This window comes from Streptomyces sp. NPDC032745 (assembly GCF_055579465.1).
Map to the genome: position 1 here is coordinate 55855 of NZ_JBVING010000020.1, position 55829 is coordinate 111683.

The window sequence follows — 55829 nt, forward strand, 5'->3', positions numbered from 1 at the left end:
ACCGGCCGTTCTGGCTGGACAAGGACGAGGAGACCGGCCGCGACGTCATGTCGATGACCCTCACGGACCGCATGACCCGCGGTACGTACCTCCTGGACAACGGCCCGGACCAGCCGGCCGTCATCTGCCTCTCGTACACGTGGTGCGACGACAGCCTGAAGTGGCTGCCGCTGTCCGCGAACGAGCGGATGGAGGTCATGCTGAAGTCCCTCGGCGAGATCTACCCCAAGGTCGACATCCGCCGCCACATCATCGGCAACCCGGTGACCGTGTCGTGGGAGAACGAGCCCTACTTCATGGGCGCGTTCAAGGCCAACCTGCCGGGCCACTACCGCTACCAGCGGCGCCTGTTCACCCACTTCATGCAGGACCGGCTCCCCGAGGACAAGCGCGGCATCTTCCTCGCGGGCGACGACATCTCCTGGACGGCGGGCTGGGCCGAGGGCGCGGTCCAGACGGCGCTGAACGCGGTCTGGGGCGTCATGCACCACCTCGGCGGCTCCACGGACCACACCAACCCCGGCCCCGGCGACGTCTACGACGAAATCGCCCCGGTCGAACTCCCGGAGGACTGACCCACCCGGCCCCTCCGGCCCCGTGACCACGGGCCGCCCCCGCGCCACGAGCGCGGCGGCGGCCCGTTTTCACACCCCCGCTCAGCAGGTCGGGGTGAGGAGGCAGCGGCCGACCAGGCCGACGCCCGCGTCCAGCGAATCCGTGAACTCCTCCGCCAGATCGGGGGAGCGGCGCAGGGTCCACAGCAGGCGGGCCGCCGACCAGGCGGCGCCCCGGGCCCGGTCCAGGCTCCACGAACCGAGCAGGTGCGTCAGCGGGTCGGCGACCTCCAGCAGGTCCGGGCCCGGCATCAGGTCCTCCCGGATGTGCTCCTCCAGGGAGACCAGGGTGTCACCGACGCGGTCGAAGTCCGCCTCCAGGGCCCGCGGTTCGCAGTCCAGCGCCAGGCAGGTGGCCACCACCGCCAGCGCGAGGTCGTGCCCGATGTGCGCGTTGATCCCGGCCAGCGCGTGCTGCAGCGGGCGGATCCCCGGATGGCGGCGGTACTGCAGCAGCGGCCGCCAGCACGCCGGGGCCCGGTCGGCCTCCACCGCCGTCAGGTACCGCTCCGCGAACCGTACGCTGAGCGCCTCCGCCCGCCGCGGCGCAGGGAACTCCCCGTGGGAGATGCGGGCGTGCAGCGTCTCCGTCACCGTCAGGTACACCCGGTTGAAGACGGCGACACCGTCCTGCGCGGGGAGCCGCTCGTCCAGGGCGCGCATTCGCGCGAGCACCGCTTCCATGGGAGGCAGGTTCCCAGTCGGCGGTGCGGATCCGGGGAACTTGGCCGTGTGCTTCCCCGGTTCGGGCGAACCCGGCTCAGGAACGCGTGTCCCGCGCGGCCGGTCCGCCGCCCGTACCGCCCGTATCTCCCGTACCGCCCGCATCTCCCGCGTCGTACGCCGAGGTGCCCGAGTCGAGCAGCGGCTCCTGCGTCTTCAGGTGCGCCGGCGCGAAGTACCGCAGCGTGTGGTACCCGGTGATCACCACGATCGTGCCGAGTGCGATACCGCCCAGCTCGAAGCTGTCCGTCAGGTGCAGCTTCACCCCGCCGATGCCGATGATGATGCCCGCCGCGGCCGGCACCAGGTTCAGCGGATTGCGCAGGTCCACCCCGCCGTTGATCCAGATCTGGGCGCCGAGCAGGCCGATCATCCCGTACAGGATCACGGTGATGCCGCCCAGCACCCCGCCGGGGATCGCGGCCACGACCGCCCCGAACTTCGGGCACAGGCCGAAGAGCAGCGCGAAGCCCGCCGCCGCCCAGTAGGCCGCCGTCGAGTACACGCGGGTGGCCGCCATGACGCCGATGTTCTCGGAGTACGTGGTGTTCGGCGGGCCGCCGACCGCCGTGGACAGCATGGACGCGGCGCCGTCGGCGGCGATCGCCGTGCCGAGCTCGTCGTCGAGCGGATCGCCGGTCATCTCGCCGACCGCCTTGATGTGCCCGGCGTTCTCCGCGATCAGGGCGATCACCACCGGCAGCGCGATCAGGATCGCCGACCACTCGAACTGCGGTGCATGGAAGGACGGCAGCCCGATCCAGTCGGCCTGGCCGACCCCGGAGAGGTCGAGCCGCCAGTGGTCCACGGCCTCCGCCCCGCCGACCGTCGAGTGGATCTTGCCGAAGAGCAGGTCGGACACCCAGGAGATGCCGTACCCGAAGAGCAGTCCGAGGAAGATCGCGATGCGCGACCAGAAGCCGCGCAGGCAGACCACGGCCGCCCCGGTGACCAGCATGGTCAGCAGCGCCGTCCACTGGTCCTGCGGCCAGTACGTCGAGGCCGTCACCGGCGCCAGGTTGAAGCCGATCAGCATCACCACCGCGCCCGTCACCACCGGCGGCATCGCCGCGTGGATGATCCGCGCCCCGAACCGCTGCACGGCGAGGCCGGCCAGGAACAGCGCCACGCCGACCACGAACACCGCGCCCGTGACGACGGCACTGTCCCCGCCGCCCGCCCGGATCGCTGCCGCGACACCGACGAAGGAGAGCGAGCAGCCCAGGTACGAGGGGACCCGCCCGCGCGTGGCGAGAAGGAAGATCGCCGTCGCGACACCCGACATCATGATGGCCAGGTTCGGGTCCAGGCCCATCAGGACCGGGGCGACGAAGCTCGCCCCGAACATCGCCACGACGTGCTGGGCGCCGAGCCCGGCGGTGCGCGGCCACGACAGCCGCTCGTCCGGCCGCACCACCGCTCCGGGGGCGGGGGTCCGCCCGTCTCCGTGCAGGGTCCAGCGCACGCCGAGGCCCATGTTCCACCACTTCCGTCGAACCGATCGATCAAGCATCCGGGCCGTCCTGGCAGCCTTCGCAATATTACGGCCGGATACCTGCTGGTTCGTTCCGGTCCGCAGGCGCGGGCCCCGCGGCCAGCGGCTTCTGCCGCAGTACGGCTGCCCCCGCGACCAGCGCGAACGCCAGCAGGGTGACCAGGCCGAGGGACACCACGAGGGAGGTGGCATCCGCCACCGCGCCGATCGCCGACGGGGCGATCAGCCCCGAGGTGTACGTGATCGTCGCCACGCCCGCGATGGCCTGCGCCGGAGCCGGCCCGCTGCGGGCGGCCGCCGCGAACGCCAGCGGGACCACCACCGCGATGCCGAGTCCGATCAGAGCGAAGCCCGCCATTGCCGCGGCCGGGTGGCGGACCGTCACCACGAGCAGCCCACCCGCGGTGGCCAGTACCCCGCCCGCCCGGACCGTGCGCACCGGACCGAACCGGTCCACCACCCGGTCCCCGGCGAGCCGGGCGACGGCCATGGTGAGCGCGAACGCGGTGGTGGAGGCGGCCGCGAGACCGGCGTCCGTGTCCAGGACGTCCCGCAGGTAGACCGCGGACCAGTCCAGGCTCGCGCCCTCCGCGAAGACCGCGCAGAACCCGATCGCGCCGATCAGCAGCGCGGACCGCGGGGGCAGCGCGAAATGCGGCGGCGCCTCCGCCTCCGCGGCGCTGCGCAGATCCAGCACCCCCCGTACGGCGACCAGTCCGGCGGCGGTCAGGGCGAGCGCGCCGACGAGGTGGTGCAGCCGGGCGTCGGCCCCGGCGTGGGCGGCGACCGTGCCCGCAGCCGAGCCCAGCAGCGCGCCCACGCTCCACATGCCGTGCAGCGAGGACATGATCGAGCGGCCGAGCCGGTTCTCGGTCTCCACGCCCAGCGCGTTCATCGCCACGTCCGACATCCCGGAGGTGGCGCCGTAGACGAAGAGGGCGCAGCACAGCGTGGCGAGGTTCGGCGCGAGGCTCGGCAGGATCAGGGACAGGGTCCACAGTGCCAGCAGCCCGCGCAGGGCGGCGCGGGCCCCGAAGCGGTGGTTGATCCGGCCGGCCAGCGGCATCGCGAGCGCCGCGCCCAGGGCGGGGAAGGCGAGGGCGAGGCCCAGGGTGCCCGCGCTGAGCTCTGCATGGTCCTGGATCCAGGGGATGCGGGTGGCGAAGGAGCCGGTGACGGCCCCGTGGGCGCAGAAGACGGCGGCGATGGCGAAGCGGGCACGGCGCAGACGCGCCGGGCTGAGGTCTGTTTCCCCGGTCATGGCATTAAACTATCAGGGACCCTGCCTGATGGTTGGTCTCGTGGGGCTACCTAGGATGGGCGCCGTGACTCCTGCCAAAGCGCCGGCCCCCGCCGCTCCGTCGCCCGCGTCGCCGAGCACGGCCCGGGCCATCAACGACCGTCTCGCCCTGCGACTCCTCCAGGAGGAAGGGCCGCTGACCGCCACTCAGCTCAAGGCGATGACCGGCCTCTCCCGCCCCTCGGTCGCCGATCTCGTCGAGCGGCTGACCGGGGCCGGGCTGATCGAGGTCGTGGGGGAGTCGGGCGAACAGCGCCGCGGCCCCAATGCCCGGGTGTACGGGATCGTCGCCCGCCGCGCGTACCTGGCGGCCCTGGACGTACGGACGGACAGTGCGACCGCGGTGGTCGCGGACCTGCTCGGCCGCCCGCTCGCCCAGGCCGCGCTCCCGGTGGCCGCGGTCGACGAGGCCGTGGACCTGCTCGAGGCGCTCGCGCGGGAAACCGGCGCGGACCGGCTGCACACCGTGGTGGTCGGGACCCCGGGCCTGGTGGCCCCGGCCGACGGGGTGCTGCGCAGCACCGTCGGCCTGCCGTCCTGGCACCAGGACCTGGTGGCGGCCCTCCGGCGGCGGCTGCCGGCCACGGTGGTCGTGGAGAACGAGACCAACCTCGCGGCCCTGGCCGAACAGCGGCTCGGCGCGGCGCAGGACCTGGACTCCTTCGTGCTGCTGTGGCTCGGCGCGGGCGTCGGCGCGGCGGTGGTCCTGGACGGCCGGCTGCGGCGGGGCGCGTCGGGCGGGGCGGGCGAGATCGGCTTCCTGCCGGTGCCGGGTACGGGCCGGCTGCCCTCCGCCACGGACTGCGGGGGCGGGTTCCACGCGCTGGTCGGCCGGGAGGCGGTGGCCGCGCTCGCGGCGGAGCACGGCTGGGCCGGGCCCGTGGAGGAGGCGGTGGCGGGCGCCGCGGGCGAGGCCTTCGTCGAGGCCCTGGCACAGCGGCTCGCCCTGGGCGCGGCGGCCGTCGCAGCGGTCCTGGACCCGGGGTGCCTGGTTCTGGCGGGTGAGTTGGGCCACGCGGGCGGCGCCGGCCTGGCGGCCGCGGTCGGCCGCCGGCTGACCGCGCTGACGCCGGTGCCGATGGAGGTCCGCGCCACTGCCCTCGGCGATCCGGCGGTCCTCGCGGGCGCCCGTCTGGCGGCGCGCGAAGCCGCACAGTCCGACCTCTTCGCCCCCTGAGCCGCACCGGCCCGACGGCCTACTCGTCGTCGATCCGTTCGTCGTCGCGTAGCCGGCGCCAGATGCGGGTGCGGTGCAGTGCGTAGAGCGCGCCGACCAGGAAGACCACCTGCAGGCCCACGGCGAGCAGCCAGAAGATGGCCCCGCTCTCCAACTCGTCGGTCAAGTAGGCGAAGTTCATGCCGAAGAACCCCGTGAGGAAGCTCAGCGGCAGAAAGATCGTCGACACGATCGCCAGACGGTTGATCACGCCGTTCTGCTCGCCGGACACCAGCGAGGAGTAGGTGGCGAAGCCCCGCCGGGCGGCCTCCTGGAGTGCCTCGATCTCCGTGAGCACCAGCCTCGACGTGCGCTGGTACTCACGGGCGAGCCGCTGGCGCTCCTGCGGGAAATTGGGGTTCAGCACCCTGCGCGTGATGGTCTCGTCCGCCGCCTGGTGGTAGGGGAGGAGCGTGTGGTGCAGGAGGGCCGCGGTCCGGCGCAGCCGCGCCAGGCGGTAGAGCTGCTCGGGCTCCCGCTGCCGGAACATCTCGTCCTCCAGGTCCTCCACCTCAAGGAGGGCCCGGACGGCAGCGCGCCGATACGTCTCCAGGGCCTCGCCCAGCAGCAGGAACAGCGTGGCCGCGGTGTCGGGGGGCCGTTCGTGCGGGAAGCGGGCGGTGAGGCTCTCCAGCAGCCCGGCCGGTCCCCGGTGCACCGTGAGCAGGTACCGCTCGGTGGCCACGACGTGGAGGTGGATGACCTGACCCGCCTCGACAGCGGGGACGACGAACGCGGCCCTGTCGCCGAGGTACTCGGCGCGGGTGGATTCCCTCGCCCGGCCGAGCCACTCCAGGTCCTGGGCCTCCAGGCCGAGCAGGTGGGCGACCGGCTGCTCGCCGGGGGTGTCCTCCTCGGGCAGCTCCGCGTCCACGAACAGGAAGCCGGTCGCCGCGAGACGCTCACGGGCCTCCGACACCGGCGTGCGCCGCGCGATGCCCTCCGGCATGGACACCACCGAAATGATCATCGCCCCTCACCGTGGATCATGCCGTGGGTCATTTGTGACGTTATCCATCGCATTGTTCCCCATGAGGTCCGGACGAGCGCACCGATGACTCCACATGGCGGCCGCGGTTCCCGCCCGGCCGCCGGCTCCGGCTCAGCCCCTGACCTCCGCGGCCTTGGCGGCGCGGGCCGTCAGGAACCCGGCGAAGGTGCCCTTGCCGACGGCGTGGGACGGGGTCAGGTTGCCGCCGCGACAGAAGGCCGCGTACGCCTTCCCCGCCAGGGGCAGCGGGAACACCTTGCGCCGCCGCCCCGTCGCTGCCAGGTACGACCGGCCCAGCTCCACCAGCGTGTGGATCTCCGGACCGCCCATGTCCGTGACCCGTCCCGCCGGGGTGGGGACGGCGAGTTCCGCCATCCGGTCGGCGACCTCCTCCACGGCGACCGGCTGCACCCTGACCCCCTTCGGCAGCGGCAGCGGAACCACGGGCACCTTCGCCAGCGCGTCCACCGCCATCGCCACCAGGTCGTGGAACTGCGTGGTCCGCAGGATCGTCACGCCCAGCCCCGACGCCTCCAGCATCCGCTCGACCTCGTACTTCACCTCGTAGTAGCCGAACGGGACCACATCCACCCCGACGATCGAGATGTAGACGATGTTCGTGACCGTCCCGGCCCGCCGGGCCGCCTCGATCAGGTGCCCGGCGGCCACGTCGTCGCCGCCCCGCGGGCTGCTCGCGCAGTGCACGACCACCTCCGCGCCCGCCATCGCCGCATCCAGCCCGCTGCCGTCCCGCAGGTCGACCGGGTGGTCCTTCGCGTGCCGGCTCAGGACCCGTACGTCGTGGCCCGCCGCCCGCAGCCGGGTGACGACCAGCGCGCCGAGGTTTCCGGTGCCTCCGGTGACGAGGATCGTGCTCATGGTGTCCGTTCCTTCCCTGAAGGGGTGCGTTCACCAGCCGAGACCGGACAGCCCTCAGGAATGTGACAGCTGCCGCAGAAGAAATTCCAGCTTCTCCGGATTCACCACGGTCCGCACTGCGCAGACCAGTCCGTCCTCGATCTCCACCTGCAGGACCGCCGCCCCGCCCACGATCAGGGCGGGCTCCCCGTTGACCTCCGCGAACGAGATCGGCAGGCCGGCCACGTACTTGCGCAGCGCGCCCACCAGGAAGCGCGCCACCTTGTCCGGGCCCAGGATCGGCCGCCGGGCCGCGCCCACGATCCCGCCGCCGTCCGCCACGTACTGCACGTCGGCGGTCAGCATGCCCTCCAGCCGGGCCAGGTCGCCGTCGCGCGCCGCCGTCAGGAAGCTCTCCACCAGGCTCTGCCACTGCGCCGGATCCGGCTCGAAGCGGGGGCGCGGCCCGGCCGCCCGGCCCGCAGCCACCCGGCCCGCGGCCCGCCGGTAGAGCTGCCGGCAGTTGGCCTCGGTCAGGTCCAGGAGCTCCGCGATCTCCCGGTGGCCGTACGCGAACGCCTCGCGCAGCACGTACACCGCCCGCTCCACCGGCGTCAGCTGCTCCATCAGTACGAGCAGGGCCATGGAGACGCCGTCCCGCTGCTCCGCCGACTCCAGCGGGCCGAGCACCCCGTCCCCGGTGAGGACGGGCTCCGGGAGCCAGGGGCCGACGTACTCCTCGCGCCGGGCCCGCGCCGAGGTGAGGCGGTTCAGGCACAGGCGGGTGACGACCTTGGCGAGCCAGGCCCCGGGGTGCTCGACGTCCTCGCGGCCGGCGGAGCTCCAGCGCAGCCAGGCGTCCTGGACGGTGTCCTCGGCCTCGGCGGCGGAGCCGAGCATGCGGTAGGCGATGCCGAACATCCGGGGCCGGTGCTCCTCGAAGTCCGCGACGGGCGCGGCGTCCTGTGTGATCACCGCAGCAGCCTACGAGGGGGCCGCGGCGGCACGTGCGAGGACCCGGTGGCCGCCGGGCCACCGGGTCCTCACGTTCGTTCGCCTACGGGCGCCGGCGCGGGGTCAGCAGGCGCCCTGGTCCTTCCAGACGCCCCACTCACCGGTGGTGCCGGGCTCCTCGTTCTGCGTCCACCACTGCGCCTTCCAGTTGTGGCCCTTGTGCGAGACGACGGTCCCGCCGTTGTAGACCGTGCCCGCGACGTACGCCGGGTTCGTGCAGGTTCCGCCCGGCGGCGTGGTCGGGGGAGTGGTCGGCGGCGTCGTCGGGGGAGTGGTCGGCGGGGTCGTGGGCGGGGTGGTCGGGGGCTGGGTGGTGCCCGGCTCCGTCACCGTCGTGCCGCGTGCCAGGTCGCCGGCGAGGGAGTAGGTGGTGCCGGAGATGTTCACCGTCCAGTTGGAGGGCGTGGACACCGGGAGGTAGTAGTTGAACGCCAGGTCCACCGATGCACCGGGGGCCAGCGTCTGCCACGCCGGGAGCTTCAGCGAGACCCGCTGGAAGTCGCCCTTCAGGCCGCCGACGTTGTTGCCGCTGTGGCCGGTGGCGATCACCTTGGTGCCGAAGCCGGACTGGTCCGAGGCGTTGGCCGGGGCCGAGGTCCCGTAGTCGAACTGGAACTCGGTGCCGCCGGGCAGCGTGCTCTTCGTGTTGTTGGTGATCTTGAGCTTCGGGGTGATCGGGTAGTTGGAGTCGCCCAGCTTGAACTCGGTGAACTCCGTCTTGATGTCCACGGCCCGGGCCGGCAGCGCGCTGCCCGCCGTCTTCGCGCCGTACGGTGCGGCCGCCTTGAACTTGTCGTACATCAGGGAGGTGAGCGTGTCGCCCATCTCGTACTGGCCCTTGGCGGAGTTGTACGCGTAGTCGCCCGCCAGCTCCCAGACCATCGTGCCGCCGATGCCCTTGTTCACCACGTAGTCGGCCTTGGCGGCGACGGACTGCTCGTCCTCCGTCGACAGGAAGACCTTCTTCTGGGCGTTCCACAGCCACGGCGCCACCAGGGTGGAGTCGTACTTGCGGGCGTAGGTGCCGGTCAGGGTGGTGTTCGCCGGGAAGCCGTACTTGGTGACGTAGTCGCCGACGACGCCCTTCTCCAGGTTCTTGGCGTGCCACATCGGGTTGGAGCCCGCCGGGGACTCGACCCCGTTTGTGTCCAGGTCGTGCCACAGGTTGTCGATGCCGACCGCGCCGTCACCGCACTTGGTCAGCCCCGCGCCGGCCGGGCAGGTGGTCGCCGGGGCCTTGCCCCACAGGCCGTCCGTGCCGCCCTGCACGTTCTTGAAGCCGCGGGTGTAGTACGGCAGGCCCATGTTGATGCGGCCGGCCGGCATCGAGCCGCGGAAGTAGTGGTAGGCCCAGTCGGAGTTCAGGTAGCCGATGCCGCCGTACTGGGACGTGGAGTAGACGCCCGCGGCGGCCAGTTCGCCGTCCTTGCCGTCGTCGAAGAGCGAGGCGTTGGGGCCGACGTACTCGTTCCAGGCGCCGTGCAGGTCGTAGGACATGATGTTGACGTAGTCCAGGTACTTCTGCATCTGGAACGTCTCCATGCCCCGCAGCAGGTAGCCGGAGGAGGGGGCGGCGACGGAGAGCAGGTAGTGCTTGCCGTCGGCGGCGCCGGCGCGGTCGAGCTTCTCGCGCAGCGACTTCATCAGCGCGGCGTAGCCCTGGACGAGCCCGGCCCGGCGGGCGTTGGAGAGCTGCCAGTCCAGCGGGTTGCCCGCGTCCTTCATGGTGGTCGGGTACTCGTAGTCGATGTCGACGCCGTTGAACCCGTACGTGCGGACGAACTCGACCGAGGAGTCCGCGAACGTGTCGATGCCGGCCTGGTTGACCGAGCCGTCGGCGTTGGTGGCCATCGAGTAGAAGCCGCCGGAGGCGACCCGGTTGCCGTCGTCGCCGAAGTAGCCGCCGGTCTCGGCCCAGCCGCCGACCGAGATCAGCGTCTTCACGTTCGGGTACTGCTTCTTGAATTTGTTCAGCAGGTTGAAGTGGCCCTTGTACGGCAGGGCCGGGTCCATCTCGGCGCCCGCGACACCAGGCCAGGTCATCCCGGTGGCGGCGTTGTTCGCGTTGTCCGCGCCGACCGAGATCTTGTTGTCGGCGCCCACATGGGCGAAGGCGTAATTCAGATGGGTGACCTTGGACCACGGGACGTTGTTGGCGAGGTAGGCGGGGGTGCCGTCCTTGCCGGTCCGCCACCCGGTGAAATATCCGATGACGCGGCGCTGGTGGTCGGCGCCCATCTTCTCGCGGCCGTCGGAGTCGTAGACCGAGCAGTACGGGACGTCGACACCGGCCGTCTTGTACAGCCCGTCCGGGCGACAGCCCTCGTTGTCGGCGGCATGGGAGACGCCGGTCGAGAGCCCGCCCACCAGCAGTCCGGCGATTGCGGCGCCGGATGCCAGGAGCATCGCTCTCGTGCGTGTGGGGGACGGCATGGTGCCTCCTGGGGAGGGGAGGATGGCAGGACACGAAAGGGCACAACAGGCGGAAAAGTGGTGCGTGTTGGCCCGTGACGTGCGCACATCTGACGGGCTGTCTCCCGGGGAGGATGAAGGGAACGCTAAGAGGACTAGACCACCTCGTCAATAGGTCTGTACCAATCGCGGGTGTACTTGACAGACTCCCGCGCAATGCCCTCCCTGTGACCCAGGCCACAGCTCCTCGCCCGCATGGCCGCCGATCACCCGTGGCAAACTGGCAGCAGTACCAGTAAGCAGCGCACTCCGGGGTCGGTGTAATTCCGAACCGGCGGTATAGTCCGCGACCCGTCCGCAGCCAGCGGCCGGTTGACCAGGTGAAATTCCTGGACCGACGGTGAAAGTCCGGATGGGAGGCAGTGCGCGGCGGGCCAGTCACCGGTACGCCGCCGTCGGCGGTTCATCGGCGTATCCCCTGCGGATACGTCCGGGCGGACCGTTTTTTCGGCCTCGGCGTCCCCGTGTGTGCTGAACCGCTTCATCTGTCGTATCCCGACAGGCCCCGGAGTCCGTGCCCGACAGAGGCAGGAGGACCCGGTGGCGAACCACGCCGCGAACGCACCGCACGACGCCGTCGGCGATGCCGATGCCGACGCGCAGGCCATGGGCCGCGCCATCGAGCTCGCCGCCCGCGGCCTCGGCTCCACCAGCCCCAACCCGGTCGTCGGCTGCGTCGTCACGGACGCCGCGGGCAGCGTGATCGGCGAGGGCTGGCACGAGCGGGCCGGCGGCCCGCACGCCGAGGTCCACGCCCTGCGCGCGGCAGGCGCAGCAGCCCGCGGCGGCACCGCCTACGTCACCCTCGAACCCTGCAACCACACCGGTCGTACGGGACCCTGCGCCCAGGCGCTCGTCGAGGCCGGCATCACCCGCGTGGTCTACGCCGTCGCAGACCCGAACCCGCAGGCCAGCGGCGGTTCCGACACCCTGCGTGCCGCCGGGATCAAGGCCGAGGGCGGGCTCCTGGAGGCCGAGGCCGCGGCCGGCAACGCCGCCTGGCTCACTTCCGTACGCCTCGGCCGCCCGCACGTGACGTGGAAGTACGCGGCCACCCTCGACGGCCGCAGCGCCGCCGCGGACGGCAGCAGCCGGTGGATCACCGGCCCGGAGTCCCGCGCCGACGTCCACCGGCTGCGCGCCGAGACCGACGCCGTCCTCGTGGGCGGTGGCACCCTGCGCGAAGACGACCCGCACCTGGCCGTACGCGGCATCGCGGGAGCCACCCAGCCCCTGCGCGTCGCCCTCGACACCCGCGCCGGCCTCCCGCCGACCGCCCGCATCCTCGACGACGCCGCACCCACGCTGCTCGTCACCGGCGAGGACGCCGACACCCGGCACCTGCCGGGCGTCGAGCTGCTCCGGCTGCCCCTGCACGGCGGCCGCATCGCCGTCCACGACCTGCTCGCCCGGCTGTACGCCCGCGGCGTGCGCTCCGTCCTCCTCGAAGGCGGCCCCACCCTGGCCGGAGCCTTCCTGGAGGCCGGAGCCGTCGACCGGGTCATCGGCTACCTCGCCCCGGCCCTCCTCGGCTCCGGGCCCGCCGCCCTCGCCGACGCCGGCATCACGAACATCGCCCACGCGGTACGCCTCGACATCACCGAGGCCGTCCGCGTCGGCACCGATCTCCGCATCACCGCAGTACCCGAAGCCGCCCCCACCACCGCCCCCAAGGAGCACTGAGTGTTCACCGGAATCGTCGAAGAACTGGGCGAGGTCGCCGCCGTCGAGCAGCTCGCCGAGGCCTCCCGCTTCCGCCTGCGCGGCCCCGTCGTCACCGACGGCGCCAAGCACGGCGACTCCATCGCCGTCAACGGCGTCTGCCTGACCGTCGTGGAGACCGCCGACGGCGAGTTCACCGCCGACGTCATGCAGGAGACCCTGAACCGCTCCAGCCTCGGCGCCCTCCACCAGGGTTCCCGGGTCAACCTGGAGCGCCCGATGGCCCTCGGCGGACGGCTCGGCGGACACCTCGTCCAGGGGCACGTGGACGGCACCGGCGAGATCCTCTCCCGGACGCCCTCCGAGCACTGGGAGATCGTCAAGGTCGCGCTCCCCGCGCACCTGTCCCGCTACGTCGTGGAGAAGGGCTCCATCACGGTCGACGGCGTCAGCCTGACCGTGGTCGAAGCCGCCGCCGACTACTTCACCATCAGCCTCATCCCCACCACCCTCGCGCTGACCACGCTCGGCATCAAGCAGCCCGGCGACCCGGTCAACCTCGAGGTCGACGTCCTCGCGAAGTACGTCGAACGCCTGCTGGCCGCGGGTGTGAACCCCCTGACCGCGAACTCCGGCGAAGACAAGGAGGCCGACCGGTGAGCGCCCTGACCTGGCTCAACGCGGAGGCCTTCACGGTCTTCGGCCAGAAGGTCATCTGGTCCGACATGATCGGCAACCTGATCGGCCTGGCCGCCCTGGCCCTCGGCTGGCGTCGCTCCATATGGACCTGGCCCGCCCAGCTCCTGTCCGGCCTGATCCTCATAGCCGCCTACGCCTCCGCCCACCTCGCCGGCGGCGTCGGCAAGCAGCTCCTCGTCATCGGCGTGGCCGCCTGGGGCTGGCGCGCCTGGCAGCTCGGCAGGAAGCAGGCCCAGGACGGCACCCTCGCCGTGCGCACCGCGACCTGGACCGAGCGCGGACTGCTCCTCGCCGGGGCGGCCCTCGGCACCCTCGCCGTCGGCGGCCTGTTCACGCTCTTCCCGGACCTGTCCTGGAGCCCGTGGGCCGACGCCTACATCTTCGTCGGCACGATCGTCGCGATGGTCGCCCAGGCCCGCGGCCTGGTCGAGTTCTGGATCGCCTGGCTCCTCGTCGACCTGGTCGGCGTCCCGCTCGCCTTCACCAACGGACTGGCCTTCTCCGGCCTCGTCTACGTCGTCTACTTCGCGCTCGTCCTGTGGGGCGCCCACGACTGGTACCAGCGCTCGCGCACCACCCCCGCCCCGGCCCTGGAAGGAGCAACGGCATGACCACCCTCAAGCCCGTGCCCGACATCGACGCCGTCCTCGAGACCGCCTTCCTGCTCGACCCCGTCGAGCAGGCCATCCGCGACATCGCGGCCGGCCGCCCGGTCGTCGTCGTCGACGACGAGGACCGCGAGAACGAGGGCGACCTCGTCATCGCCGCCGAGAAGGCCACCCCCGAGATCGTCGCCTTCATGATGAGCGAGTGCCGCGGCCTGATCTGCGCCCCCATGGAGGGCCCCGAGCTGGAGCGGCTCGAGCTGCCCCAGATGGTCCAGAACAACACCGAGTCGATGAAGACCGCCTTCACCGTCTCGGTCGACGCGAGCGCCGCCCACGGCGTCACCACCGGCATCTCGGCCGCCGACCGCTCCACCACCCTGCGGATGCTCGCCGGCGGCGTCTCCGAGCCCTCCGACTTCGTGCGCCCCGGCCACGTCTTCCCGCTGCGCGCCAAGCCCGGCGGCGTCCTGGTCCGCAACGGCCACACCGAGGCCGCCGTCGACCTCGCCCGCCTCGCAGGCCTGCGCCCCGTCGGTGCGATCGTGGAGATCGCCGGCGAGGACGGCGTCATGCTGCGCCTGCCCGAACTGATCCCCTTCGCCCGCAAGCACGGCCTGACGATCATCTCCATCGAGGACCTGATCGCCTACCGCCGCTCCGCCGAGCCGACCGTGCGCCGCGAGGCCACGGTGGCCCTGCCGACCGCCCACGGCGACTTCACGGCGTACGGCTACCGCTCCATCGCCGACGGCGTCGAGCACGTGGCCCTCGTCCACGGCGAGATCGGCGACGGCCAGGACATCGTGGTCAGAGTCCACTCCGAGTGCCTGACCGGCGACATCTTCCACTCCCTGCGCTGCGACTGCGGCCCCCAGCTGCACGCCTCCATGGCCCGCATCAAGGACGAGGGCCGCGGCGTGGTCGTCTACCTGCGCGGTCACGAGGGCCGCGGCATCGGGCTGGTGTCCAAGCTGCGCGCGTACGAGCTCCAGGAGCGCGGCCGCGACACCCTGGACGCCAACCTGGAGCTCGGCCTGCCGGCCGACGCCCGCGACTACGGCGCCGGCGCGCAGATCCTCGCCGACCTCGGCGTCAAGAGCGTCCGGCTGCTGACCAACAACCCCGACAAGTCCGCCGCCCTCGTACGGCACGGCATCGCGGTCAACGACCGGGTGGCCATGCCCACGGAGGCGGGCGAGCACAATCTGCGGTACCTGCGCACGAAGCGGGACCGGATGGGTCACGACCTGCCCTGGCTGGACCAGGCCGTGACCACCTCCGCCTGCGGCAACCAGTAACCACGTACGAACCACCACCAGCACACACCACGAACCACGAAGAACCGAGGAGCACAGCTGTGAGCGGCAAGGGCGCACCCGAACTGAGTGTCAGGAACTGCGGAGACCTCCGGGTCGCGGTCATCGCGGCCCAGTGGCACGAGAAGGTCATGGACGGGCTCGTCGACGGCGCCCTGCGCGCCCTGCACGAGCTGGGCATCGACGAGCCCACCGTGCTCCGCGTCCCCGGCAGCTTCGAGCTCCCGGTCGTGGCGAAGGTACTCGCCGGTCGCGGTTACGATGCCATCGTCGCCCTCGGAGTCGTCATCCGCGGCGGCACCCCGCACTTCGACTACGTCTGCCAGGGCGTCACCCAAGGCCTGGTACAGGTGTCGATCGACACCGGAGTCCCCATCGGCTTCGGCGTTCTGACGTGCGACAACGACGAGCAGGCGCTGGACCGCGCCGGGCTCGAGGGGTCGAACGAGGACAAGGGACACGAAGCGGTCATCGCCGCCGTCTCCACCGCTGCGACCCTGCGGTCCGTCAGCGAACCCTGGCGCTGAGTGGCGGCGGGGGACCCCGTATTCTGAGGACCATCATGGCGAACAAAACCTTCGAAGAGCTTTTCACCGAGCTCCAGCTCAAGGCCGCCAACGGCGACCCCAGCACCTCCCGCACCGCCGAGCTCGTCGGCAAGGGCGTCCATGCCATCGGCAAGAAGGTCGTCGAGGAGGCCGCCGAGGTCTGGATGGCCGCCGAGTACGAGGGCAAGGAAGCCGCCGCCGAGGAGATCTCCCAGCTGCTGTACCACGTCCAGGTGATGATGGTCGCGCGCGGGATCTCCCTCGACGACGTCTACGCGCACCTCTAGGCCGGAGCTCGTCCCGCGGGTCCCCCGCCCGCCGCTTAGCCCACACGTTTCGCAATCCACGCACTGAAGGAAGCCCCATGCTGCGCATCGCCGTCCCCAACAAGGGTTCACTCTCCGGAGCGGCGTCGGCGATGCTCCATGAGGCCGGCTACCGCCAGCGCAAGGAGTCCAAGGAGCTCGTGGTCCTCGACCCCGAGAACGGGGTGGAGTTCTTCTACCTGCGCCCCAAGGACATCGCGATCTACGTCGCCTCGGGCAAGCTCGACATCGGCATCACCGGCCGTGACCTGCTGCTCGACTCCGGCGCCAGCGCCGAGGAGATCCTCCCGCTGAACTTCGGCCGCTCCACCTTCCGCTACGCCACCCGGCCCGGCACCGCGAAGGGCCCCGAGGACTTCACCGGGATGACGATCGCGACCTCGTACGAGGGAATCGTCGCCAAGCACCTCGCCGAGCAGGGCATCGACGCCTCCGTCGTGCACCTCGACGGCGCGGTCGAGACCGCCATCCAGCTCGGCGTCGCCCAGATCATCGCGGACGTCGTCGAGACCGGCACCAGCCTGCGCAACGCCGGCCTCGAGGTCATCGGCGAGCCGATCCTCACCTCCGAGGCCGTGGTCATCCGCGGCAACGGCGCCGACGCCGACAACGCGCAGGCCCAGCAGTTCCTGCGGCGCCTCCAGGGCGTCCTGGTGGCCCGCAGCTACGTGATGATGGACTACGACTGCCGCGCCGAGCACCTCGAGCGCGCCGTCGCCCTCACCCCGGGCCTGGAGTCGCCGACCATCTCCCCGCTGCACAACGAGGGCTGGGTCGCCGTCCGCGCGATGGTCCCGGCCAAGGAGGCGCAGCGGATCATGGACGACCTGTACGAGCTCGGTGCGCGTGCGATCCTCACCACCTCGATCCACGCCTGCCGCCTCTGACCTGTACGTCCTTCCGATCCGTACGCCCCCTGCAGAAGGCATCACCAGCATCATGGCCGAGTCCGCCGCCCAGCCCGCACCGCCCGCCCTGCCGGTCACCTTCCGGCCGACCCGCACCCGGGCCGTCCTGCTGGGCGTCGGGCTCGCCATGTTCGCCACCATCACGGCGATCGCCCTCCTGCTCGAGAACCTCGGGCCGGGGGAGCGGATGAGCTTCATCTTCACCGCCGTCCTGCTGACCTCCGTACTCGTCCTGCTCAGCCGCCCCAAGGTGGTCGCGGACGAGGCGGGCGTCACCGTCGTCAACCTGACCAGCACCCGCCGCCTGGAGTGGGCGCAGATCCTGCGCGTGAACCTCCGCCCGGGCGACCCGTGGGTGTTCCTGGACCTCAGCGACGGCACGAGCCTGCCCGCCCTCGGCATCCAGCCCGGAGTGGCCAGGCAGCAGGCGATCGGCGACGCCCGCGCCCTGCGCGCGCTCGCCGAGGCCCGGGGAACCGGGCCCCACGACCACTGAGCCGCCGCCGCGCGGACCCCGTTCGGGCATCGAACGAGCACCGAACGAACATCGAACGGGCCTCGAAAGGGCCTTGGGCGTACCTCGGGCGGCTCTCGGTCGAAGCACCGGAGCCGCAGCCGACCGCTGCGTCCCATTGCGGCGGCGATCTCAGTGACTACCCTGGTGGCGGGGCGCACCTGTGCGCCCCCCACCGGCCCCGGGACCCCGAGGTCCGGGGGCACCTGCGACTTGAGGAGTGACTCCCTCCAGCAATGGACGGATCGTCCGGTAGTACCCGCGCCGCCCTCCCCACGGAGGCGGCGGCATGACCATCCCGCTACTCCTGCTCGTGGCGGCATTCGCCCTGATCCTCGCCAACGGCTTCTTCGTGGCGGCCGAGTTCGGCCTCGTCACCGTGGAACGACCCGAGGCCGAACGCGCCGCAGCCGACGGCGACCGCCGTGCCCTCACGGTGGTCGAGGCCCTGCGGGAGCTGTCCTTCCAGCTCTCCGGCACCCAGCTCGGCATCACCATCACCTCCCTCGTGGTCGGCATGCTCGCCGAACCGGCCCTCGCCGGACTGCTGGCCGGGCCGCTCGCGGCGACCGGCCTGCCCGCGGGAGCCGTCTCCGGCGTCGCCGTCTTCATAGGCATGCTGCTCGCCTCCGCCGTCCAGATGGTCGTCGGCGAGCTCGTCCCGAAGAACTGGGCGGTCTCCCGGCCGCTGCAGGTGGCCCGGTTCGTGGCCGGCCCGCAGCAGGTCTTCTCCCGTGCCTTCCGGCCGGTCATCGCCGGCCTCAACGCCGTCGCCAACCGCCTCGTGCGGGCGCTCGGCGTGGAACCGGCCGAGGAGATGGCCTCCGCCCGCACCCCCGGCGAACTGGTCTCCCTGGTCCGCCATTCGGCCCAGGCCGGCGCCCTGGAACAGGACACCGCCGACCTCTTCGTACGGACCCTCTCGCTGGGCGAGCTCACGGCCCAGCACGTCATGACCCCCCGGGTGAAGGTCAGCGCCCTCCAGCACACGGCCACCGCGGCCGACGTGCTCAACCTGACCCGCGCCACCGGGCTGTCCCGGTTCCCGGTCTACCGGGAGCGCATCGACGAGGTCACCGGTGTCGTCCACCTCAAGGACGCCCTCGCCGTGCCCGAGTCCGAGCGCGCCCGCACCACCGTGAGCCGGATCTGCGTCGCCCCGCTGCTGGTGCCCGGCTCGCTGCCGGTGCAGCCGCTGCTGGAGCGGCTGCGCAGCGAGCAGCCGATGGCCGTGGTCGTCGACGAGTACGGCGGCACCGCCGGGGTCGTCACCCTGGAGGACATCGTCGAGGAGCTCGTCGGCGAGGTCCGCGACGAGCACGACCTCGCCGAGGACGAAGGCCCCGAACTGGCCGCCGTGCCCGCCGAGGACGGCCGCCCCTCCTGGGAGGCCGACGGCAGCTGCCGCGTGCAGACCCTGCGCCGGATAGGCCTGGAGGTGCCCGAAGGCCCGTACGAGACCGTCGCCGGTCTCGTCGCCGACCTGCTCGGCCGGATCCCCGCCCCCGGGGACCGCGCCGAACTGCCCGGCTGGAGGCTGTCCGTCCGCCAGGTCGGCCGCAACCGCGCCGAACGCGTCCGGCTGGTCCGGCTGGGAACCGTCCCCGCCGCCCACGGGACCGGCCCCGAGGCTGCCCGCGCCACCGTCCGGATCGACGCGGAGGACTCCGTACGCACCGGGCCCGGCCGGCAGGCCTCCCCGGACGCGCGGTCGCCGCAGCCGGCCCAGCCGGCGCAGCTGGAAGGCGCCGGCCGATGAACGCCCTCCAACTGCTCTTCGCCCTGCTCCTGGTCCTGGCCAATGGTTTCTTCGTCGGCGCCGAGTTCGCGCTCGTCTCCGTACGGCGCAGCCAGATCGAGCCGCTGGCCAAGGAGTCCAAGCGGGCCCGCCAGGTGCTGTACGGCCTGGAGAACCTGCCGCGGATGATGGCGGCCGCCCAGTTCGGCATCACCGTCTGCTCCCTGACCCTCGGCGCGGTCGCCGAACCGACGATGGCCCGCCTGCTGGAGCCGCTCTTCCACGCGGCGCACATCCCGCAGGGCGTGGTCCACCCGCTCGGCTACGCGGTGGCGCTCGCCGCCGTCGTCTTCCTGCACCTGGTCATCGGCGAGATGGTGCCCAAGAACCTCGCCATGGCCGCGCCCGAGAAGACCGCCCTCTGGTTCAGCCCGGGCCTGGTGGCCTTCGCCCGGCTGTGCGGCCCCGTCACCAGTGCGCTGGGCTCCTGCGCACACCTGGTGCTCCGTCTCTTCAAGGTGGAGCCCAAGGACGAGGTCGAGGCCGTCTACACCAGCGCCCAGCTCGGCCGGCTCGTCGAGGACTCCCGGCAGGCCGGGCTCCTGGAGCCGGGCGAGCAGGAGCGCCTGGAGGACGCCCTGGAACTGGGCAGCCGCCCGGTCACCGACGTCCTGCTCTCCCGGGAGCGGCTCGTCACGGTCGGCCCCTCGGCGACCCCGCGGCAGATCGAGCAGCTGACGGTCCGCACCGGCTACTCCCGCTTCCCCGTCCGCTCCGAGAACGGCGCCTTCATGGGCTACCTGCACGTCAAGGACGTGCTGGACGTCGAGGACCGGGAGCGGGCCGTACCCCAGCGGGTCTGGCGCCGCATGCCCACGCTGTCCGCCACCCTCCCGCTGGACGACGCGCTCAGCGTCATGCGCCGGGACGCCACCCATCTGGCCCAGGTCGCCGACCCGGCCGGGCGGGTGCTCGGCCTGGTCGCCCTGGAGGACGTGCTGGAGATGCTCGTGGGCGAGGTACGCGACCCCGCGCACCGCATCCCGGCCCGCCGGCCCGGCCCCCGCGAAACCAGCCCCGCCGGCGTCTGAGGCGTCGGGGTGCCGGGGCTCCGGCCCCCCGGCACCCCGCTACAGCGGCGGCGGCTCCGGGCGGTCGCGGTCCTGCGGGCCCCGGCCCGACAGGACCTCCCCGTAGGCCTGCATCAGATCGGGCAGCCGCAGCGTCGACAGGTCGTCCCGGGAGGGCTCGCCGGGGAACCCCGCCAGCCGCAGATCCCGGTACGCGCAGCTCTTCTCGTACAGGGTGCGCAGGAAGCGGCCGTTGCCCAGCTCGTCGATCCAGCCCTGCTCCACCACGTGCCCGCTGATGCTGCGCAGCTCCTCCAGAGCCTCCTCGTCCCAGCAGTCCCCGTTCGCGTCCGCCAGCACCCCGCCGATCGCGGTCAGCTCCAGCGGCCGGTAGCTGGGGAAGTCCACCCGGGTGGTGAACCGCGAGGACAGCCCGGGATTGGCGGCCAGCAGCCGGTCCATCCCCGCCGGGTAGCCGGCCAGGATCACCACCAGGTGGTCCCGGTTGTCCTCGGCCCGCTTCAGCAGCACCTGCAGGGCCTCGTCCCCGTACGCGTCGCCCTTGCTGTAGCCGGTGTTGGAGAGGCTGTACGCCTCGTCCACGAACAGCACCCCGCCGATCGCGGAATCGATCAGCTCGTTGGCCTTCACGGCGGTCTGCCCGAGGAACTCTCCCACCAGATCGGCCCGTTGGGCCTCCACGAGATGGTCCCCGCCCAGCAGCCCGAGTGCGTAGAAGACCCGGCCAAGGATCCGCGCCACGGTCGTCTTGCCCGTGCCCGAGGGCCCGGAGAACACGAAATGCCGCTTCGGAGGCTGCACCGGCAGGCCCTGCCCGGCCCGCAGCCGGGCCATGTGCAGCTGCGCCGAGAGCGCCTTCACCTGCCGCTTCACCGGCTCCAGGCCCACCATCCGCTCCAGCTCCGCGAGCGCCTCCGCGAGCAGCGCCGGATCGGCCGGGCCGGCCGGCAGCCCCCCGGGCGCGGTCTGCGGCGGAACCGCCACCTTGCGGCGGACGCCTTCCGCCCGGCCCGTACCCGGAGCCCCGAACCGCGGATCCGGCTCCGGCGCGATCAGCGGGTCCGGCTCCACCTGCCCGTCCGCCGCGATGTCCTGGACGGGGCCGCCGCCGAGGGCCACCGCCGCGAAATCCCCGCCGACCGGCGAGAGATCGTGCCCGGCGTACCCCTCGTAGCCGGACGCGGCGTACCCGGCGTATCCGTCGGCCCCGTCGACGTAGTCGCTGTCCTCGATCGCCGTCAGCCGGGCCGCCGTGTCCATGAACGCCGGGTCCACCCGGTGCACCGCCCGGTACAGCGGCAGCGCCGCCGCGCTGCGCCCGGTCCCCTCGTGCGCCCGCGCCAGCCAGTACCGCAGCTCCTTGCGCTGCGGCTGCTCGCTGCGGCAGCGCATCAGCGCCGCCGACAGCATCGGCTCGGCCTGCCCGTACATCTCGAGGCGGACCCTGGCCATCCCGCCGAACAGACCCGCCTCGATCCCCAGCAGCGGATCGTCCACCAGCGGCTCGGTGTGCCGTACCAGCTGCTCCCAGTCCTTGACCAGGTAGGCCCGGCAGGCGTGCAGGAACCGCACCTGCGCGTCGGTGTCCACCGGTGGCAGCGCGGCCAGCGCCTGGTCCAGCTCGGGGACGTGCCGGCCGTCCAGCCAGTGCGAGGCGTGGGCCAGCAGCAGGTCACGCCGGCTCTCCAGTACGGGCTGCACCCACCAGCCGAGCCAGTACCAGGAGTTCAGCGTCCGCCGGTGGCGGGCCCGCTGTTCGCCGAAGCGGTCGCGGTGGGCGTACATGCGCAATAAGGCGTTCGTGGTGTCCACCCGGAGCGCGTGCAGGCCCAGCCATGCGTCGGCCATCGAGGGATCCAGTCGTACGGCCGCCCGGAACTCCTCCTCGGCCTGCGGATAGGCGCCCATCGTGCAGGCGTCCACCCCGCGCAGCCAGGCGAGTTCGGCCGGGGCGTGCGTGCCCGGCGTGCCGAAATCCATCACATCCCCCACAAGCCTGCCCCCGTGGTGCACAGCAACCCCCGCGTCGCGCCCGCGAGTTGTCCACTGCGCCGATGAAATCAGGGATGCATCGTACCTGCGGCTACGCACCATACGTAGGGTGCGGCGGGCACCGGTCGGCCGGGTTCCGGGGGCGCGCAAGGTGACTCAGGGTGAAGATTTCGGGGAGGTCGGGCCCCTGCGGCGCCGGTGCGAAGCCGGGCGGGGGCAGAACGAAGCCCCCGATCACGGGGGAACAATCGGGGGCTTCGCGTCCGCTGCGGCCTGGAAAGACCGCGCATTCAGAACGTAAGGCCGGTGCGGGGCCCAGGTCAAGCAAGTCGGTGCAGGCCCGCGCAAGTGGTTTTCCGGAGCGGCTCAGGCCCGGGGGAGTCCGTCACCTTCGGTGACGGAAGTGGCCCTTCCGGCTGTCGCATCCGTCCCGGAAGACCACTCGTATCCCGTACCGCTCTGGTGTACCAAAGTGTCGGCGAAGGGGCGCGAAGGATCATCCGCGAAGTGCGCGAGCTCCGCGCGCTCCCATCCGTCCCAGAAGTCGGAAAGTTCACGCCCGTCCCGATTTCGCCCGCGCCCCCAGGACTGCGCGCGCGGTGTCTCCATCCACAGCAGCCGCGCCAGATGCGGGCGCAGCGACCGCCGCCCGGCACCGACCCCCTCGATCAGCAGCACCGGCACCGGCTCCAGCACCCGCTCCGGGCCGAACCGCCGCTCCACCCAGTCGTACGGGGCCCAGCGGGCCGCCCGCCCGGCGGCCAGCGGCTCCAGCACCTGCGCGCGCAGCCGCTGCGTCCAGCCGAACAGCTCCTCGTGGGTGGCCACGTCGTCCAGGTGCAGCACCGGCGCCCCGCCCAGCGCCTCGGCGAGCCGCGCGGCGAACGTGCTCTTCCCGGACCCGGCGTGCCCGTCGATCCCGATCAGCCGCACCGGGCCGAGGGAGGGGGGCAGGGCGGCGAGTTCGCGCGCGAGTGACTGAAGTGACGCTTGAGGCTCCACCCGGCCAGCGTATGGCCCCGGGGGCGGGCAATCCCCGCCGGGCCCCGGCCGCCCCCGCCCGCGGCCCACGGGCCGTCGCCCCGCGTCACCCCCGACACGGAGCCCGGCTTCGCCGCCCGGCGGGCGGGAACTGGAAGGGTGGAGGAGCCGATCCACCGCACCGACCCCTGGGGGCCACGCCGATGACCGCACCCACACCGCGCAGGGCCCTGCTGGCCCTCGCCCTCGCCGCGGCCGCCGCAGCCACCGTCCCCGGCGGCAGGGCTTCGGCGGCCGGAGCCCACGCAGGCGGCGGCCCGCAGCCCGAAACCGGAGCCGCCGACGGCACGCCGGCCGAAGCGGCGTCCGCCGAAGCCGCCGCGGGCGGGACGGTCGACAACCGGTTCTGGTACTCGTACGCCCACTGGCTGGCCGGCACCCACCGGGGCACCGCCGCGCTCGCCGGCGACCGGCCCGGCCTGGTGATCGAGGCCCCGGCCGGCCGCACCGAGTACACCGACCCGCACACCGGGAAGAAGGGCACCTGGGAGTACGCCGCCTGGACCTCCCCGGTGCACCGCTCCGCCGTGCCCGGCACCGAGACCATCGCCTCCTGGAACGCCCACACCCCGGCCGGCACCTGGATCCAGATCGAACTGCGCGCCACCTACGGCACCGGCGCCACCACCCCCTGGTACGTACTGGGCCGCTGGGCCTCCGGCGACGGCGACATCCGGCGCACCTCCGTGGACGGCCAGACCGACGGCACCTCCACCGTGTGGACCGACACCCTGGCCGTCGACGCCCCCGCGCGGGCGAACGGCGTACGCATCACGGACTGGCAGCTGCGCCTGACCCTCCACCGCAAGCCGGGCACCGCCCAGGGCCCGACGGTATGGCTGGCCGGGGCCATGGTCTCCGACGTCCCGGACCGGTTCACCGTCCCCGCCTCCGCCCCCTCGGGCGCGGCCCACGAGCTGAAGGTCCCGCGCTACTCGCAGGAGATCCACACCGGCCAGTACCCCCAGTACGACAACGGCGGCGAGGCCTGGTGCAGCCCCACCTCCTCCCAGATGGTCGTCGAGTACTGGGGCCGCAAGCCCGCGGCGCAGGACCTGGCGTGGGTCGATTCCCGCTACGCCGACCCGCAGGTCTGCCACGCGGCCCGCTCCACCTACGACAGCGCCTACAAGGGCTGCGGCAACTGGCCCTTCAACGCCGCGTACGCCGCCACCTACAGCGGGCTCGCCGGGGTCGTCACCCGGCTGCGCTCCCTCGCCGACCTGGAGGTCCTGGTCCGGTCGGGCATCCCGGCGATCACCTCGCAGTCCTTCCGCACCGAGGAGCTCACGGGCGCGGGCTACGGCACCGCCGGCCACCTGATGACCGTCATCGGTTTCACCGCGACCGGGGACGTGGTCGCCAACGACCCGAACTCGCGCGACAACACGGCCGTCCGCCGGGTCTACAAGCGGCGCGAATGGGAGAACGCGTGGCTGCGGACCAAGCGGTACAACACCGCCGGCAAGACCGTCACCGGCTCCGGAGGCATCTGTTACCTGTACGCCCCGGCCCGCCCGAGCCTCGCCCAGATCGCGGCCCTGCGGGCGGTGGGAGTGCTGTGATCCGGGCGTCGGAACTTCCCGTTGACCCCGGGCGCAGATAAGCGGAACATAAGGTCGTAAAGGGCATATAAAGGCTTCTACAGGAGGCGGCCCGCCATGACCACCCACAGCATCGAACACCACCCCGACCTCGCCGAGATGCGCTCGCGGTTCGAGCGGGTCACCAGCACCCCCGCCGCGCAGTCCGTGGAGGCACTGGCCCTCATCACGGGCCTGTACCTGGCGGCCTCGCCGTGGATCGCCGGGTTCAGCGGCCTCAGCTCGCTGGCGATCAACAACCTGATCGCCGGCCTGGCGTACTGCCTGTGCATGAGCGGACTCGGCTCCGCTTATGAACGCACCCACGCGATGGCCTGGACGGCGGTCGCCATCGGAGCCTGGACGATCGTGGCTCCGTGGGTCATCGCCGGCGATGTCAGCACGACCCGCACCGTGGTCAGCAACGTGATCACCGGCGGCGTCGCCCTGTGCCTCGCCCTGGCCATGGCGGGTATGGCGGGCCGCAACCGCACCGCCTCCGGCTGACCTCCGTACGCACCGGGCCCCGACCGCAAGCCGGCCGGGGCCCGGTGGCGTGCCGGGACGTGATGCGCGCCACGAGTGACGAGCGTCTCTACCGCGAAAGCCGCAAACGCTGTCACATTGGACGGCATGACCGCATACAGCTCCGCCCTCGCCTCCCGCGCCCGGAACCTCGTCCGCACCGGCGGCCCGAAGGACGACTCCAAGTGGCTGGAGCACGTGCTCGGCTGGACGCTGGTGGTCGTCGTCGCCATGTTCGTCACCCAGCTCGGCTGGCTCTGACCCGAGGCCCTCTCGTTACGAGGCCTCCAGCCGCAGCCCGTCGCTGACGATCACGTCCGAGGTGACCAGCGCCTGTTCCGCACTGACCCGGGTCATGAAGACGAACGGCGGGATCACTGGGGGAGCGGGCAGCCCGTCCGGGCTGAACGTGACGCACAGCAGCCCTTCGATGCAGCCGCTGAACTTCGTCAGGTACAAGGTCACATTGCCCCGCAGATCAAGGGACGTGGCGGCCAGCCCGTACTCCTCGCGGCCGTCGCGGGTGCGCAGCCGGTAGTCGGCCCCTGGGGCGAGGCCGCAGCCCTGGCGGGCGGGGCTCCGGTCACCAGCGCCGCTGCCAGCAGCACCGGCAGTACGGCGGCCAGGGTGCGCGGACCGGCGCCGCCCGGCCTCTGCGCGTACGCGCCCTCCTGGTGTGAACTCCCCTCGTACGAACTCTCCTCGTCCGCCGCCTCGTCGGGCAGCGGCGTCCACCCGAAGGCCAGAGCGCTCCCGGCGATCCCGAGCAGCATGCCGACGAGGAACCCGCCCAGGTTGGTCGCCACGAAGGACAGCACCGACAGCAGCAGGGCGTGCACGGAGACGTAGGCCCGGGCCTGCGGCAGGAACCACAGGAACACGCCCGCCGAGGAGCACCAGCAGCCCGCCCCAGAACGGCCGGGTCCGGCGCCAGGCGCGCAGCCGGCGCCACTGCCGGGCCGTCGGCAGCCGCAGTCGAGGGCTCAGAAGCACTGCTCGCCGTCCAGGCCGACGCTCACCCGCATGCCCTTGAGGCGGAAGTTCCCCCCGGTTGCGGACCAGGCGTGCGATTTCACGCCGACGACCTCGATGTTCCCGGCCTGCAGACCGAACTTCCCCGGCTCCCCCTTGACCCCGTCCACCTGGTCGAGGGTCGAGGCGTCCCGGCCGATCTGCGCCGTGCCGAAGGTGGCGGCGCCGTCGAGGTCCTCGCCGTCGATGACCAGGCTGCTCGCCGTGACCGCCCCGGCCGGGCCGCCGGCGGTGAGTTTGAAGACCACCTTGCCCACCGGGGTGTCCACCTCGGCGGACTGGCGGATGTCGGTGAGCGTGGCCTCCCCGATGCCCAGCAGTGCGACCGGATGGCCCTTGCCGTCGACGGAGCGGTCCGTCTGTACGTACGAGGCCAGGCCCTTGCTGCTCAACTTGGAGGAGGAGACCTGGAAGCCGGTGCCCGAGACGGCGAACGACGCGGCGAGCGCGCCCTGCGCCACGACCGCGGCCATCGCCCCGACCGCGACCACCGCGGGCAGGGCGACGGCGGCCGACTTCCTCCAGCAGACCCGGCCTTCACGTCTGCCGGTCGTGTCGTGGTCCGTCGCCCTGTCCGCGTCCTGGTCCGTGCCCCTGTCCGTGCCCCCGTCCGTGCCCCTGTCCGTGCTCATGGAATTGCCTCCCGTGCGTCGTCCGGTGCGCAGGGAAGTGCATGAGACAGGTCTGCCATACTGCGGGCATCCTGTGGCAGTTCGAGGCTAGGGCCGAATTTGAATATTAGTCAACAGCGTGGTGCGACCGGGCGTTCGCAGGTCCGCAGAGCCGAACTCATAGCAACCGGACGCAAGTTGTTCGCCGATACCTCGTACGACGTGCTCTCCATGGACGACATCGCCAAACAGGCGGGCGTTGCCAAGGGGTTGATCTACTACTACTTCAAGAGCAAGCGGGGCTACTACCTCGCCATCGTCGAGGACTCGGTCGCCGAGCTCGTCGCCCGCGCCGCCGGGGAGCCGGACCTGCCCAAGGTCGAGCGGGTGCGCCGCACCATCGACGGCTACCTGCACTACGCCGAACACCATCAGGCCGCCTACCGGACCATCGTCACCGGGGGCGTCGGCTCCGATGCCGAGGTGCTGGCCATCCGCGACGCGGTCCGCGAGGAGCTGGTGGCCACCATCGCCGAAGGCGCGTACGGGCGCCGCACCATCCCGCCGATCGCCCGGCTCGCGCTCGTGGGGTGGCTGTCCGCGGTCGAGGGGACCACCCTGGAGTGGATCGGAGCCCTGACCGCCCCTGCGGACGCCTCCGACAACGCTGTCACCTCCGATGCGGATGCGGATGCGGATGCGGATGCGAATGACGAGGCGGACCCCGGCGCCGAGGCCGACACTGAGGCCGAAGCGGAACCCGATGCGGAATCCGGCACCGAGGCCGCGTCGCGGCAGCCCGACCGGGCCCGGCTCGGAGCCCTGCTCGTGCGCCAGCTGCGTGCGACGCTGACGGTGATCGGGGAATTCGTCCCGGAGTGTCCGCCGCCACCCCTTCCCGAAGAGGCGTTCGAGAAAGCCGATGATCTTGCCCCGGTGACGGGACGCTCCTGATCGGGCATACTCAAGCCGCCGCAGCCACTGAACTGCCCCTTCCGTGATCCGGGAGGGCAGTATCGGCTGTGAGAGCACCGAGACCCGGCGGCGCGTCCCACACCTCACGCGTCGCCGCCGTGCCCGACGAGGGAGGAGAGCGCCGCCATGACTGACCGCGCCCCGCAGCCGGTGGACCGACAGCTGCCCACCGAGGAGTCCCGGGACCTCCTCGCGCTCGTGCGAGAGATCGCCCAGCGCGAGATCCGCCCCGTGGCTGCCGAAGAGGAGGACGCCGGGCAGTTCCCGCGTGCGATCTTCACCCTGTTGTCGGAGGCCGGCCTGCTCGGTCTCCCGTACGCGGGTGAGTACGGCGGCGGCGAGCAGCCGTACGAGGTCTACCTCCAGGTCCTGGAGGAGCTCGCGGCGGCCCGCCTGACCGTCGGGCTGGGCGTCAGCGTGCACTCGCTGTCCTGCCACGGCCTGGCCGGATACGGCACCGAGGAGCAGCAGAAGGCCCACCTGCCGGCCATGCTCGGCGGCGGCCTGCTCGGCGCGTACTGCCTGTCGGAGCCCGCCTCGGGCTCCGACGCCGCCTCGCTGACCACCAAGGCCGTACGCGACGGCGAAGACTGGATCATCACCGGCACCAAGGCCTGGATCACCCACGGCGGGGTCGCCGACTTCTACACCGTCCTCGCACGCACCGGCGGCGAGGGCCCCAAGGGCATCACCGCCTTCCTGGTGCCGGGCGACGCGGAGGGCCTGACGGCCGCCGTCCCCGAGAAGAAGATGGGCATGAAGGGCTCGCCCACCGCCCAGCTGCACTTCGACGGGGTCCGCGTCCCGGACACCCGCCGTATCGGCGAGGAGGGCCAGGGCTTCACCATCGCGCTGGCCGCCCTGGACGCGGGCCGTCTGGGCATCGCCGCCTGCGCCATCGGCGTTGCGCAGGCCGCTCTGGACGAGGCCCTGGCGTACGCCCTGGACCGCAAGCAGTTCGGGCACCCCATCGCGGACTTCCAGGGCCTGCGCTTCATGCTCGCCGACATGGCGACCAAGATCGAGGCCGGCCGGGCGCTGTACCTGGCTGCTGCGCGACTGCGCGACGCGGGCAAGCCGTTCTCCCGCCAGGCGGCGATGGCCAAGCTGTTCTGCACGGACGCCGCCATGGCCGTCACCACGGACGCGGTCCAGGTCCTCGGCGGCTACGGCTACACCGCGGACTTCCCGGTGGAGCGGCTGATGCGCGAGGCGAAGGTCCTCCAGATCGTCGAGGGCACGAACCAGATCCAGCGCATGGTCATCGCCCGCCACCTGGCAGGCCCCGAGTCACGCTGACGGCGACGGGGCTGCGCCGGCTCCGGGCCGGCGCAGCCCCGCGTCACATCGTCACCCGGGTCGCTTGACCATCGAGACGTAATCGGACATCTCGCCGAAACCGCGGCGGGTGACACCGCCGAGGCTGAACGAGCCGCCCGCGCCCGGATGGGCCGTTTCGTTGAGCATGTACGTGGAGCCGGGTCCCCACTGGTTCTCTTCCTGGGCCTCCTGAGAGGTGATGGACGAGGACGAGGCGATCCCGCTGCGCACGGTCCTCTCGATATTGCGGAATCGGGTCCCCTCTCCGACCGCGGCGATCGCGTGGACCAGGGCGCGCCGCACGGCGCCTTGGTCCTGGTCGCCGTTGGCCGCGTGCCGCCACAGCGTCTGGAAGTGGCCCTGGAGGCCGGCCAGGCTGATCTGCAACTGCCTGTTGTTGGCGTCGCCCACCTCCAGGCCCCGATTGCCGTTGCTGCTGCCATAGCTGCCGCTGTAGCCGAGATTGACCGCGTTGCGGCCGAGTATCTGACCGAGGTTGTATTCCGGGTCGGTGAACTGGAAGACGGGACCGCCGCCGCCGGCGGTCGCGAAACCGCGCAGGTACAGGTTCTGCGTGGTCAGGTAGAGGCTGAGCCGGTGGCCCTCGGGCAGCGCGACGATCACCTCGATGACCTCGTTGCCGGCGTTGGTCTGCCACACGGTGTTGTCGCCGTGGCCCCGCAGGATGGTGCCGGCCCTCTCGTGGAGCGAGCGGATGAAGCGGGTGTACGCGGCAGCGGCGTCGCGCTGGTTGCCGGTCAGGTCCCAGCCGAGCTGAACCTGCTGGATCGACGCGGGCTGGGCGGCGGGCAGGGCGGACGGTGCTTCGGTGGCGGCCTGGGAGGCGGGGGCTGTCGCGCCCAGCAGGGCGAGGCCGAGGAGAGCCGCGGGAAGGGTCTTGCGCATCGGATTCCTTCGTACGAGGGGGCGGGCGTCGGCTGCGGCCGGAACGGGTGTCGGCATCAGTTCACCGAGAAGGTGACGGACGCGTTGTCGCCACCTCCGCCCGAGGTGGTGCAGCGGTGCGGCGCGGGGACCTGGCACTGGTACTTGTTGCTGCCCGAGAAGGGGTTGTCCCAGCGGATGGCGACCGTGCCGCCGCCCGCCATCGTGTAGTTCGCGTAGCCCTCGGTTCCGGTCATGACGCCCTCCGACTCGCTCTCCCAGGAGGCGTTGGCGCCGGGGTTGATCAGCGACGGCGGAAGGTTGTTGCCGGTCCAGATGCCGTGGGACAGCCCGGCCCCGGTCCTGGCGAGCAGCGTGCCGCTGTTGTTGATCACGCGGACGACGGTGCTGCGGGCGGCCTGGGCCGTCATCTCCGTCGACGCGGCCTGGGCCGAGAACGCCGCGGGTCCGCCGGTCAGCGTGAAGTTGACGGTGGCGTTGTCGCCGCCCCCACCGGTCCGGGAACAGGCGTAGCCGGTCGGCGCCTCACAGCTGTAACTGTTCGAGCCGGCGTACGGGTTGTTCCAGTGGATGTTGATCTGCTGCCCGGTCGCCGTGACCCGGTAGGTGGTGTAGCCCTCCGTCCCGGTGAGCATGCCGCACGAGCGGCTGCCCCAGGAGGTGGTGATGCCCTTGGCGATGTAGTCCGGCGGCAAGGCGTCGTTGTTCCAGCACCCGTGCGGCAGGGAGGAGCTGACCCGGGTCAGCTGCTGGCTGGTGCTGTTGCTGAAAACGACGTCCGTACTGCGGGCCGAGGACGCCGCGACGGGCGACGGGCCGGCCACCGGCGCGGCCTGGGCTGCGGGGGCGAGCGCGGTGGCACCCGCCGCCAGCGCGGCGACGGCGGTGAGCGCGGTGGCCCACCGGGCCCGGGAACGGGTCAGCTGCATGGGGTGTTTCCCTTCGAGTCGTGAGTGGGGGCGCACAGGGGCGGATCAGTCGACGTAGAACAGCTGGTACTGGTTGTTCCAGGTGGGGTTGCACTCGTAGCGGCTGTAGAGGCCGAGCGCGACGCTCAGCGAGCCGGCCTGGATGCACTGCGAGAAGGACGGGTACGTCCCGCCCGGCTCCCGGTAACCGGCCGTGGCCGCCTGGGCGGTCGCGGCGCCGCCGACGCCGAGCAGCAAGGCCGTGCCCGCGCAGAGGGCGACGGCGAGCGAGCGGCGCCGGGTCGTGGCTGCGGTGCCTGATCTCATGGGGATTCCTTTCGGGCATGCCTCATCACGCCGCGGCGGCGCCGGGCTCATCGAGGAGGAAGCAGGGGGAGAAGAAGGAGAAGAAGGAGAAGAAGAGAAGGAGACTGGGTCGGGCCCACATCCGCCCAACCGGCGGCGGATGGTGTCCGCCGCCCCCGCACCCGGTCTCCCGGATGGTTCAGTTCAGCGGCTTGCCGGGGCACACGGAGCTGCCCCACGCCGTGGTCACGGGGCAGGGCTTGTCGCCGTGGTGACCGCCGCCTCCGCCTCCGTGTCCGTTGCCGCGTCCGTCGTCGGCTGCGCCGGCGAGTGCGAAGCCCGCAGTGACCCGGGTGCCGGAGCCGGCCGGGCCGCCGGCGGTGTCGGTGCCGTGGCCGGAGACGGCGGCGCCGCCCCACAGACAGGCCCCGACGGCCAGTCCCGCAGTCAGGCGCAGGGTTTTGACGAGCACGGCAACTCCTCTGTCAGGCAAGGGCATTGGGACACGGAAACAGGCGCCGGTTCCGCCGGTGCCGCTGGTTCCGCTGGTTCCGCCGGTTACGAGGACGACTCTGCCAGGGCCCGCTGGCACCCGGAGGGCCTGGAAGGGATCATGTGGATGCCATGCACGTTTAGGAGGCAAGCGGTGGAAATGGGCGCGGATGCAGGAACAGGCGTACCCCGACTCGATGAACCGGCGACGCTGCTGTACCGGTGGGCCCTCGTCCACGGCCGGCTCACACCCACGGCGCTGCCACGCGCCGCGGCGGAGACCGGCCTGAGCGAGCAGGCCTGCAGAGGGGCGATCGCGCAACTCGCCGAGGTGTACCTGTTCCAGCCGCTGCCCGGAGGCGACGGGGGAGAAGGGGACGCCGGCGCGGGCTGGCGGGCCGTGAGCCCGCAGTCGGCCGGTGCGCAGGTCCTCGCCGAGAAGGAGACCGAACTGCGGGCCCACGAGGCGGCCTTACGGGAGCAGCGGGAACAACTCCAGCGGCAGCGCGACGGATTCAGCGCCCTCGTTCCCGTCTACCTCCAGGCCCGCCGGGACACCTTCCCCGAGGGGACCATCGACCACCTCCCGGACCAGTTCGCGGTCCGCGCGCTGCTCACCGAGGTCATCGACACCTGCCGCAGCGAGGTCCTGGTCTCCAAGCACGGCGGCTCGTTCCCACCGGCCGCGCTGCGCGAGGCGCTGCCCCGCGACCTGGCCCTGCTCGCCCGCGGGGTCCGGATGCGCAGCCTCTACCAGCACGCCACCCGCTTCGACCAGGCGACCCGGATACACGCCGAACAGCTCATCGGTGCCGGCGCGGAGATCCGTACGCTGCCCGAGGTGCTCCCGCAGATGATCCTGGTCGACGGCCAGCTCGCCCTGCTGCCGGCCCGGTCCGGTGGTGCGCTCGTCATCCGGGAGCCGGACCTGATCGGTTATCTGCTGGACGTCTTCCAGCGGGACTGGGCGAACGCCACCCCCTTCGCGACCGGCCCACAGGCGGCCCACGGCGTATCGGAGGCAATGAAACGGAGCATCCTGGTGCTGCTCGCCAAGGGGCTCAAGGACGAGTCCATCGCCCGGCGGCTGGGCGTTTCCCTGCGGACCTGCCGCCGCCACGTCTCCGAGCTCCTGGACGGCCTCGGGGCGCACAGCCGCTTCCAGGCGGGCGTGATCGCGGAACGCAACGGCCTGACCGGCCATCCGGTCGCCGCCCCGGCGGTGCCCGCGCAGGAAGCCCCGGCTCCCGCCGCACCGGCCCCGGGGCCGAACCTTCAGGAGCCCGGGGCCAAGAGCGGAACCGGGGCCGGGACCGGCCCCGGGACCGAAGTCGGAGCCGGGACCGAAGTCGGAGCCGGGACCGGGGCCGGAACCGGAGCCGGGGCCGGGGCCGGGGCCGGGGCCGGGGCCGGAACCGAAGCCGGGGCAGAGACCGAAGCCGGGGCCGGTTCCGGAACCGAAGCCGGGACCCGAGCCGGGGCCGGGAGCCCGCCGCGCTGCCCCGGCTGCGACCGCCCGCTCCCGGTCATCGCCGCCCAGCGGCAGGGCCGACCGCCGCGCTACTGCTCGGCGCCCTGCCGCTCCCGCGCCTATCGGGCCCGGCTCAAGTCCCGCCAGGCCCCGGACACCCCGTGACGTAATCTCCCACCGCGACACGAAAGTCGACGAACCGGCTGCACGGCGCGCCGGTTCAGCTGCCGTGGAGCGGGCCGGCCGGCCAGATCGGGGAGCCGGCGACCCGGGACCACTCGGGATCGCGCCGGCCCGGCAGGGTGCGGCCGTCGTCGGCCCAACGGGCCAGCAGCGCACGGTAGATCGGCGGATCGGGCTGCCGTTGCGGAACCGATTCTTCGTAGCCGGACGGCGTCGGCCGCCGTCGCCGTCCCGTTCTTGCCCCAGGCGTTTCGAGCGTGGTCATACAGCGCCAACGCGCCACCCGACCCACGGGTAATCGCCCCTGCCCTCCGGGTATCCGTTCGAGGTGTCCCCGCCGCGCCCTCCCCGAAGTGGCCAGACGTGCCGGGCTGTCAGGGAGTGACAGAAGTCTGGCCCCGGGCCCAGTATCTGACGTACCGTCATATCCGCTCGAGCCGACGCCGCGCCCCGCGGCCCCGTACCCCGCGCCACCGCCCCGCCCAGGAGGTTTGCCATGCCCGCGGACCGACCCGTACCCCTCGACGAATACCCCGTGCACCAGGCCCCGTTGTCGATGAAGCACCTCGTCAGCGGCGACCGGAACGCCTACGACCGCTGCATCTTCCACGTCTTCGACCACGCCGGCCGGGCCGTCCTCATCCTCGGCCTCGGCGTGTACCCCAACGCCGGGGTCATCGACGCCTACGCCACCCTGCGCACCGGCGACGAACTCCTCGCCGTCCGCGCCTCCGACGCCCTCACCGACGACCGCATGAACCTCTCCGTCGGCCCGCTGCGGATCATCGTCGACGAACCCCTGAAGCAGATCACCCTCCAGTGCGACGCCGACCCCGCCGACCCCGCAGGGCTCTCGTACGACATCACCTGGACCGCCGAATTCCCCGCCGTCTGGGAACCCCACCACGTCCAGCGGCGCGGCGACCGCCTCATGCTCGAAGGGCGCCGCTTCGTCCAGGCCGGGCACGTCACCGGCACCATCCGCGCCAAGGGCGAGGAGCACACCCTCACCGCCGGCGAGTGGACCGGCACCCGCGACCGCAGCTGGGGCGTGCGCCCCATACCCGGCGAGGACGGCGGCCGGGCCGCCGAGGAGTACCGGCCCGAGGGCTTCCACTGGCTCTGGATCCCGGTCCGCTTCGAGGACCGCTTCGTCATGGTCATCGCCCAGGAGGACGCCGACGGGCACCGCACCCTGAACGAGGCCGTCCAGGTCTTCCCCGAGGACAGCGGCCGCCACGACGTGCAGCTCGGCTGGCCCCAGACCGAGATCCGCTACCGCCCCGGCACCCGCCACCCCGAGAGCGCCGTCGTCCACCTCGCCGACCCGGCCCGCAAACCCCTGGAACTCGGCGTCGAGATCCTGAGCTCCTCCCCGCTCGCCGTCGGCGCCGGCTACCCGCCCGCCGCCGACTGGCAGCACGGCACCTGGCAGGGCCGCGGCTGGACCGACCGCCGCGTCTACGACCTCTCCGACCCCGCCGCCCACCCCATGGCCGCCTTCGGCGTCACCGACCACTCCGCCCGCTTCACCCTCGAAGGCCGGACCGGCTTCGGCATCTTCGAGCACGGCAGCTTCGGCCGCCACGACCCGAGCGGCTTCACCGACTACGGCTCAGTGGCCCCGTAGCAGCGCCCCGTACCAGAGCCAGCAGAAGGAAGGGGAAGTCATGGCAGCACCGGCACCACGCCCGCGCACCTCCACCCGCGAACCCGAGGAACTCGGCCGGCGCCTCGCCGCCTGGCTCGACGCCGAGCTCCCCGGCGCGAAGATCACGGGCATCTCCGTCCCCGGATCCAACGGCATGTCCAGCGAGACCCTGCTCTTCGACATAGAGCACCCCGACACCCCGGTCCGCGCCTGCGCCCTGCGCCTCGCCGCCGACCCGGCCGCCTACACCGTCTTCCCCACGTACGACATGCCGCGCCAGCACCGGGTGATGAGCCTGGTCGCCGCCCACACCGACCTGCCCGTCCCGCGCGTGCTGTGGCTGGAGCAGGACCCAGGGCCCCTGGGCGCGCCCTTCTTCGTCATGGCCCGCGCCGAGGGCCGGGTCCCGCCCGACGTCATGCCCTACACGTACGAGGGAAACTGGCTGCACGCCGCGAGCGACCCCGAGCGCGCCGTACTCCAGGAGGCGAGCATCTCGCTGCTGGCCCGGCTGCACGACCAGTTCCCCGCCGAGAAGGCCGAGTTCCTCCTCCCCGAGGGCACGGGCAGCCCGCTGCGCCGCCACGTCGACGCCCAACGCGCCTACTACGCCTGGGTGGTCGACGGACTCGCGCCGTCCCCGCTGCTGGAGCGGGCCTTCGGCCGGCTGGAAGAGCTCTGGCCCGCGGACGAGGGCCCCGCCGTCCTCAACTGGGGCGACGCCCGCATCGGCAACGTCGTCTACGAGCCCGCCGGGTTCCGGCCGGTGGCCGTCCTGGACTGGGAGATGGCCGCGTACGCCCCGCGCGAGGTCGACCTCGGCTGGACCGTCTACCTGCACCGCTTCTTCCAGGACCTGACCGTCGGCTTCGGCCAGAGCGGCCTGCCGGACTTCCTGCGCCGCGCCGACCTGGAGCACCGGTACGCCGAACTCACCGGGCACACCCCACGGGACATGGAGTTCCACACCCTGTACGCCGCCCTGCGGCACGGGATCGTGATGCTGCGGATCGCCTACCGGCAGGCGTACTTCGGGGAGGTCGAGGTCCCGGCGGACCCGGACGGCCTGATCCTGCACCACGCCAGCCTCGAAGCGATGGTGCAGGGCACGTACTGGTAGACCCGGACCCGGTGGACCCGGTGGATCCGGCCGGGAAAGTCCTCAGGCCGCCTGCGCGTGCTGCCGCATCTGCGGCAGCAGCGTCGGCGCCGGCATCCGCACGGGACGCGAACCGGGACCGCCGACGTGCGAGAAGGGCTGCGTCCGCCAGTCCAGGCCCTGCGGCAGGTCCAGCAGCACGACCTCGAGCTCCTGGGGCTCCTCGAGGCCCATGCCCACGGTCGGCAGCGCCTCGGACGCCGGGCGGCCCGTGCCCGCGCACACCGTGAGCCCGAAGGGGTTCCACGGGGTCAGGCAGAGCGCGTGCTCCGGCAGGTACTCCTCGTCCGCGACGAGGGCGATCGACTGGCCGCAGTCGGGGCAGATCGCGTGGTGGATCTCGAACCCGTCGACGTCTTCGAGGTACTCACCGTCGTCCGCGTACTCGGTTTCGTTGAGTTCCACGGGCTCCGGTTCGGTGCGACCGGCGCGCTTGGTGTTCAGCATGGTTGTACTCCCCCTTGGGTGGGCCGGGCGGGCAGGTTCTACGGCCTCGGCCACACGAAGCACTTCCCGCCGCGCGGCACGAGTAACCACAACATCCGGGCGTACGCCTGCATACCCTTGTGGCTTTGGTCACATGCCCGCCGCAGGTGCCACTTGTGGGCGGCCGGCACTGTGCCTGGAGCGCCCTTGGGCCTTAGGTTGAGCGGCTATGAGCGCAATGGAGGAGCTGGACCGCCAGATCGTGGATCTGCTCGTGCGGGACGGGCGGATGAGCTACACGGACCTGGGCAAGGCCACGGGACTGTCCACGTCGGCAGTCCACCAGCGAGTACGCCGTCTGGAACAGCGCGGGGTGATCCGCGGGTACGCGGCCGTCGTCGATCCCGAGGCCGTCGGACTGCCCCTGACGGCCTTCATCTCGGTGAAGCCCTTCGACCCGAGCGCGCCGGACGACATCGCGGACCGGCTGGCCGGCGTACCGGAGATCGAGGCCTGCCACAGCGTCGCGGGCGACGAGAACTACATCCTGAAGGTCCGGGTCGCGACCCCGCTGGAGCTGGAGGACCTCCTCGGCCGCCTGCGCGCCCTGGCCCACGTCTCGACCCGCACCACGGTGGTCCTCTCCACCCCGTACGAGGCCCGCCCGCCCCGCGTGTGACGCCCTTGCCCGGGTCGGCCTCCTCCTCGTGGCGGGGGCGCGGTCGAGGAGGGGCCGCGGACCCGCGAAACTGAGGGCATGACTGACCGCACCGCCAGCTCCGTCGACGCCGCCGGCGCCCCCGCATCCGAACGGACCGTCCTCCTCCGCGGGGGCGAAGTACACAGCCCCGCCGACCCCTTCGCCACCGCGATGGTCGTCGAGCGGGGACACATCGCCTGGGTCGGCTCAGAAGGCGCCGCCGACGCCTTCGCACAGGGCGTCGACGAGGTCGTCGACCTCGGCGGGGCGCTCATCACCCCCGCCTTCACCGACGCGCACGTCCACACCACCTCCGCCGGCCTCGCCCTCACCGGCCTCGACCTCACCGGCGCCGCCTCCCTCGCCGACGCCCTCCGCCTCGTCCGCGCGTACGCCGAACGCCGCCCCGCCGACCGGGTGCTCCTCGGCCACGGCTGGGACGCCTCCCGCTGGCCCGAGCGCCGCGCGCCCCGCCGCGAGGAGCTCGACGAGGCCGCGGGCGGCCGCCCCCTCTACCTCAGCCGCATCGACGTGCACTCGGCCGTGGTCACCACCGCCCTGCTGGACCTCGTACCGGCCGTCTCCGTCCGCGGCGACGAGCCGCTGACCCGCGACGACCACCACGCCGTCCGCAGGGCCGCGCTCGCCGCCGTCACCCCCGCCCAGCGCGCCGAGGCCCAGCGGGCCGCCCTCGACCGGGCCGCCTCCCTCGGCATCGGTTCCGTCCACGAGTGCGGCGGCCCCGACATCTCTTCCGCCGAGGACTTCGCGGACCTCCTCAACCTCGCCCGCGAAAGGCCCGGACCGCGCGTCTTCGGGTACTGGGCGGACCGGGACCTCGAACAGGCCAAGGCGCTCGGCGCCATCGGCGCCGCCGGTGACCTCTTCGTGGACGGAGCCCTCGGCTCCCACACCGCCTGCCTGCACGCGCCGTACACCGACGCCGACCACACCGGCACCGGCTACCTCGACGCCGCCGAGGTCGCCGAGCACGTCGCCGCCTGCACCGAGGCGGGCCTCCAGGCCGGTTTCCACGCCATCGGCGACGCCGCCCTCACCGCCGTCGTCGAGGGCGTGCGCGCCGCCGCCGAGAAGGTCGGCCTCGCCCGCATCCGCGCCGCCCGGCACCGCGTCGAGCACGCCGAGATGATGACCCCCGCCACCATCGCCGCCTTCGCGGACCTCGGCCTCACCGCCTCCGTGCAGCCCGCCTTCGACGCGGCCTGGGGCGGCGAGGACGGCATGTACGCCGACCGGCTCGGCGCGGAGCGCGCCCGTACGCTCAACCCCTTCGCCGCCCTGCTCAAGGCCGGCGTGCCCCTCGCCTTCGGCTCCGACGCCCCCGTCACCCCGTTCGACCCGTGGGGCACCGTCCGGGCGGCCGCCTTCCACCGCACCCCCGAGCACCGGATCTCCGTACGGGCGGCCTTCACGGCCCACACCCGGGGCGGCTGGCGGGCCCTGGGCCGCGACGGCGCGGGCGTGCTGGTGCCCGGCGCCCCCGCCGACTACGCGCTCTGGGAGACCGCCGAACTGGTCGTCCAGGCCCCCGACGACCGGGTCGCCCGCTGGTCCACGGACCCCCGTTCCGGGACCCCCGGACTGCCCGACCTGACCCCCGGCCGCGAACTGCCGGTGTGCCTCGCCACCGTCGTCGGCGGGCGGGAGGTATTCGTACGGCCACAGGGGTGATCCGGTCGGCCTCGGTTCGGTACGGGCGCTCGGACCCGGATAGGTTCGGCCGGGTCCACCACCGGACGTCCGTACCGGGCGGATCCGTCTGCTCAGCGCGCCCGCGCCTCGGGGGCGAGGGAAGGTTTCGCCGGGATGGGGGTCCCCCCTGCTCCGATGGAGCTCGGGGGAGGGTGGCCCCGTGTCGGGGCCCTGCGGTCCAGTAGACAACGGTCACGGCGACCCGCAGCCAGCGGGAGCCTGACCGGCCCGAAGGACCGCGGGCCCCGACCACTGTTCTAAAGTCATCCTCTGTGACAGGACGTACAAGAACACGAAGGCGGACTCAGTGAGCGACGGCGGACAGCGAGGCCACGGACCGCTCGGCACGGCCTTGGTGATCATTCCGACCTTCAACGAGGCGGAGAACATCGGGCCGATCGTCGCCCGCGTGCGCGCGGCGGTGCCCGAGGCGCACATCCTGGTCGCGGACGACAACAGCCCCGACGGCACCGGCAAGCTCGCCGACGAGCTGGCGGCCGGCGACGACCACGTGCACGTCCTGCACCGCAGGGGCAAGGAGGGCCTCGGCGCCGCCTACCTCGCGGGCTTCGCCTGGGGCCTGGAGCGCGATTACGGCGTGCTCGTCGAGATGGACGCCGACGGCTCCCACCAGCCGGAGGAGCTGCCGCGGCTGCTCACCGCGCTGGCCGGGGCCGACCTGGTCCTGGGCTCGCGCTGGGTGCCGGGTGGCCGGGTGGTCAACTGGCCCAAGAGCCGCGAGTTCCTCTCCCGCGGCGGTTCGACGTACTCCCGGCTGATGCTGGACGTCCCGATCCGCGACGTGACGGGCGGCTACCGCGCCTTCCGCCGCGAGACCCTGGAGGGGCTGGGTCTGGAGGAGGTGGCCTCCGCGGGCTACTGCTTCCAGGTCGACCTGGCCCGCCGGGCCGTGCGCCAGGGCTTCCGCGTCGTCGAGGTGCCCATCACCTTCGTCGAGCGCGAGTTCGGCGACAGCAAGATGAGCAGGGACATCGTGGTGGAGGCCCTCTGGCGGGTCACCCAGTGGGGGCTCAAGGCCCACGCGGCGAAGCTGACCGGCCAGGACAAGCCCAAGGGCTCGGACAAGGGCGGGAACCACGCCTGACGGATACCCGCCCTCCCCCAAGGGCTGTCCCGTAATCCCCGGCGGGCGCACGACGCCGGCTGCGGCACCTCGCCGCGTTGTCGGAACGCCCGGATACACCCGGTTTGAGGACGCTCCTCCGCCTTGCGATGCACCGCATCCGACGCCGCGCGCTGATCCACCGGGGATCACGGGACAGCCCTTAGGGGCTGTCCGGTACCTGCGGCTGAGGTCGCTTTTACGCCGCCCCAGGCACACTGGGTGGTATGACCACCGGCGTTCCCCTTTCGACGGCCCCCCGGCGGCGCTCGCGCGCCCGCACGTTCCTCCCCCTGGCGGTCGCCGCCTGGCTGATCCTGGAGATCTGGCTGCTCAGCCTGGTCGCCGGCGCGGCCGGCGGGCTGACCGTCGCCGCGCTGCTCGTGGGCGGAATCGTGCTCGGCGTCGTGGTCATCAAGCGGGCCGGGCGGCGCGCCTTCAAGAACCTGACGAACACCTTCCAGCAGGCTCAGCAGGGGCAGCAGCCGACCCCGCAGCAGCCGGGCAGTGGCAACGGCCTCACCATGCTGGCCGGCCTGCTCCTGATCCTGCCGGGCCTGATCTCCGACGTGGCGGGCCTGCTCTTGCTGCTTCCGCCCGTCCGGGCGTGGACCGGCCGCCGGGTAGCCGGCTCCCTGGAGCGCAAGATGGCCACGGCCCCGGCCGGGAGCTTCGGCGACGCCTTCCAGCAGGCCCGCATCCACTACCCCGACGGCAAGGTCGTCCAGGGCGAGGTCATCCGCGAGGACGAGCCGCAGCAGCCGGGCCCGGACGCCGGGTACCGGCCGCCGCTGGCGCCCTGAGCCCCGTACGACGGAACGAGCCGAGGGCCCCTGCCACAGTTTCGTGGCAGGGGCCCTCGGCTTTGTTCGCTTTGTTCTCCGCGTCCGGCTGTCAGGCGGACTTGCGGCTGTCCCGCGGATGCACGGCAATGTTCATGGCGCCGGAACGCAGGACGGCCAGCCTCTCGGCCAGCACCTCCTCCAGTTCCTCGCGGGTGCGCCGCTCCATGAGCATGTCCCAGTGCGTTCGCGCAGGCTTGCCCTTCTTCTCTTCGGGCCCGTCCCCGTCAACCAGGAGTGCCATGGCGCCGCACGCCTTGCACTCCCACTCCGGCGGAATCTCTGCCTCAACCGAGAACGGCATCTCAAATCGATGTCCGTTCTGGCATGCGTACTCCACCGCCTGGCGCGGGGCCAGATCGATGCCGCGGTCCGTCTCGTAGCTGGTAACCACGAGCCGCGTACCGCGGAGAGCTCGCTCACTCATGAATCGTGCCTCCCGGGCTTGTCGCCCACAGGACAGGTGTCGCTGTCGTCGTCATCCGGTCAACGTCCGGTCGGCGGTATAGATTCCCGCTCCGGGTGATGCGTCGCCCGTCGTGCCGCCCCTTGTTGTACCCACCAGTGCCCGTTTTGTCACATCTGGCAGCAGATGTCACCCAACGTCTTCAGTTCTTTAGCGCGCAGTAACGGTCCGCCTGGCAGGCCAAAGGCGTACACTACCGGCCCTTCGCTTCAACGTCGAAATCCGTTCGGAATTCGTATGAAGATCCGGGTCTGATCCGCTGCCGGAGCGTCCCCCGGATCCGCTCAGATCCTCTCGGGAACAGGATTCCCCGCCGCCTCCACCGCGCGCCGCACCGGCACCCGTGCCAGCAGCACGAAACCCAGTGCGAAGAACACCACCAACGAGATGATCGCGTCCCGGTAGCTGCCCGTGACCTGGTACGTCAGGCCGAACACCAGCGGTCCGATCCAGCTCAGCCCGCGGTCGCTCATCTCGTACGCGGAGAAGTACTCGGCCTCCTTGCCCGCCGGCACCAAGTGCGAGAAGAGCGAGCGCGACAGCGCCTGGCTGCCGCCCAGCACCAGTCCGATCATCGAGGCGAGGGCGAAGAACCACACCGGCGTCCGGGCCGGCAGGAAGTAGCCCGCCGCCAGCGTCAGCCCCCACGCCGCCAGCGAGCCGAGGATCGTCCGCTTCGCGCCGTACATCACGGCCAGCCGGCCCATGCCCAGGGCGCCCGCCACGGCAAGGACCTGCACCAGCAGCACCGCCACGATCAGCGTGGACTGCTCGAGCTCCAGCTCCTGCTTGCCGTAGATCGAGGCCTGCGAGATCACCGTCTGCACGCCGTCGTTGTAGATCAGGTACGCCAGCAGGAACGACAGCGTCAGCGGATAGCGCCGCATGTCCTTCAGCGTGGCGACGAGCTGCTTCCAGCCACTGACGGCAGGCGCCGCGCCGGGCTCCCGCACCACGGCGCGGTCCCGCAGCCGGCGCAGCGGGACTATCGCGAAGGCCCCCCACCACAGGCCCGCCGAGGCCAGGCAGATCCGAACCGCTTCGCCCTCGCTGAGCCCGAAGGAGTCGTGGCCCAGGTAGAGCACCAGGTTGACCACCAGCATCACCGAGCCCGCCGTGTAGCCGAAGGCCCAGCCCCGCGAGGACACCGCGTCCCGCTCGTCCGGCGTGGAAATCTGCGGCAGGTAGGCGTTGTAGAGCACCATCGAGACCGAGAGCGCGGCGTTCGCCACGATCAGCAGCAGCCCGCCCAGCAGGTAGCGCTCGCCGCCCAGGAAGAACATCCCGGCGGTGGCCGCCGCGCCCGTGTACGCCGCCACCGCGAGCAGCGGCTTCTTCCGGCCGGTCCGGTCGGCGACGGCCCCCACCAGCGGCATGAGCAGCAGGGCGAGGATCACCGACGCCGAGACCGAGTAGGCGAAGAAGGACCCGACCCGCACCGGGATGCCCAACGGATGCACGAACCCGGGGGTCCCCTCCGCCTTCGCGGCGGCCTCGGCCACCGAGGTCAGGTAGGGCCCGAGGAACACGGTCAGAACGCTCGCCGAGTACACCGAGACGGCGAAGTCGTAGAAGTACCAGCCCCGCTGCTCGCGCTTGCGCGCGGCCGCGCCGGCTCTGCCGTCCTCGGCCCCCGGTTCCGTTTCGTCCATGGTCTGCGCACTCATAGGTGCCCCCTCGCTGGTCCCCGTACCGCACGGGCCACCGGATCCGTGCGGCGGCCGTACGGGCTCGTCAGGCCCAGGCCCCGCGCCGGTCCAGCACCGTGCGCAAGATGTCGATCCGGTCGGTCATGATGCCATCGACTCCCAGGTCCAGGAGAGCCTCCATACGTTCCGGTTCGTTCACGGTCCAGACGTGCACCTGGAGTCCCCGCTCGTGCGCCGTGCGCACGAACCGCCGGTCGACCACGCGGATGCCCGCCTGCGTCTCCGGAACCTGCGCCGCCACCGCCCCGACCCGCAGCGCCGCCGGGATCGCGAACGAGCGCAGCCGCAGCCCGAGCACGCCGCGCACCCCGTACGAGGTCGCCAGCCGGGGACCGGCGATCTTCTGGGCGCGGGCCACCCGGCTCTCCGAGAACGAACCCACGCACACCCGGTCCCAGACGCCCGCCCGGGCGATCAGGTTGACCAGCGGGTGCAGGGCCGACTCGGACTTGATGTCGATGTTCCAGCGGGCGTCGGGGAACTCCTCGAGGAGCTCCTCGAACAGCGGAAGCGGCTCCGTGCCCGCCACCCGGGCCTCGCGGACCTTGCTCCAGGTCAGCTCGGCGATCCGGCCCTGCCCGTCGGTGACCCGGTCGAGGGTGGAGTCGTGGAAGGCGACGAGCTTCCCGTCGGCCGTGGCGTGCACATCGGTCTCGAAGTACCGGTAGCCCGCATCGGCGGCCCGCCGGAAGGCCGCAGCGGTGTTCTCCAGCCCGTCCGCGGCACCACCCCGGTGCGCGAAGGGGATCGGAGCCGGGTGGTCCAGATACGGATGGCGAAGGCGTACGTGCGTCACCCGCCGCAGTATGCACGGTGTCACCGGTGGGGAGGGAGCGGCCGGATGGCTGGGTGGTGAACGCCGCACCGCCCCCTGGCCCGGGTGGACCGCGGCGTGACAGGCTGTGGGGGCGGAAGCAATCCAATACGGGCCGCGCCCGGGTGCGGGCGGGGCCAATTCGATGAAGGTGGACCGGACAGCATGGCAGAGTGGACCTCGGCGGTGGGTGCCGCACAGCTCGCCCGTCTCATCACCTCCCAGCAGGAGCGGCCCGGCGTCCCCGGGGCGCGGAAGCTGCCCGCCTACCGGACCCTCGCCGACGGCATCCGGCTGCTCGTCCTCGAAGGCCGCGTCCCCGTCGCCGCCCGGCTGCCCGCCGAACGGGAGCTCGCCGTCTCCCTCTCCCTCTCCCGCACCACCGTCGCCGCCGCGTACGAGGCCCTGCGCGGGGAGGGCTTCCTGGAGTCCCGGCGCGGCGCCGGCAGCTGGACCTCCGTACCGGCCGGGAACCCGCTGCCAGCCCGGGGGCTGGAACCGCTGCCGCCCGAATCCCTCGGCTCCATGATCGACCTCGGCTGCGCCGCGCTCCCGGCACCCGAGCCCTGGCTCACCAAGGCCGTACAGGGCGCCCTCGAAGAGCTCCCGCCGTACGCGCACACCCACGGGGACTACCCCGCCGGGCTCCCTGCCCTGCGGCGGATGCTCGCCGACCGCTACACCGAGCGCGGCATCCCCACCATGCCCGAGCAGATCATGGTCACCACCGGCGCGATGGGCGCAATCGACGCCATCTGCAGCCTCTTCGCCGGCCGCGGGGAGCGGATCGCCGTCGAATCCCCGTCCTACGCCAACATCCTCCAGCTCATGCGCGCCGCCGGCGTCCGGCTCGTGCCCGTCGCGATGGCCGACGGCCTGGCCGGCTGGGACATGTCCGTGTGGCGGCAGGTACTGCGCGACGCCGCGCCCCGCCTCGCCTACGTCGTCGCCGACTTCCACAACCCCACCGGCGCCCTGGCCTCGGACGAGCAGCGCCGCGCCATGGTGGAGGCGGCCCGATCGGCCGGCACCGTGCTCGTCGTCGACGAGACCATGGCCGAACTCCAGCTGGACCCGGCACTGGAGATGCCCCGCCCCGTCTGCTCCTTCGACCCGGCCGGCTCCACCGTGATCACCGTCGGCTCCGCCAGCAAGGCCTTCTGGGCCGGCATGCGGATCGGCTGGGTCCGCGCGGCGCCCGACGTGATCCGGAGCCTGGTCGCGGCGCGCGCGTACGCCGACCTCGGCACGCCGGTGCTGGAGCAGCTCGCGGTCAACTGGCTGATGCGGACCGGCGGCTGGGCACAGGCCGTGGAGATCCGCCGCGACCAGGCCCGGGAGAACCGGGACGCGCTGGTCGCCGCGGTGCGCCGGGAGCTGCCCGACTGGGAGTTCGAGGTGCCGCGGGGCGGGCTGACCCTGTGGGCCCGGGCGGGCGGGCTGTCCGGCTCCCGGCTGGCCGAGGTGGGGGAGCGGGTCGGCGTACGGGTCCCCTCGGGGCCGCGGTTCGGCGTCGACGGGGCCTTCGAGGGCTACGTCCGGCTGCCGTTCACCGTCGGCGGGCCGGTGGCCGAGGAGGCCGCCGTCCGTCTCGCAGCGGCCGCCCGCCTGGTCGGCACGGGCGCGGGCGGCAGCGGCGCGGAACCCCCGCGCACGTTCGTCGCGTAGGGCGCCCACGGGCCTGCGCGGGCGCCGGGGCCCGGAAGCCGTCGCTCAGGGGCCGACCGGCCACGGGCCGCGGGCCGGTGGGGTCTCGGCCGGGACCTCCTCGCTCTCCTCGGCGTCGATCGACGGGTCCTGCGCCCGGGCCGGCGGCTGGACGATGTGCAGCGGCTTCGACAGCGTCACGCGGCCCGGCCCGCCCGGGGCCGGCAGCTGCCGCCCGGGCAGCAGCTCCTGCACCGCCTGCCGGTGCGCCGGATGCGTGGCGTCGTCGTACGGGTCCGGCGTGGCGGGCACCTGCAACCGGTGCACGGGACCCGCCCCGAGCCGGGCGTACCCGCGCCCCGGCGGAACCTGGGCCGTCGGGGTGGTGTGCGGCGCCAGCCCCAGCACGTCGGTGATCTGCTGGATCGCGGCGGGCCCGAGCACGACCCGGGCCCGGGTGTGCTGCCACACGGCGTCGTTCAGCAGCTCCAGGTGGTCGAACTGCTCGGCCACCACGACCGTGACGTGCGCGGTGCGCCCGTGCCGCAGCGGCACCTGGAGCTGGGCGAGGGGGTCGGGGCTTCCGTCGGCGGCCGCGAGGTGCGCGAGCACGCTGGGCCGGTCCAGCAGGATCCACAGCGGCCGCCGGGTGTCCTCGGGCGCGGGCCGACCGGCCTCGCGGGCCCGGTGCGTGGCGATCAGCCGCCGCTCCGTCTCGCGCGCCGCCCACTCCAGGGTGGCCAGTGCCCCGGCCGGACCGCACTCCACGGCCAGCACGCCCGTACGTCCGGACAGGCAGGAGAACTCCCCGCTGGCGCCGCCCTCGACGATCAGTACCTCGCCCCCGTGCTGCAGGGCCTGCAGGGCGATCGAGCGCAGCAGGGTCGAGGTGCCGCTGCCGGGCTGGCCGACGGCCAGCAGGTGCGGCTCGGTGGAGCGGGGGCCGGTGCGCCAGATCACCGGCGGCACGTCGCGCGGCTCGTCGTCCTCCAGGACGGGCAGGGTGCGCTGCACGATGCCGGCGTCGGTGAAGCCGAGCACGGTCTCGCCGGGCGAGGTGACGAACGGCTGGGCGGCGATGCCGGTCGGCAGCGCGGCGAGCACCGTCAGGTCGAGCTGGTTGCCCTCCTCGTCCCAGTCGAAGAGGTACTCCCGGCCGCGCCCGGACTTGGCGTGCAGCAGGGCTTCGATCCGGGCCCGCGCGGAGGCCTCGCCGTCGGTGAAGTAGGCGGGGTAGCGGATCCGGAGCCGGGTGATGCGGCCCGCGTCGTCGAAGGCGTAGTCGCTGAAGGCCTTGTCCCACTCCCCGCCGTGGGCGAAGAGCGGGCTCGGGTCCTCCGGCGTGGAGAAGTAGGGCACGAGGGCGTCGTAGAGGGATCCGAGCCGTTCGGTCTCGGCATCGCCGGGCCCGGTGTTCACCGGGCCCCGGTCGCGTCCCTGCCAGGCCGCCGCAGCCATCAGGGTGATCAGGGCGAGGAGCGGTCCGTACGGGACGAGCGCGACCACGAGGACACAGGCGGCTCCCAGGAACAGCGCGGGACCACGCTTGTCCTTGGGGGTCTGCAGCCACTTGCGCCGCCCGGCCGAGGCCAGGACGCGCAGGCCGCGCCCGATGACGAGGAGCGGATGGAGGACGTCCGTGGCGCTGTCGGCGGCCGTGCGAGCAAGGTCGCGGCCCCGGGCCAGCGACGTGGTGCCGCTGCTGAGGATGCGGGGGAGTGGGCGCCGGGCCACGGGCGTCTCCTGGAGTTGTCGTGGTGCGGGACGGTGCGTGCGTGCCAGGTCCCGCCAGCCAGACGGGACTTTGACGACACGAACTAGAGCTTGATCCCGCCGAGCAGGCTGGCGAGGCTCGCGGTGCTCGCCGTGATGCTCGGCGCGATGGCGGAGCCGGCGAGGAAGAAACCGAACAGCGCACAGACGAACGCGTGGGACAGCTTCATCCCGTCCTTCTTGAAGAAGAGGAAGGCGATGATGCCGAGCAGGACGACGCCTGAGATGGACAGGATCATGAGAGGTTCTCCTGGTGGGTGGGGACGGTCACCATCAGTTGTTCCAGGCTCACAGGAAGTATCAATGCGATAAAAGGTGCATACGGGTGAATCGAGGCTTTTTTCACTTGACCGGCGCAGCCCGGCTGGCGCGTCCGGCGCGAAGCAGGGCCAACCGGACCAGCCCGGCGCCAACCAGGGCCAACGGGGATCCTTGCCTCGGTCCGACCCCCGTATGTGCAGGTCCGGGCGCTACTCTGGCGATTCACCCGTACGGCCGCGGCGCCGTACGCCCCCCTGCCCGCCGGCCTGGGGAACCTCATGCCGACAGCGAGTGAAAGGCGGTACGACAGATGAGCGAGCACGAGCCCACCGAGGGCGGCTCCCAGGGCGCTCCCGACGAGGACGTCATCGAGCTGGCCACCAAGATCTTCGACCTCGCCCGCCAGGGCGAGACCGAGACGCTCACCGCGTACCTCGACGCCGGAGTCCCGGCCAACCTCACCAACGACCGCGGCGACACCCTCGTGATGCTGGCCGCCTACCACGGCCACGCCGCCACCGTCACGGCCCTGCTGGCCCGCGGCGCCGAGGCCGACCGCGCCAACGACCGCGGCCAGACCCCGCTCGCCGGCGCCGTCTTCAAGGGCGAGGAGGCCGTCATCCGCGCCCTGCTCGCCGGAGGCGCCGACCCGACGGCCGGAACCCCCTCCGCCGTGGACACCGCCCGCATGTTCGCCAAGGCGGACCTGCTGGAACTCTTCGGAGCCAAGTAGTCCGCTTTTGCCCGTGACCTGGCACGGTCCGACCGGTCCGCCACCTCACGGGTTGATCACGGCAGCCGTAAATGTGGTCGCGGCGCACAAACCGGCTGGGTCATCATGGCGTCGGATTCGATTTGCGAACAGGACGGACGGGCAGGAGCGGGCAGGACACAACGGGTGTCCGACCCCCACACCTACCGGGGGACCGCCGCCCTGGTCGCGAAGCACCGACGAGAGTGAGAAGGCAATGGTCTACATCGAGCGGAACATGACGGCGAACGTCCTCACATGCTGTTACGCGGCCCTGTGAATCCCGATTCCCGGTTGCGTCCCCAGCTTGATTTGAGGCCATTCCCATGTTCGAACCAGTCATAGCGCCAAGCGGCACCCTGCTCGGGCTCCTCCAGCGGGGCCGCGGCGACGGCACGCTGCACGCCCTCGCGGCGCCCCGCACGGAGGCCCTCGTGGCCCTCAACCAGTGCGTGGTCAGCGATCCGCGCCAGGACTGGCAGGTCGAGAACCGCTCGCTGTACTACGCGCGCCTGTACCTGGATCTCGACGGCCCCCTCGGCGAGATCGAGAGCCACCTCTTCAGCGCCGACGACCTCGTCGACGACACGGACCACCGGACCGGCCTCGCCCTGTCCGTACTGGGCCACCTGGCCTCGTACGGCCGCGACGACGCGCTCATGCTGCTGCGCCGCTACGCCGCCTCCGGCGCCAACTGGGCCTGGGCCCTCGACGAGCTCGCCCTGCGCGACGACGACGAGGGGCTGCGCGGCCTCGCCGCGCCCGTGCTCGCCAGATTCCCGGCCGACGCCGAGGGCGAGGCGCGGCTGGCCGCCGCCGTCCGCGACGCCTACGAGCCCCGGCCCTGGTGTCTGTGGGAAGAGTCACCCGAGTACGGCGACCGCCTGCGCGCAGCCCGCCAGCAGGGCTCCTTCGACCGCTGGCAGCGCCAGCTCACCCCGAACGGGCCCCGCCCCGGCTGGGGCGTACAGGCCGTCTTCGACTGGGCCGCCGACGGCTTGCGCCGCGGAACCCCGCTGCACGTGCCCGCCGCGCGCTGCCTCGCCGCCGTCGCCGCACCCGAGGACCGCTCCGCGATCCTCGCCGCCGCTGCCGGCGCCGCCGGCGAGGCCGCCCGGGCCACCGCCCTGCACCACCTGGTCCTCGCCGAGCCGGAGAACCCGGCCGTACTGGACCTCATCGAAGCCGCCGGGGACGAGCCCGCCGTGGCCGCCTACGAGCGCATGTGCGGCCCCGCGGCCGTCGACCGGGCCCGGCAGTGGGTCCACCGCCCCGACGCACTGGGCGCGGCCGCAGCCGCCCTCCTGGCCTGCCGGGGCGGAGCCGAGGACACCGGACTCGTCCTGGGCGCCCTCCGCTCCACGGTCCGCGGCTCCGGCCCGGACGCCCAGCGGCTGTTCGCCCTGGTCGACGGGGCGGGCCGGCTCTCCATCGGCTGCGCGGCACCGGTGCTGCGCCACATCTACCGCGAGACGGCCTCGTCCCACCTGCGCGGGCGCGCGGCGCGCGCCCTGGCCAGCACGGACCCGTCCTTCGCGGCCGGCTTCGCCGTGGAATGCCTCTGGGACTGCGAGGAGACCACCCGCGAGGTAGCGGCCCACCACGCGGAGACGGCGGACGCCCGCGTAGCGCCGAGGCTCCGCCGCCTGGCATCGGACCCGGCGGAGGAAGAGGACGTCCAGTCGGCGGTCCGCAGCCGGATCGCGCCGGAGTCGGCGGTGTAGGGCGGGGGCCGGGCACGCGGGCACGCGGGCACGCGGGCTGGAGGGGCGGGGGGACACGCACTCCGCGCCGGGAGAGCCGATCGGGCCGCCAGGGGGGCGGGCCCCGGGCCCCTGTCGGCGGGGGGCCGTCGGGACGCCGGGGCCCGCCGGCTCGGGACGGGAGGCCGCCCGGGACACCGAGGCTCCGCCCAGGCGGCGCCGCGAGGTCCGTGTGCTCGGGCTCGGGAGAAGCCGGCCGGGATGCAGGAGCCGGGGTCTGTATTGCACGGCGCCGGAAGAGCTGATCGGAACGCCGGGGTCGGGGTCCGTGTACTCCGCGTCGGAGAGGCCGGTCGGGACGCCAGCCGGCCTGCGTAATCGGCGGCGGAGGGGTTGGTCGGGGGGCCAGGGGCCAGAGTCTGTCGACCCGGCGCCGGGAGGGTCTGCCGGGACACCCGGGTCGGGGTTCCGGCCGACCGGGGTCGGGAGGGGTCCGGGGGCGTCCCGTCAGTCCACTGTCCTTCCGTGTCGTGCCGGTCCCTCAAGGGCGCTCCCTGCGGTCGCGTCGCTTCGCGATGTCGCTGCGCTCCACCCTTGACCGACCGGCCCGCCCCGGAATGCCAACAGACTGCCGGGAAGCCCCCGAAGGATGGCCGGGGGGTTCGGATTCCGATGAGGGCTCATCAGAGATCCTGACCGGCAGCCCCTGTCCATCCGCACCCAGCCCACCAGGGGCATCGAGAGGGGTCGGAATGGGCGCCCGGGAGGGCCATGCCTCCCTCAAGGGCCCATAGGCACCCTTTCCGGGCCCATGCAGGGTCAACCTGCACCAGACAGCGATGAGATGACGCTGCGGTGCCGGTTGGGCCGTGGACGCCCCAAATCGCTACGCGCTCCGCCCGGTTTGGCGTCCGGCGGCCGTCTGGGGCTGGGCATAGGCCGCTCATGACCGGCACAGGGCGGCCTGGCATGCGACAGCGGGTTGTCTGCCCCTTTTATTCGCCAGTTGAGAGTCACGAGACGCCCTGTCGGAGTGAGAGGTGGAGAAATCCGGCATCAGGCTCCCTCTCGCCCGCTTTTCGCCCCCAACAGCGTGCAGACGCCCGGAAACCCGCCCACGGGAGGCATCTGGCGGCCTATGTCCAGCCCCGGACGGCCGTCGGACGCCCAGCAGAGAGAAGCGCGTAGCGATCTGACGCGATACGGGCCTGCCCCTCACCGGATCGTCATCTCATCGCTGTCTGGTGCAGGTTGACCCCACCTGGGTCCGGAAAAGGGCTTCATTTGGGCCCTTCAGGGGGCCGTCCCCTCCCCGCGGCCCCGTCACCGGCCCTGCTCGCTGGTCCTGGTGGGCTGGGTCCGGATGGACGGGGCCCCTGCCCGGCATCTCTGATCGGGCCCGGTCCGGATCCGAACCCCCCGGCCATCCTTAGGGGGCTTCCCGGCAGTCTGTTGTCTTTCCGGGGCGGGCCGGTCGGTCAAGGGTGGCCGAAGGCCATCGCGAAGCGACGCGACGACGAAGGAGGAGCGCCCTTGAGGGACCGGCACGACACGGAAGGACAGTGGACTGACGGGACGCCCCCGGACCCCTCCCGACCCCGAGTCCACAGACCCCGCCCCGTGGCCCCCCGACCAACCCCTCCGTCGCCGAGTGCACGGCCCGGCCCGCACGTCCCGATCGGCTCTCCCGTCGCCGAGTGCACGGCCCGGCCCGCACGTCCCGACCGGCTCTCCCGGCGCCGCGTGCGTGGACTCCGCCGCCGGCGTACGGACCGGCTCTCCCGGCGCCGCGTGCGTGGACTCCGCCGCCGGCGTACGGACCGGCTCTCCCGGCGCCGCGTGCGTGGACCCCGCCGCCGGCGTACGGACCGGCGCTTCCGGCGCCGCGTGCGTGGACTCCGCCCCCGAAGCCCCCGACCTGGCCCCGACCCCGCATGCGCGGAATCCGCCCCCGAAGCCACCGCCCTGCCCCCTACCCCCGTACGAACCGCACCGGAACCCCCGGTCTGGCCTGGGCTGCTGCGTTCAGGGGCGGGCCCGGGGGGACCACGCCTACGACCGGGTAGCCGCCCGTCACCGGATGGTCGGCCAGGAACACCACCGGCAGGCCGTCCGGGGGGACCTGCACGGCGCCCAGCACCATGCCCTCGCTCGGGAGTTCGCCGCCGCGGCTGCGGATCAGCCGGGCCCCGGCCTCGGTGCGGAGTCCGATGCGGTTCGACGCCGGCGAGACCCGGAACTCCGCGCGCCACAGGGCCGCGATCGAAGCGGGCTCGAACCAGTCCGCCCGCGGCCCCAGCCGCAACGGCAGCACCAGCTCGGTCGGCGCCCCCGGCACCCGCAGTGCATCCGCCCCGCAGACCGGATCCGGCCCGGCCGGGCCCACCGGCAGCACTGTCCCGGCCGACAGGACGCCCGGCCCCAGCCCCGACAGCAGGTCCGTCGAGCGACTGCCCAGCACCGGCGGTACGGCGAACCCTCCCCGCACCGCGACGTAGCTGCGCACCCCCGACTCCGCCCGGCCCACCTCCAGCTCCGCCCCGGCCGGGAGCCGGACCGGGGCTCCCCAGGCCACCGCCCGGCCGGACACCCGTACCGCACAAGGAGCTCCCGTGACCGCCACGGTCACGGGAGCCAGCGCCCGCAGGCCGACCCCGTCCAGGGTGGTCTCCAGCGCGGCCGCCGCCGGCGGGTTGCCCAGCAGCCGGTTGGCGAGGCCGTGCGCCCCCGTGTCCAGCGCGCCCGACCTGGGCACCCCCAGGTGCGCATGTCCGGGCCGCCCCAGGTCCTGGACCGTGGTCAGCGCCCCCGCCCGGAGCACCTCCAGCGCGTCGCCCCTCACCCCGCCACCTCCTCGAACCGCACGCGTACCCCCGGCGCGAACAGCGCCGCCGGTTCCCGCTCCGGATCCCACAGGACCGCGTCCGTCGTCCCGATCAGCTGCCAGCCGCCGGGGGAGGAGCGCGGGTACACCCCCGCGTACTCTCCCGCCAGTGCCAGCGAGCCCGCCGGGACGGCCGTACGGGGCGTGGCCCGCCGCGGCAGGTGGTAGCGCTCCGGCAGCCCCGTCAGGTAGCCGAAGCCGGGCGCGAACCCGCAGAAGGCCACCCGGAACACCGTCCCCCCGACGATGCCCGCCACCTCCCGCTCCTCGACCCCCCACAGCCGGGCCGTCTCCGCCAGGTCCGGCCCGTCGTACCGCACCGGGACGTTGATCAGGGGCCCCTCGGTCTCCGCGAGCGGCGGCACCTCCCAGCGCGCGATCCGCTCCGCCAGCGCGCGCGGGTCGCGCACGCCGTCCAGCAGCACGGTCCGCGCGGCCGGTACGACGTCCCGTACGGCGCCCAGCTCGCCCGCGTCCCGCCGCCGGAGCAGCTCCGCGTGGAGCGCGGCCACCTCCGCCGCCGAGTCCAGCTCGATCAGCAGCGCCTCACCGCCGACCACCAGCGGCCTCACGCGAAGGCCTCCACCCGGACTCCCGCCGCGCCCAGCGCCTCGCGCACCCGCAGGGCGAGCTGTGCCGCCCCCGGAGTGTCCCCGTGCAGGCACAGCGAGCGCGCCTCCAGCGCGACCCGGGAGCCGTCGCGGGCCGTCACCGCGCCCTCGGTCGCCATTGCGACCGCGCGGGCGACCACGGCGTCCGGGTCGTGCAGCACCGCCCCCGGCTCGCTGCGCGGCACGAGCGTCCCGGCCGGCGTGTACGCCCGGTCGGCGAACGCCTCCGGTACGGCCGTGAGGCCCGCCGCCTCGGCGGCCGTCAGCAGCAGCGAGCCCGGCAGGCCGAGCACCGGCAGGTCGCCGGCCCCGGCTGCCGTCCGCACCCCGGCGACGACGGCACCTGCCTGGTCGGCGTCGTGGACCGTGCGGTTGTAGAGCGCACCGTGCGGCTTCACGTACGACACCCGGGAGCCGGCCGCCCGTGCGAAGACCTCCAGCGCCCCGATCTGGTACGCCACCTCGTCGGCCAGCTCGCCCGCGGGCACGTCCATGGAGCGCCGCCCGAAGCCCGCCAGGTCGCGGTACGCGACCTGCGCGCCGATCCGTACGCCCCGCTCCGCGGCCAGCTCGCAGACCCGGCGCATGATGGACGGGTCCCCGGCGTGGAAACCGCAGGCCACGTTGGCGCTGGTGACGACGGACAGCAGGGCCTCGTCGTCGGTCAGCGTCCAGCGCCCGAAGCCCTCGCCGAGATCGGCGTTGAGGTCGATCAGAGGTGTGATCAGAGGTGTGATCATGGCAGCCATGCGGTGAGCGTAGAACAGCGCCCGCACGGCGGTGACGGCTTCGGCCGCGCGTTCGGTGGCCCGTACGGCGGAGTGTCCGCGCGCGCCCGGGACCGATCCGGCCGAACCATGCCGTTTGGGATGTTGTCCGTATCAGCGCCTAGTCTTTGTCCGTGACTCTCCCTGCCCCGGCGAAGACCCTTCCGTCCCCGGCGCCGGGCCCGGCCGCCGACGAGGGCCTGGCCCGGCGGCTGCGCGCGCTCGCCTGCACCGCCCCGCTGCACGACCTCGACGTACGCAAGGCCAATCTCGCCGGCGAGTACGGGATCTACGCGATGGCGGAGGTCGCGCTCGCCGCGATCGACCTGGTCACGCTCAACATGGACTTCGACACCGGCGCCGACCACGAGCAGATAGTGGCCCGGCTGCTGCCGCGCATCGCCGCGCAGGCACCGCACCGCCCGGCCGCCGAGCACGAGCGGGTGGCCCGCTGGGTGCTCGAGAACCTGATCAACGTGGGCAGCGTCGACCGGGGCTTCCGTGCGATCTACGGCACGTTCGGCCCGGACGGGGTCTACGTCCGGCGGGACTACGACTTCAAGCTGATCGAAGAGGTCCCCGGCTACGGCGGCGCGGTCTACCTCCGTACGACGGACGAGGCCGTCAACGTGCTGGTCGGCGCCCTCGACACGGACGTCACCAGCGCGCAGATCGCGGCCGAGGTGAAGCTGGAGGTCCTGATCAGCCGGGGCCGGCTGGCCGATGCCCAGCTCGCCGCCGAGCAGGCCCGGTACCGCACGGTCCAGTACGCGGAGACCCTGCGCCGCACCCTGGACGCGACCCGGCGCAACGTCCGGGCGGTGGACTGGCTCCAGTCCGTGCCCGACATGATCGAGGAGGCCCTCGACCACGTCGCCGACCGCTACCGGCACGAGAACGCGATCCTGACGAACATCCGCAGGGCGCGCGACGAGGCCGAGGAGCCGGAGAACAAGCGGCGCGCCGCCGAGCTCGTCGACATCGTCAAGGACTGCATCCGCCGCCACACCCAGCTCCAGTCGAGGCTGCTGGACGCGGGCCCGCTGTTCCGCGCCGAGCAGGACCGCCAGGCCTTCGCGGCCCCGGCGCCGCGCTCCGGGATCGACCTGTACGGGCAGCTCGTCGCACCGGTCCTGCCGCTGCCGGTCGCGCAGGCCGGGCGGGTCACCGACGCCTTCTTCGCCGCGGGCGCGGGTCTGCGCACGCCCGTCTCCGTGCGCGTCGCCGACCTCGTCGAGATCCTGCTGACGCCGCCGGTGGAGCGCGAGCACCTCGGCGCGGAGATGCCGGAGCCGGACCTCATCGCGACCCCGGACGACAGCCGCTTCAGCGAGGAGCAGCTCGCCGCCGCGATGGAACTCCTGGACCTGCCGCACGACGCCCCGCGCCGC

The 55829-nt window shown here is 72.7% G+C and carries 52 protein-coding genes, 1 pseudogene and 1 riboswitch (2 of these 54 only partly in view); of the genes and pseudogenes, 28 read left to right on the plus strand and 25 right to left on the minus strand.

Annotated elements, in window-relative coordinates; translation table 11 throughout:
- On the plus strand, window positions 1–575 hold the final stretch of the coding sequence (locus ACZ5WG_RS36445) for a flavin monoamine oxidase family protein (RefSeq protein WP_468728867.1). The gene continues 1123 nt to the left of window position 1, outside the view; only the last 575 of its 1698 coding nucleotides appear in the window; its start codon lies off the left edge, out of view; the stop codon is at window positions 573–575.
- Between the two features lie 81 nt (window positions 576–656).
- Here the strand turns inward: ACZ5WG_RS36445 and ACZ5WG_RS36450 are convergent, their stop codons facing one another.
- The 3 genes from ACZ5WG_RS36450 to ACZ5WG_RS36460 form a co-directional block, all read right to left on the minus strand.
- A complete protein-coding gene (locus ACZ5WG_RS36450) occupies window positions 657–1298 on the minus strand; it encodes a DUF5995 family protein (RefSeq protein ID WP_468728869.1) in 642 nt (213 codons plus the stop codon).
- A 76-nt stretch (window positions 1299–1374) separates the two neighbouring features.
- The gene (locus ACZ5WG_RS36455; protein ID WP_468728954.1) at window positions 1375–2814 is read right to left on the minus strand and encodes a uracil-xanthine permease family protein; all 1440 of its coding nucleotides are present in this window, start codon (window positions 2812–2814) and stop codon (window positions 1375–1377) included.
- Window positions 2815–2878: 64 nt separating this feature from the next.
- A complete protein-coding gene (locus tag ACZ5WG_RS36460) occupies window positions 2879–4093 on the minus strand; it encodes an MFS transporter (RefSeq protein WP_468728871.1) in 1215 nt (404 codons plus the stop codon).
- A 55-nt stretch (window positions 4094–4148) separates the two neighbouring features.
- On the opposite strand from ACZ5WG_RS36460, the gene ACZ5WG_RS36465 reads away from it, so the two are divergent.
- Complete coding sequence (locus ACZ5WG_RS36465; protein WP_468728872.1) at window positions 4149–5309, plus strand: ROK family transcriptional regulator; 1161 nt, start codon at window positions 4149–4151, stop codon at window positions 5307–5309.
- Between the two features lie 19 nt (window positions 5310–5328).
- Here ACZ5WG_RS36465 and ACZ5WG_RS36470 read toward each other — a convergent pair whose 3' ends face one another.
- From ACZ5WG_RS36470 to ACZ5WG_RS36485, 4 genes are all read right to left on the minus strand, one after another.
- Window positions 5329–6318 (minus strand): magnesium transporter CorA family protein, encoded by a 990-nt coding sequence (locus ACZ5WG_RS36470; protein WP_468728874.1) that lies wholly within the window; start codon window positions 6316–6318, stop codon window positions 5329–5331.
- Between the two features lie 132 nt (window positions 6319–6450).
- The gene (locus tag ACZ5WG_RS36475; protein ID WP_468728875.1) at window positions 6451–7218 is read right to left on the minus strand and encodes an SDR family oxidoreductase; all 768 of its coding nucleotides are present in this window, start codon (window positions 7216–7218) and stop codon (window positions 6451–6453) included.
- A gap of 54 nt (window positions 7219–7272) precedes the next feature.
- The gene (locus ACZ5WG_RS36480) at window positions 7273–8172 is read right to left on the minus strand and encodes an RNA polymerase sigma-70 factor (protein ID WP_468728876.1); all 900 of its coding nucleotides are present in this window, start codon (window positions 8170–8172) and stop codon (window positions 7273–7275) included.
- Window positions 8173–8274: 102 nt separating this feature from the next.
- A complete protein-coding gene (locus ACZ5WG_RS36485; RefSeq protein WP_468728878.1) occupies window positions 8275–10644 on the minus strand; it encodes a chitinase C-terminal domain-containing protein in 2370 nt (789 codons plus the stop codon).
- Window positions 10645–10923: 279 nt separating this feature from the next.
- A riboswitch (FMN riboswitch) is annotated at window positions 10924–11053 on the plus strand.
- A 236-nt stretch (window positions 11054–11289) separates the two neighbouring features.
- Here ACZ5WG_RS36485 and ribD point away from each other — a divergent pair.
- The 10 genes from ribD to ACZ5WG_RS36535 all read left to right on the plus strand — a co-directional run bounded on the left by ribD (window position 11290) and on the right by ACZ5WG_RS36535 (window position 20093).
- Entirely contained in the window at window positions 11290–12366 is a 1077-nt protein-coding gene (ribD, locus tag ACZ5WG_RS36490) for a bifunctional diaminohydroxyphosphoribosylaminopyrimidine deaminase/5-amino-6-(5-phosphoribosylamino)uracil reductase RibD (RefSeq protein WP_468728956.1), read from the plus strand.
- Complete coding sequence (locus ACZ5WG_RS36495; RefSeq protein WP_468728879.1) at window positions 12367–13005, plus strand: riboflavin synthase; 639 nt, start codon at window positions 12367–12369, stop codon at window positions 13003–13005.
- Window positions 13002–13655, plus strand: coding sequence for a nicotinamide mononucleotide transporter family protein (locus ACZ5WG_RS36500; protein WP_468728881.1), 654 nt, complete (start codon window positions 13002–13004; stop codon window positions 13653–13655). The genes ACZ5WG_RS36495 and ACZ5WG_RS36500 overlap by 4 nt, the downstream gene beginning before the upstream one ends.
- Window positions 13652–14950, plus strand: a complete 1299-nt coding sequence (locus tag ACZ5WG_RS36505) for a bifunctional 3,4-dihydroxy-2-butanone-4-phosphate synthase/GTP cyclohydrolase II (RefSeq protein WP_468728882.1) — start codon at window positions 13652–13654, stop codon at window positions 14948–14950. Before ACZ5WG_RS36500 ends, ACZ5WG_RS36505 begins: the two co-directional genes overlap by 4 nt.
- 59 nt (window positions 14951–15009) lie before the next feature.
- Window positions 15010–15495, plus strand: coding sequence for a 6,7-dimethyl-8-ribityllumazine synthase (gene ribH / locus ACZ5WG_RS36510; protein WP_328622006.1), 486 nt, complete (start codon window positions 15010–15012; stop codon window positions 15493–15495).
- 35 nt (window positions 15496–15530) lie between these two features.
- On the plus strand, window positions 15531–15803 hold the full coding sequence (locus ACZ5WG_RS36515) for a phosphoribosyl-ATP diphosphatase (RefSeq protein WP_031005643.1): 273 nt from the start codon (window positions 15531–15533) through the stop codon (window positions 15801–15803).
- Window positions 15804–15880: 77 nt separating this feature from the next.
- Window positions 15881–16729, plus strand: a complete 849-nt coding sequence (gene hisG, locus ACZ5WG_RS36520; protein ID WP_468728884.1) for an ATP phosphoribosyltransferase — start codon at window positions 15881–15883, stop codon at window positions 16727–16729.
- Window positions 16730–16781: 52 nt separating this feature from the next.
- A complete protein-coding gene (locus ACZ5WG_RS36525) occupies window positions 16782–17246 on the plus strand; it encodes a PH domain-containing protein (RefSeq protein WP_468728885.1) in 465 nt (154 codons plus the stop codon).
- A 307-nt stretch (window positions 17247–17553) separates the two neighbouring features.
- A complete protein-coding gene (locus tag ACZ5WG_RS36530; RefSeq protein WP_468728887.1) occupies window positions 17554–19023 on the plus strand; it encodes a hemolysin family protein in 1470 nt (489 codons plus the stop codon).
- Window positions 19020–20093 carry a hemolysin family protein gene (locus tag ACZ5WG_RS36535; RefSeq protein ID WP_468728888.1) on the plus strand — a complete coding sequence of 358 codons (1074 nt, stop codon included), beginning with the start codon at window positions 19020–19022 and terminating at the stop codon, window positions 20091–20093. Before ACZ5WG_RS36530 ends, ACZ5WG_RS36535 begins: the two co-directional genes overlap by 4 nt.
- Before the next feature lie 39 nt (window positions 20094–20132).
- Here the strand turns inward: ACZ5WG_RS36535 and ACZ5WG_RS36540 are convergent, their stop codons facing one another.
- Together ACZ5WG_RS36540 and ACZ5WG_RS36545 are read right to left on the minus strand one after the other, a co-directional pair.
- Window positions 20133–22073 carry an AAA family ATPase gene (locus tag ACZ5WG_RS36540; RefSeq protein WP_468728890.1) on the minus strand — a complete coding sequence of 647 codons (1941 nt, stop codon included), beginning with the start codon at window positions 22071–22073 and terminating at the stop codon, window positions 20133–20135.
- Window positions 22074–22451: 378 nt separating this feature from the next.
- On the minus strand, window positions 22452–23087 hold the full coding sequence (locus tag ACZ5WG_RS36545) for a uridine kinase family protein (RefSeq protein WP_468728891.1): 636 nt from the start codon (window positions 23085–23087) through the stop codon (window positions 22452–22454).
- A gap of 182 nt (window positions 23088–23269) precedes the next feature.
- Between ACZ5WG_RS36545 and ACZ5WG_RS36550 the strand changes: the two genes are divergently transcribed.
- The 3 genes from ACZ5WG_RS36550 to ACZ5WG_RS36560 all read left to right on the plus strand — a co-directional run bounded on the left by ACZ5WG_RS36550 (window position 23270) and on the right by ACZ5WG_RS36560 (window position 25495).
- Entirely contained in the window at window positions 23270–24691 is a 1422-nt protein-coding gene (locus ACZ5WG_RS36550; protein ID WP_468728892.1) for a peptidase C39 family protein, read from the plus strand.
- A gap of 96 nt (window positions 24692–24787) precedes the next feature.
- Entirely contained in the window at window positions 24788–25216 is a 429-nt protein-coding gene (locus tag ACZ5WG_RS36555) for an SPW repeat protein (RefSeq protein ID WP_468728893.1), read from the plus strand.
- Between the two features lie 126 nt (window positions 25217–25342).
- Complete coding sequence (locus ACZ5WG_RS36560; RefSeq protein ID WP_468728894.1) at window positions 25343–25495, plus strand: SCO1431 family membrane protein; 153 nt, start codon at window positions 25343–25345, stop codon at window positions 25493–25495.
- A 15-nt stretch (window positions 25496–25510) separates the two neighbouring features.
- Here ACZ5WG_RS36560 and ACZ5WG_RS36565 read toward each other — a convergent pair whose 3' ends face one another.
- From ACZ5WG_RS36565 to ACZ5WG_RS36575, 3 genes are all read right to left on the minus strand, one after another.
- Window positions 25511–25693, minus strand: a complete 183-nt coding sequence (locus tag ACZ5WG_RS36565; RefSeq protein ID WP_468728895.1) for a hypothetical protein — start codon at window positions 25691–25693, stop codon at window positions 25511–25513.
- A gap of 2 nt (window positions 25694–25695) precedes the next feature.
- Window positions 25696–26115, minus strand: a complete 420-nt coding sequence (locus ACZ5WG_RS36570; protein ID WP_468728896.1) for a DUF6114 domain-containing protein — start codon at window positions 26113–26115, stop codon at window positions 25696–25698.
- Between the two features lie 102 nt (window positions 26116–26217).
- A complete protein-coding gene (locus ACZ5WG_RS36575) occupies window positions 26218–26898 on the minus strand; it encodes a DUF6230 family protein (protein WP_468728897.1) in 681 nt (226 codons plus the stop codon).
- Between the two features lie 99 nt (window positions 26899–26997).
- On the opposite strand from ACZ5WG_RS36575, the pseudogene ACZ5WG_RS36580 reads away from it, so the two are divergent.
- A pseudogene (locus ACZ5WG_RS36580) lies at window positions 26998–27525 on the plus strand (TetR/AcrR family transcriptional regulator); the annotation flags it as partial.
- A gap of 453 nt (window positions 27526–27978) precedes the next feature.
- On the plus strand, window positions 27979–29151 hold the full coding sequence (locus ACZ5WG_RS36585) for an acyl-CoA dehydrogenase family protein (protein ID WP_468728898.1): 1173 nt from the start codon (window positions 27979–27981) through the stop codon (window positions 29149–29151).
- A gap of 51 nt (window positions 29152–29202) precedes the next feature.
- On the opposite strand, the gene ACZ5WG_RS36590 is transcribed toward ACZ5WG_RS36585, so the two are convergent.
- The 4 genes from ACZ5WG_RS36590 to ACZ5WG_RS36605 form a co-directional block, all read right to left on the minus strand.
- Entirely contained in the window at window positions 29203–30078 is an 876-nt protein-coding gene (locus ACZ5WG_RS36590) for a ribosome-inactivating family protein (RefSeq protein WP_468728900.1), read from the minus strand.
- Window positions 30079–30134: 56 nt separating this feature from the next.
- Window positions 30135–31007 (minus strand): Crystal protein ET79, encoded by an 873-nt coding sequence (locus tag ACZ5WG_RS36595; RefSeq protein ID WP_468728901.1) that lies wholly within the window; start codon window positions 31005–31007, stop codon window positions 30135–30137.
- A 45-nt stretch (window positions 31008–31052) separates the two neighbouring features.
- Window positions 31053–31313, minus strand: a complete 261-nt coding sequence (locus tag ACZ5WG_RS36600) for a hypothetical protein (protein ID WP_266669041.1) — start codon at window positions 31311–31313, stop codon at window positions 31053–31055.
- Window positions 31314–31491: 178 nt separating this feature from the next.
- A complete protein-coding gene (locus ACZ5WG_RS36605) occupies window positions 31492–31764 on the minus strand; it encodes a hypothetical protein (RefSeq protein ID WP_468728902.1) in 273 nt (90 codons plus the stop codon).
- 180 nt (window positions 31765–31944) lie between these two features.
- Here ACZ5WG_RS36605 and ACZ5WG_RS36610 point away from each other — a divergent pair, with 180 nt between their 5' ends.
- The 3 genes from ACZ5WG_RS36610 to ACZ5WG_RS36620 all read left to right on the plus strand — a co-directional run bounded on the left by ACZ5WG_RS36610 (window position 31945) and on the right by ACZ5WG_RS36620 (window position 36209).
- The gene (locus tag ACZ5WG_RS36610) at window positions 31945–33420 is read left to right on the plus strand and encodes a helix-turn-helix transcriptional regulator (RefSeq protein ID WP_468728904.1); all 1476 of its coding nucleotides are present in this window, start codon (window positions 31945–31947) and stop codon (window positions 33418–33420) included.
- A gap of 514 nt (window positions 33421–33934) precedes the next feature.
- Window positions 33935–35068 (plus strand): Rv3169 family protein, encoded by a 1134-nt coding sequence (locus ACZ5WG_RS36615; protein WP_468728906.1) that lies wholly within the window; start codon window positions 33935–33937, stop codon window positions 35066–35068.
- Between the two features lie 40 nt (window positions 35069–35108).
- Window positions 35109–36209: a phosphotransferase family protein gene (locus tag ACZ5WG_RS36620; protein ID WP_468728908.1), complete on the plus strand. Its 1101-nt coding sequence runs from the start codon at window positions 35109–35111 to the stop codon at window positions 36207–36209.
- A 42-nt stretch (window positions 36210–36251) separates the two neighbouring features.
- Here ACZ5WG_RS36620 and ACZ5WG_RS36625 read toward each other — a convergent pair whose 3' ends face one another.
- Window positions 36252–36695 (minus strand): hypothetical protein, encoded by a 444-nt coding sequence (locus ACZ5WG_RS36625; RefSeq protein ID WP_468728909.1) that lies wholly within the window; start codon window positions 36693–36695, stop codon window positions 36252–36254.
- Window positions 36696–36912: 217 nt separating this feature from the next.
- Between ACZ5WG_RS36625 and ACZ5WG_RS36630 the strand changes: the two genes are divergently transcribed.
- From ACZ5WG_RS36630 to fxsA, 4 genes are all read left to right on the plus strand, one after another.
- The gene (locus tag ACZ5WG_RS36630; RefSeq protein ID WP_030011705.1) at window positions 36913–37353 is read left to right on the plus strand and encodes an Lrp/AsnC family transcriptional regulator; all 441 of its coding nucleotides are present in this window, start codon (window positions 36913–36915) and stop codon (window positions 37351–37353) included.
- 78 nt (window positions 37354–37431) lie between these two features.
- Window positions 37432–39066: an amidohydrolase gene (locus ACZ5WG_RS36635; protein WP_468728911.1), complete on the plus strand. Its 1635-nt coding sequence runs from the start codon at window positions 37432–37434 to the stop codon at window positions 39064–39066.
- A gap of 328 nt (window positions 39067–39394) precedes the next feature.
- Entirely contained in the window at window positions 39395–40192 is a 798-nt protein-coding gene (locus ACZ5WG_RS36640; protein ID WP_468728913.1) for a polyprenol monophosphomannose synthase, read from the plus strand.
- Between the two features lie 245 nt (window positions 40193–40437).
- A complete protein-coding gene (gene fxsA / locus ACZ5WG_RS36645) occupies window positions 40438–41013 on the plus strand; it encodes an FxsA family membrane protein (protein ID WP_468728914.1) in 576 nt (191 codons plus the stop codon).
- A gap of 91 nt (window positions 41014–41104) precedes the next feature.
- Here the strand turns inward: fxsA and ACZ5WG_RS36650 are convergent, their stop codons facing one another.
- The 3 genes from ACZ5WG_RS36650 to ACZ5WG_RS36660 form a co-directional block, all read right to left on the minus strand.
- Window positions 41105–41479, minus strand: coding sequence for an RNA polymerase-binding protein RbpA (locus ACZ5WG_RS36650; protein ID WP_007262928.1), 375 nt, complete (start codon window positions 41477–41479; stop codon window positions 41105–41107).
- A 323-nt stretch (window positions 41480–41802) separates the two neighbouring features.
- The gene (locus ACZ5WG_RS36655; RefSeq protein ID WP_468728916.1) at window positions 41803–43185 is read right to left on the minus strand and encodes an MFS transporter; all 1383 of its coding nucleotides are present in this window, start codon (window positions 43183–43185) and stop codon (window positions 41803–41805) included.
- A 67-nt stretch (window positions 43186–43252) separates the two neighbouring features.
- Window positions 43253–44023 (minus strand): glycerophosphodiester phosphodiesterase family protein, encoded by a 771-nt coding sequence (locus ACZ5WG_RS36660; protein ID WP_468728917.1) that lies wholly within the window; start codon window positions 44021–44023, stop codon window positions 43253–43255.
- Window positions 44024–44206: 183 nt separating this feature from the next.
- Between ACZ5WG_RS36660 and ACZ5WG_RS36665 the strand changes: the two genes are divergently transcribed.
- Window positions 44207–45709 carry an SCO1417 family PLP biosynthesis transcription factor gene (locus ACZ5WG_RS36665; protein WP_468728919.1) on the plus strand — a complete coding sequence of 501 codons (1503 nt, stop codon included), beginning with the start codon at window positions 44207–44209 and terminating at the stop codon, window positions 45707–45709.
- A gap of 45 nt (window positions 45710–45754) precedes the next feature.
- On the opposite strand, the gene ACZ5WG_RS36670 is transcribed toward ACZ5WG_RS36665, so the two are convergent.
- Both ACZ5WG_RS36670 and ACZ5WG_RS36675 read right to left on the minus strand, forming a co-directional pair.
- A complete protein-coding gene (locus tag ACZ5WG_RS36670) occupies window positions 45755–47422 on the minus strand; it encodes a P-loop NTPase family protein (protein WP_468728921.1) in 1668 nt (555 codons plus the stop codon).
- Window positions 47423–47505: 83 nt separating this feature from the next.
- Window positions 47506–47700 carry a hypothetical protein gene (locus ACZ5WG_RS36675; protein WP_030162614.1) on the minus strand — a complete coding sequence of 65 codons (195 nt, stop codon included), beginning with the start codon at window positions 47698–47700 and terminating at the stop codon, window positions 47506–47508.
- Window positions 47701–48032: 332 nt separating this feature from the next.
- On the opposite strand from ACZ5WG_RS36675, the gene ACZ5WG_RS36680 reads away from it, so the two are divergent.
- Together ACZ5WG_RS36680 and ACZ5WG_RS36685 are read left to right on the plus strand one after the other, a co-directional pair.
- Complete coding sequence (locus tag ACZ5WG_RS36680; protein ID WP_266631269.1) at window positions 48033–48455, plus strand: ankyrin repeat domain-containing protein; 423 nt, start codon at window positions 48033–48035, stop codon at window positions 48453–48455.
- 344 nt (window positions 48456–48799) lie between these two features.
- A complete protein-coding gene (locus ACZ5WG_RS36685) occupies window positions 48800–50197 on the plus strand; it encodes a HEAT repeat domain-containing protein (protein WP_468728923.1) in 1398 nt (465 codons plus the stop codon).
- A gap of 1951 nt (window positions 50198–52148) precedes the next feature.
- Here ACZ5WG_RS36685 and ACZ5WG_RS36690 read toward each other — a convergent pair.
- From ACZ5WG_RS36690 to ACZ5WG_RS36700, 3 genes are read right to left on the minus strand one after another with little or no spacing between them, the layout of a single operon-like run.
- Entirely contained in the window at window positions 52149–53018 is an 870-nt protein-coding gene (locus ACZ5WG_RS36690) for a 5-oxoprolinase subunit C family protein (protein ID WP_468728924.1), read from the minus strand.
- Complete coding sequence (locus ACZ5WG_RS36695) at window positions 53015–53632, minus strand: 5-oxoprolinase subunit B family protein (protein ID WP_468728926.1); 618 nt, start codon at window positions 53630–53632, stop codon at window positions 53015–53017. The genes ACZ5WG_RS36690 and ACZ5WG_RS36695 overlap by 4 nt, the downstream gene beginning before the upstream one ends.
- Window positions 53629–54387, minus strand: a complete 759-nt coding sequence (locus tag ACZ5WG_RS36700) for a LamB/YcsF family protein (RefSeq protein WP_468728957.1) — start codon at window positions 54385–54387, stop codon at window positions 53629–53631. The genes ACZ5WG_RS36695 and ACZ5WG_RS36700 overlap by 4 nt, the downstream gene beginning before the upstream one ends.
- Before the next feature lie 185 nt (window positions 54388–54572).
- On the opposite strand from ACZ5WG_RS36700, the gene ACZ5WG_RS36705 reads away from it, so the two are divergent.
- On the plus strand, window positions 54573–55829 hold the 5' portion of the coding sequence (locus ACZ5WG_RS36705) for a hypothetical protein (RefSeq protein ID WP_468728927.1). It continues 249 nt past the right edge of the window; the window shows 1257 of its 1506 coding nt (coding positions 1–1257); its start codon is at window positions 54573–54575; the stop codon falls past the right edge of the window.

Excerpts from the sequence above, each read along its gene's own strand:
- ACZ5WG_RS36485 (WP_468728878.1), bottom strand. The coding sequence starts at position 10,644 with ATGCCGTCCCCCACACGCACGAGAGCGATGCTCCTGGCATCCGGCGCC.
- ACZ5WG_RS36665 (WP_468728919.1), top strand. The coding sequence starts at position 44,207 with ATGGCAGAGTGGACCTCGGCGGTGGGTGCCGCACAGCTCGCCCGTCTC.
- ACZ5WG_RS36595 (WP_468728901.1), bottom strand. The coding sequence starts at position 31,007 with ATGCAGCTGACCCGTTCCCGGGCCCGGTGGGCCACCGCGCTCACCGCC.
- ACZ5WG_RS36515 (WP_031005643.1), top strand. The coding sequence starts at position 15,531 with ATGGCGAACAAAACCTTCGAAGAGCTTTTCACCGAGCTCCAGCTCAAG.
- ACZ5WG_RS36505 (WP_468728882.1), top strand. The coding sequence starts at position 13,652 with ATGACCACCCTCAAGCCCGTGCCCGACATCGACGCCGTCCTCGAGACC.
- ACZ5WG_RS36685 (WP_468728923.1), top strand. The coding sequence starts at position 48,800 with ATGTTCGAACCAGTCATAGCGCCAAGCGGCACCCTGCTCGGGCTCCTC.
- ACZ5WG_RS36465 (WP_468728872.1), top strand. The coding sequence starts at position 4,149 with ATGGGCGCCGTGACTCCTGCCAAAGCGCCGGCCCCCGCCGCTCCGTCG.
- ACZ5WG_RS36460 (WP_468728871.1), bottom strand. The coding sequence starts at position 4,093 with ATGACCGGGGAAACAGACCTCAGCCCGGCGCGTCTGCGCCGTGCCCGC.
- ACZ5WG_RS36615 (WP_468728906.1), top strand. The coding sequence starts at position 33,935 with ATGCCCGCGGACCGACCCGTACCCCTCGACGAATACCCCGTGCACCAG.
- ACZ5WG_RS36620 (WP_468728908.1), top strand. The coding sequence starts at position 35,109 with ATGGCAGCACCGGCACCACGCCCGCGCACCTCCACCCGCGAACCCGAG.
- ACZ5WG_RS36470 (WP_468728874.1), bottom strand. The coding sequence starts at position 6,318 with ATGATCATTTCGGTGGTGTCCATGCCGGAGGGCATCGCGCGGCGCACG.
- ACZ5WG_RS36650 (WP_007262928.1), bottom strand. The coding sequence starts at position 41,479 with ATGAGTGAGCGAGCTCTCCGCGGTACGCGGCTCGTGGTTACCAGCTAC.
- ribD (WP_468728956.1), top strand. The coding sequence starts at position 11,290 with ATGGGCCGCGCCATCGAGCTCGCCGCCCGCGGCCTCGGCTCCACCAGC.
- ACZ5WG_RS36600 (WP_266669041.1), bottom strand. The coding sequence starts at position 31,313 with ATGAGATCAGGCACCGCAGCCACGACCCGGCGCCGCTCGCTCGCCGTC.
- ACZ5WG_RS36560 (WP_468728894.1), top strand. The coding sequence starts at position 25,343 with ATGACCGCATACAGCTCCGCCCTCGCCTCCCGCGCCCGGAACCTCGTC.
- ACZ5WG_RS36625 (WP_468728909.1), bottom strand. The coding sequence starts at position 36,695 with ATGCTGAACACCAAGCGCGCCGGTCGCACCGAACCGGAGCCCGTGGAA.
- fxsA (WP_468728914.1), top strand. The coding sequence starts at position 40,438 with ATGACCACCGGCGTTCCCCTTTCGACGGCCCCCCGGCGGCGCTCGCGC.
- ACZ5WG_RS36450 (WP_468728869.1), bottom strand. The coding sequence starts at position 1,298 with ATGGAAGCGGTGCTCGCGCGAATGCGCGCCCTGGACGAGCGGCTCCCC.
- ACZ5WG_RS36535 (WP_468728888.1), top strand. The coding sequence starts at position 19,020 with ATGAACGCCCTCCAACTGCTCTTCGCCCTGCTCCTGGTCCTGGCCAAT.
- ACZ5WG_RS36525 (WP_468728885.1), top strand. The coding sequence starts at position 16,782 with ATGGCCGAGTCCGCCGCCCAGCCCGCACCGCCCGCCCTGCCGGTCACC.
- ACZ5WG_RS36530 (WP_468728887.1), top strand. The coding sequence starts at position 17,554 with ATGACCATCCCGCTACTCCTGCTCGTGGCGGCATTCGCCCTGATCCTC.
- ACZ5WG_RS36475 (WP_468728875.1), bottom strand. The coding sequence starts at position 7,218 with ATGAGCACGATCCTCGTCACCGGAGGCACCGGAAACCTCGGCGCGCTG.
- ACZ5WG_RS36680 (WP_266631269.1), top strand. The coding sequence starts at position 48,033 with ATGAGCGAGCACGAGCCCACCGAGGGCGGCTCCCAGGGCGCTCCCGAC.
- ACZ5WG_RS36655 (WP_468728916.1), bottom strand. The coding sequence starts at position 43,185 with ATGAGTGCGCAGACCATGGACGAAACGGAACCGGGGGCCGAGGACGGC.
- ACZ5WG_RS36455 (WP_468728954.1), bottom strand. The coding sequence starts at position 2,814 with ATGGGCCTCGGCGTGCGCTGGACCCTGCACGGAGACGGGCGGACCCCC.
- ACZ5WG_RS36675 (WP_030162614.1), bottom strand. The coding sequence starts at position 47,700 with ATGATCCTGTCCATCTCAGGCGTCGTCCTGCTCGGCATCATCGCCTTC.
- ACZ5WG_RS36590 (WP_468728900.1), bottom strand. The coding sequence starts at position 30,078 with ATGCGCAAGACCCTTCCCGCGGCTCTCCTCGGCCTCGCCCTGCTGGGC.
- ACZ5WG_RS36630 (WP_030011705.1), top strand. The coding sequence starts at position 36,913 with ATGGAGGAGCTGGACCGCCAGATCGTGGATCTGCTCGTGCGGGACGGG.
- ACZ5WG_RS36550 (WP_468728892.1), top strand. The coding sequence starts at position 23,270 with ATGACCGCACCCACACCGCGCAGGGCCCTGCTGGCCCTCGCCCTCGCC.
- ACZ5WG_RS36575 (WP_468728897.1), bottom strand. The coding sequence starts at position 26,898 with ATGAGCACGGACAGGGGCACGGACGGGGGCACGGACAGGGGCACGGAC.
- hisG (WP_468728884.1), top strand. The coding sequence starts at position 15,881 with ATGCTGCGCATCGCCGTCCCCAACAAGGGTTCACTCTCCGGAGCGGCG.
- ACZ5WG_RS36555 (WP_468728893.1), top strand. The coding sequence starts at position 24,788 with ATGACCACCCACAGCATCGAACACCACCCCGACCTCGCCGAGATGCGC.
- ACZ5WG_RS36585 (WP_468728898.1), top strand. The coding sequence starts at position 27,979 with ATGACTGACCGCGCCCCGCAGCCGGTGGACCGACAGCTGCCCACCGAG.
- ACZ5WG_RS36635 (WP_468728911.1), top strand. The coding sequence starts at position 37,432 with ATGACTGACCGCACCGCCAGCTCCGTCGACGCCGCCGGCGCCCCCGCA.
- ACZ5WG_RS36610 (WP_468728904.1), top strand. The coding sequence starts at position 31,945 with ATGGGCGCGGATGCAGGAACAGGCGTACCCCGACTCGATGAACCGGCG.
- ACZ5WG_RS36540 (WP_468728890.1), bottom strand. The coding sequence starts at position 22,073 with ATGGATTTCGGCACGCCGGGCACGCACGCCCCGGCCGAACTCGCCTGG.